We start from the raw sequence: 57671 nt of genomic DNA, 5'->3' as shown, positions 1-57671 counted from the left end.
ACGTGGGACGACACCTGGCAGCTCAGCGGAACACTCACGGCCGGCGGCGCCGTGAAGAAGTTCTACGCAGACATCGACGGGCGCGCTCACAAGGGCACCTTCGAGTTCCGGCCCACCTGGCGCGCGACCGGCTCCGAGGACGGCTCGTCCTACGTCTACAACCTGTCGTTCCCGACCGAGGGGCCGCTGCACTCCGACCAGGCCTACCAGCCGAATGACTCCCGGCTGGCCCAGGTCACCGAGACGTGGCATGCCATGGGCAAGGAGGCCGACTACATCGACGCGCTGTTCCTCCGTCCCTCCGGGAGCAGCGACACCCAGATCCCCGTGAGCCTGTACCAGACGGTCCACGTGCCTGGCACCCGCACCGCCTACTACACGACCGGCGACGACGCCTGGTACCACGGCGCGATGACGAGCTTCCCGTTCGCCGCGTTCATGGACGACCACGATCGCACCTACAAGGCCGGACAGCGGAGCGCCGAGGAATGGTACGGCGGCCCCCTGCGGCCGGGCGCGGCGCGCGATGCCGACGGCAACCTGATGCTGGCCGCCGAGCGGCAGGGCAACCTGTTCGGCATCCAGAACGCCCTCTGGGTCGACGGCTCCGGCGACCACTGGACCTACGGCGGGTCCTTCGGCGACCTCGGCAACATGTCGCTGAAGCGCAACGGTGAGCAGATCGGCAGACTCACCTATCCGTACGGCGTGTTCGAGGTGCCGGACGAGGACTCCGCGTACGAACTCACCCAGAACCTGGCCAAGATCGACACTGCGGACCGCAACTGGCTGCGCTCCACCGCCGCCACCACCACCTGGAGCTTCCGCTCCCACCGGGAGCCGGACGTCTACTCCCGCGGCCTGCCGCTGCTCCACCCGGCGTACGACCTGCCGGTGGACGGCATGAACACCCTGCCCGCGCAGAGCGGCATCAAGGTCGGCCTGTCGGTCGAGGGCCACGCCGGGTACACCCCGGGCGCGATCACGGCGGCCTCGCTGTCCTACTCCTACGACGGCGGCACCACCTGGACCCAGGCGCCGACCGAGCAGCAGGACGGCAAGTGGACGGCCGTCCTCGACCACACCGGCGCCTCCGGCAAGCAGGTCATGACGAAGGCCACCTTCACCGACGCCAACGGCAACGCGGTCACCCAGACCATCACCCGCGCCTACGACGTCCGGTAGCCACACAGTCCGGCCGGGCGGTCCCCCGCAACAGGGGGCCCGCTCGGCCACCCATGTGCTGCCCCACCCGCGTTCATCAGGGCGTGCTGCAGCCGTGCGCGAGGTGACGAGGCCGCAGGTTGCTCGTTGGGCTGTGTACGGGCGGGGTTGTTGATGCGGCCCGGTGGTCCGCTGGTTCGGCCGAGCTGCACGCCCATTGCCGGCCTGTCGGCAAGGTCGATGTACTTGGTCCTGCCCCAGGAGCGGGGCAGCCTCCAAGCACTCGGTGAGCGATGCCGTGAAGAACAATGGCCTGCCCGGACCCGGCCAGGCTGCCGACGGTGCTGCGCACCCCCCCGCGACCGGGATCACGGCAGTGCTGCTCACGAGGCGGATGGGCCTGTTGCGTGGGACAATCGGAGGGATTGTTCCCGGCCGACAGGTGGCGGGAGGAGCGGACATGGAGATCAAGCCGCAGGCGGCGGTCATCCCCGAGATCGACCGGCTCGAGCAGGGGAAATACGGTCCCGTGTTTCCGAAGACGCCGGCGTGTTACGGGTTCACCATCGTCGCGAAGGTCAAGCCGGGCCGAGCCGACGCGATGCGCGCCTACGGCAGCACTCTGGCCGAGGCTTTGGAGGAAGACCCGCATCTCCTCGCGCCACTGAAGTTGCACTACCTGCGCTGGGTGCTCTTCGACGACGACACGCGCTTCATGTATCAGGGGATCTTCGATACCGACTTCGACAAGTACACCGAGGACGCCATCGCGCTTTTCGGCAAGGCGGGGGTGAACACGGCCTTCGAGAACCTCGAAGGATTCCCCGAGGACTGGCGGACCAACCCTGAGGCGTTCGTCAGGTTTGTGCGCGAACACCACTGCCCGAGCTTCATCGAGTACGGGGAGTACCCGTACGTGTCCGCTGATGAGATCAAGAAGGCTCTGCGGATCAAGGATGCCCTGTCGGAGATGCTCGACCAGTTGCAGTGAGAACGGGCTGTCGTGTGCTTGTCCCATTGCGGATCGGAGACGAGATGAGCGAGGTCAGGACCGCGCGCACCTACAACCAGAACCACGTCCCGCGCGAATACACCCCTGGTCGGCGACGGGTGAGCATCTACGTCTCGTGGAGCTATCCGGCCGAGGCGGGCAGGAATCCGGCTGAGCTGGACAACCGGTTCTCCACGATGACGGAGGTCAGGCGGGTGGCGTGGCCTGCCTACGAGGATCCGAAGTGGTCCGACCCGTTGTACTTCCAGCAGGGCATCGCCGGCTCGCTGGAATTGTTCTTCTGGGCCTGGGTGCCGTTTCAGCAGTTCGTCGAGGAGGTCACCGGGCACCCCGTTCCGGTGTATCAGCGCATCGACCAGGCCGGGTTCCGGACCCCGCTCGACGAGCGCGTACTGGCCGACACCGACACTCTCTTCGTGTTCGGGCTGGATCACATGGTCACCGGGCAGGAGGCCCGGCCCGAGGAGGTTGAGGCACTGCGGGCCTTCCTCGGCCGGGAGGACGCCCGTCTGGTCCTGGGGCCTCACCATGACGTCGGGGCGTCGGACGATCTGGCCGTGCGGGACGTGGAGTACCACCATCACGGAGATCCCTTGGTCCCCCGCCAGCAGCGATTCGCCACCTACGTCCGGGACTTGATGCAGGGCCTCGCGGTGCCGGTCGAGAACCGTTACGGACTGCGCCCCGCGGTGCGGGAGAAGAGCAAGATCGCCCCGCTCTCCACGGTGAGGGACCTGGACGCGAAAGGGTGGCTGGAAGGGGTGACGAACTTCAACTTCCATATGCACCTGCCGCATTACGCCGTGACGACCGACGAGCCGGATGTCATCCGCGTGCTGGCCAGGCAGCCGATCGACACCTCCAGGCCGCATCCGTTCACCGAGGCCGGCAACACCGAGTTCAACATGTTCCTGTGGATGCCTCCGAGCGGTGAACGGGCCGGCGATGTGCTGCTGGCGGACTCCACGATCTTCAGTTCGCTGTTCGGCGGCGACGAAAGTCTGCGGAATTTCTGGCGGAACCTCGTTTCGAAGTAGCTTCGCAGGGAGGTGAACCGTGAGCGGGCCTACGCAAGTCGCGCTGGAACTCGACGATATTCAGCGCGGGGTTCTCAGCCCCCGGCCGACTCCCTACGCGGCGACCTACCTTGTGTTCCGCGTCGATGACCGGGCGGACGGGCGGGAGCTGATGCGGCGCGCGAGCGTGGTGGTGACCTCCGCCGCCGACTCGGTCAGCCCCCGGGGGGACACCTGGGTCAGTGTCGCGGTCTCCTGCCACGGTCTGGAGGCCCTGGGTGTGCCGCGCGCATCACTGGACACGTTCGCCTGGGAGTTCCGGCAGGGGATGGCCGCCCGGGCCGGAACGCTGGGCGACGTCGGCGAGAGCAGCCCCGAGAACTGGGAAGCGTCGCTGGGCACGCCGGATGTCCATGTGGTGCTCACGGCGGTCGCGCCTGACCCCCAACAGTTGGAGGCGGCCCTCGATCGGGCCCGCCCCGCGTACGACCACCTTTCCGGTGTGACCGCGATCTGGCGGCAGGACTGTTACGCGCTGCCCACCGAGACCGAGCATTTCGGCTATCGCGACGGCGTCAGCCATCCAGCCGTCGAAGGAAGCGGCATCGCCGGGTCGAACCGGCTGGAGTCGCCGCTGAAGGCCGGGGAGTTCGTGCTCGGCTACCGGGACGAGATCGGCGGTCTCCAGACCCCGCAGCCGGAGGTGCTGGGGCGCAACGGCAGCTACGCGGTCTTCCGCAAGCTCCACCAGGACGTTGCCGCGTTCCGGCGCTACCTTCGGGACAACGCCACTTCTCCCGAAGACGAGGAACTGCTCGCGGCCAAGATCATGGGGCGCTGGCGCAGCGGAGCCCCCCTCGCGCTCAGTCCGCGGTGCGACGACCCCGCTCTCGGTACCGACGGGGACCGCCGCAACACCTTCCTGTACGAGCGAGACGATCCTGCGGGGTTCATCACGCCCGGCGGCTGCCACATCCGCCGGGCCAACCCCCGCGATGCCTCGGTGGCGGGTGAAGTGCGCCTGCACCGCATGATCAGACGCGGCGCCGTCTACGGTTCGCCGCTGCCCGAGGGGGTCCTGGAGGACGACGGGGCCGACCGCGGCCTGATGTTCGCGTTCATCGGAGCCCACCTCGGGCGGCAGTTCGAGTTCGTCCAGTCGGAATGGATGAACGACGGCGTCTTCTTCGGCGCGGGCAACACCAAAGACCCTGTCACCGGATCCCACGACGGAGTCACCGGCTTCACCATTCCCCGGCGACCGCTTCGACGGCGCCTCGCCCCACTGCCGCGTTTCGTCGTCACCCGCGGCGGCGAGTACTGCTTCCTGCCGAGCCGGAGCGCCCTGCGCTGGCTCGGGGAACTCCAGAACTGACAGGGCGGCCACGCACACCGTGGCACCACCCCCGAGGTGCTCCGCCGCCCGAGAGTGCGTCACTCGGCGTGTCGTGGCGGTGGTGAACACCCGCCATCACGACACGCCGGGGAAGACCCGGTCGGCCAGGACCAGCATGGCCGGGCCCGCCGACCAGCCACTCGACGCGGGCTCGCAGCGTCGGCTCCCCGGCCCGGCAGTCGTCCAGCTCCGTATCAGGTACCGCGCGCGTGCCACCCTGCACCGGCGCCGCCATCCGTACCTGCGGGAACGCCGCCTTGTCCGGGCCAAGGGTGTCGCCCGGACGACCGAAGGCCCCCTCGGTCGGCCGGGCGACTTGTCAGCGGCATCCCAGCACGTGCCCTCCACCGCCACCAGCCGCAGCCCACGCCAGAACGCTCCCGGCGTCTGCTCGTTGGCCGGCGCCGGGCGGTGGCGGCGAACAGCGCCATCAGCGGATCCGAATCCGGCCGTCGCCCGGCTCGGAACAGCGAGGACCGGGCAGGCATCCACCACGATCCGAACAGCGCGGCTTACGCAGACCGTCGACCAGAAGCCCCACCACGCTGCGCACGCGGCGTCTTCCTGCGGTTGCCGTCGTCGAACCAGATCGGTTCAGTCCGTGGAAGCCTTCTGCTTGACGACGATCTCCCGCTTGAGGATCTTGCCGGTTGCTCCCTTGGGGAGTACGTCGGTGAATGTGACGATCCGCGGATACTTGTAGGCCGCCACCCGCTGTTTGACATGGTCGCGTATCTCATCGGCCGTGATCCGTGCACCGTCCCGGAGGGTCACGACGGCGGCTATCTCCTCTCCGTAGCTCGCGTGCGGCACGCCGACCACTGCGGCCTCGGCGACGGCCGGGTGTTCGTAGAGCACCTCCTCGATCTCACGTGGGTAGACGTTGTATCCGCCGCGGATGATGAGGTCCTTCTTCCGGTCGACGATGAAGTAATAGCCGTCCTCGTCGACTCGGGCCAGGTCGCCGCTGTGGAACCACCCGTCCCGGATGGCATCCGCGGTCGCATCCGGACGATTCCAGTAGCCCTTCATCACGTTGTCGCCGCGGATCGCGATCTCACCCACCTCGCCCGGGCCCACCGAGGTGCCGTCGTCCGCCACGACCTTGAGCTCGACCCCGCGGATCGGGAGGCCGATCGAGCCGGCCTTGCGTGGCCTGTCCGGGGGGTTGAACGACGCGACGGGCGAAGTCTCCGACAGCCCATAGCCCTCCAGCACCGTGACGCCGAATTCCCGTTCGAAGTCGTGCAGTACCTCGACCGGCAAGGAAGCACCGCCGGATACGGCCAGGCGCAGTGGTGAGAGGTCGTAGCCGTCGGGGATCTCGGTGTGGAGCAGGGCTGTGTACATCGTGGGGACGCCCAGGAAGACGGTGGCCCCGTCGTGATGCATGATCTCCAGCGCCTTGGCCGGCTCGAACCTCGGCAGCAGGGTCAAAGTGGCGCCCGCGGCGACGGCAGTGTTGAGAGCGCAGGTCTGCCCGAAGGCGTGGAACAGCGGCAGGCCCCCGAACAGTACGTCGCCCGGCCTGACGTGGAGCAGCGTCTCGGTCGCGGTGGCCGCGTTGGTCATCAGGTTGCGGTGGGTCAGCTCGGAGCCCTTCGGGGTTCCTGTCGTGCCCGATGTGTAGAGGATCACGGCAGTGTCGTCCTCTGCCCGGTCGACGACGTGGGGCATCGGTTCGGCGGCCCGCACTTGGGTGTCGAACGCCGTCGAGTCGGCGACCAGGCAGTCGGCCCCGACTTCCGCCGCGGCCGTTGCGACCTGGTCCGCGCACCGCGGGAGTGTCACCACGATCCGCGATCCGGAATCCCGGAGTGTGAAGGCTATTTCACGGGCCTTCAACAGCGGATTCATCGGTACCACCACGCCACCGCAGCGGAGGATGCCGTAGTACGCGACCGGGAAACAGGTGACGTTGGGCATGACCAACGCGACGCGGTCGCCCGGCCGGACGCCCTTGGTCTGCAACAGTGTGGCGAACCGGGCGCTCGCGTCGTTCAGTTGGCCATAGGTGAGGGCGATCTCATCCTGGCGAACGGCGACGAGGTCGCCGTGGGCCCGGGCGGATTCGGTCAGGAGCGTGGCGAGGTTGTTCATTCGGTTTCCTCTTTGATCTGGGGTGGCGGCGGTCACCATGGGTGCCGGCAGCCGCCGAGGCCCACGGATTTTTGCGTGGCGATCACGTCGCGGGGGCAACCCCGCCGCGATCGGGGCCGCTGCCGGTGCTGTGCGGATCTCCCCAGAAGCCGGGCGGCAGGCCGCGTCCCTGCCGCACGGCCGGCTGACGACGGCGGTGCGTGCGCCGGAGCGGGCCGCTCGCAGGCACAGCAGCCCGAGGGCATCGGATCCGTCGGTGTGGAACGGCAACCTCGCTCTGGTCTGGTATTCGCGCGTTCCCGGGTCGGCAAGGCTACGGCCGGTGTCCCGGGCGTGGCCCAGCATGTGGCCTGATGCCTTCTGCGACACCGGAACACCCAGATGCCGGCCCACTCCCCAGAAAATGGTGTTTGCCGCCGCCTGGCTGTATCGCTCGACCGGAATGCGTTTGACGAGCACGAATCCGCGTCCGTTCTCCAGTACGCCGGCGATGCGTTCCAGTTCGCCGGCCAGGGTCGGCAGCGGAAAATCGCCGGCGGTCATCTTCAGCAGTGGAAGGCCCCGCGCACGCACCGCGCGCAGGGCCGCCTCGAGTTCGTCGATCTGCGCCGGCGAGAGCCGCAGGACCCATTCCTCGGAGTCCGCCAGGTCCGGACCCGCCCACACGGCCGGCCCGGTGCAGGGCCGACGCAGCACGTTGATCACGCTTTTCACGGTGACTTCCCTCAGGTCGTACGTCTTTCTTCGGACTCGTGTGCAGCTCATTGCTGGCTGGAACAGAAATCGTGCGTACGACCTCTCGCCTTTCCTTGCGGAATATCTCTGACGGCTTCGGTGCGTGTCATTGCCCCGAATTCATTGATCTGCAGGAAATTCCGTGCCGCCTTTTCAGGGCTGGTCAGCACGTGAACTTTTTTGCCATGGTGCTCTCCGCTGAATTTCCGATCGGCCGGGGCGCCGCATCCAGGCGGAGAACCTCACCGCAGTGGTGCAACGCTAGGTCACGACGTGGCCCATGGCTTGACGTGACGTGACATCTCACTTATCACTTGGGGACAAAGCCCCCTGGAGCGCGCCCATGAAGCCTCTTGTCCGCAATGCAGCGCTGAACAACTATGTCGAGGTCAGCCAGTCGCTGGGCATCGATGCGCGGGCCCTGATGAAGCGCGTGGGCCTTGACCCTGTCGGCCTCACGGTCCAGGACAGATGGATCCCCGGCACGGCGGTCACCCAGCTGCTCGAACTCTCGGCGGCGGCCTCACGGCGCGGGGACTTCGGCCTGCTCCTCGCCGAGCGGCGCAGCTTCTCCAATCTCGGCCCCATCAGTCTGGTCCTGCGCGACGAGCCCGATGTCCGCAGTGCCCTCGAACTTCTCGTCCGCCATGAGCACATGTACAACGAGATGCTCCGCAGCCGGCTCTCCGGGGCGAACGGCCTGGCCACCCTCAAGGTGAGCCTCGAGCTGGGTGAGGCGATGGCCGCCCGCCAGGCCACGGAGCTGGCCGTGGGCGCTTTCCACGGGGTCCTCCGCAGCTTTCTCGGTAACCGGTGGCAGCCGTTGTCCGTGTGCTTCACGCACGACGCGCCGGTGGATCCCGGTACCCACCGGCGCCTCTTCGGTCCCGTAGTGGAATTCGACCGGGAGTTCAACGGGATCGTCTTCTACGCCAGCGATCTCAAGGCTCCCAACCCCATGTCGGACCCGCTGCTGCGGACCTATGCCCGGCAGTATTTCGAGTCCATCGCGGTCTCGAAGGACACCACCGTGCTGGACCGGGTGCGTGAGCTGATCGAAGTCCTGCTGCCCACCGGGCGCTGTTCGATCGAGCAGGTCGCAGACAGCCTCGGCATCGACCGGAGGACGATCCACCGGCACCTCGCGGCCTCGGGCGAGACGTTCTCCGCCGTTCTCAACGCCACACGTACCCAGCTCGCGGAGCAGCTCGTGGCGAACCCGCGCCGCTCGTTCACGGAGATCTCCGGGCTTCTGGGATTCTCGGCACCGAGTGCTTTCTCGCGCTGGTTCCGCGAGCGGTTCGGCTGCAGCCCGAGGGAGTGGCGGGTCCGCGGTACCGGGCAGCGGCCTTCCGGCGAGGAGTGACCACTCAGATTTCTGCAGGGGTGTGGAACGGCCGTTCACGCCATATCCCGGCATGACCCTGCCTGGGACCGGGGACGGCGGCCGCGACGGCAAGGCATGTCCCCAAGCGGTAAGTCTTCTGTCACCTTCGGTCAAGCGCGCGCCCTGGCCCACCCTTAACGTTGCCTCACCGCAAGGGACAAGGCCGATCCCACGAGGACGGGCAGAAATCCTGCCCGCAGCCGAATGTTCCCTCCCGGGCCCGCCGATCGTATCCGAGCCCCCGGCGAGCCCGGGAACCCCGTCTGCATTCCCGCGTCCGCTCCTCGCAAGCCCTCCGGGCCTCGCATCGAAGGCAGTGATGCGTGTGGCGAGTGAAGACCCATCCGACAAAGGAGATGGACCATGCACTTCTTCGACGACTCCCTGTATCCGGAGAACCAGGAGAGGCTGGTCATCCAGGCCGCGCCCTACGGGCCGGAGTGGTTGCCCGGTGACGCCGACGACCTACCGCTCACCATGGACGAGCACGTGCGGGCGGCCGTCGACTGCTACAACGCCGGCGCCACGGTGCTGCACATCCACGTGCGCGAGCTGGACGGCCACGGATCCAAGCGCATCTCCATGTTCAACGAACTGATGGCCCGCCTGCGCGAGGCCGTGCCGGACATGGTCCTGCAGATCGGCGGGTCGATCTCCTTCGCCCCCGAGGACGAGGGCGGCGACGCCAAGTGGCTCAGCTACGACACTCGCCATATGCTGGCCGAGATCACTCCGGGGCCTGACCAGGTGACGATCGCGATCAATACCAACCAGATGAACATCGTCGAGCTCTTCGACGACGAGGACATCGAGGGCACCTCGATCGCCAAGCCCGGCTACTACAAGGCCTATCGGGACATGGTGGTCGAGGCCGGGCCGGACTTCTACCTCGAGCACCTCGCGCGGCTCCGTGCCAACGGCATCCAGCCGCACTTCCAACTCGCCAACATGGCGCAGCTGGAGACCGTGGAGCGGCTGATCCGCAAGGGCATCTACAGCGGTCCGCTGGTGCTCAACTACGTTGCCATCGGCGGCGGGTTCGCCGGCCGGCACCCGGCCGATCTGATCGAGTTCATCCGCCGTGTCCCGGACGGCGCCGTGCTCACCATCGAGGCATCCATGCGCGCGGTGGCGCCGATGAACGCGATCGGCATCGCCCTCGGCACCCACGTGCGGGTGGGCAACGAGGACAACCTGTGGCGGCACAAGGGCGAGCGGATGTCCTCCGTGGAGCAGGTCGAGCAGATGGTCAAGATCGCCCATGCGCTCGGGCGCGAGATCGCCACCGGGCAGGAGGCGAAGAAGATCTACAGGATCGGCGAATGGTACTCGGACGCCGACGAGACCCTGGACCGGCTCGGCATGGTGCCCAACCGCCGCCCCGGCCGGCGCGGTTCCATGCTGCGCGACCTCAAGAGCTGATTCGATCCTACTGGCGGCGGCCAGGGTTCCCGCCCCGCCGTCGCCCCACACAGCCCCCACACACGAGCAAACGGAGCACGTCATGGCACACGCCATTCGATTCCATGAAACCGGTGGCCCTGAGGTCATGCGGTGGGAACAGGTCGTCGTCGGCGACCCGGGTCCGGGCGAGGTACGGATCCGGCACGTCGCCGTCGGACTCAACTTCGCCGATACCTACTTCCGCACCGGCTTGTACCCGGCTCCGCTGCCTGCGGGGCTCGGCGTGGAGGCCTCGGGTGTGATCGAGGCCGTGGGCGAGGGGGTGCCGCATGTCGCCGAGGGCGACCGTGTGACCTACACCGGCAGTCCGCTGGGTGCCTACAGCACGGAGCGGGTCATGCCCGCGGATTCACTGATCAAGCTGCCGGACGAGATCGGCTGCGAGACCGCCGCGGCGATGACCATGCGCGGACTCACCGCGGCATACCTGCTGCGCCGGATCCACCCGCTGAAGTCCGGCGATACCGTGCTGCTCCACGCGGCGGCCGGCGGCGTCGGTCTGATCGTCTCCCAGTGGGCGAAGCTGCTCGGCATCACGGTGATCGGCACGGTCTCCAGCGAGGAGAAGGCCGAGGTCGCCCGCGCCCACGGCTGCGAGCACATCGTCTACTACCGGCGCGAGAACGTGGCCGAGCGGGTGCGTGAACTGACCGACGGCAAGGGCGTCCCGGTCGTCTTCGACAGTATCGGCAAGGACACCGTCGCCGGATCCATGGCCTCGCTGCAACGCCGCGGCCTGCTGGTGTGTTTCGGCACGGCCTCAGGAGTTCCACCGCTCGACGCCATGCAACTGGCCATCCACGGCTCGCTGTTCGTGACCCGTCCCGCTCTGGCCGACTACATCGCCGAGCCGGCGGAGCGGGACGCCCTGGCCGGGGAACTGTTCGGGCACGTCGCGGCTGGTCGTATCAAGATCGAGATCAACCAGCGCTACGCCCTTCAGGACGCGGTACAGGCCCATCGTGACCTGGAAGCGGGACGGACCACGGGATCTTCCGTCTTCGTCCTCTGAGCTCGCCGTGCCCCGCACGTGACCCCCAGGAGTGAGCACATGTCCCAGACCGTCCGCCCGAAGGAAGGCACGCCCGCCCTGGTGCGTCCGGGCGTCCTCCGTACCTCGATCAAGGTTGAGCCGCTGACCTGCACCATCGGCGCCGAACTGTCCGGTGTGAACCTCGGCGACGCCGCGCGCGACGGCGATCTGTTCGCCGAGATCAAGGCGCTGCTGCTGCAGTACAAGGTCCTGTTCCTGCGGGACCAGGAGATCACGCGCGCCGAACACATCGCCTTCGCCGGGCGCTTCGGCCCGTTGGAGGACCATCCGGTGGTCGGCAGCGACCCCGAACACCCGGGGCTGGTCCGCATCTACAAGGATCTGGACAGCAAACCCGAGCACTACGAGAACGCGCTGCACTGCGACGCAACCTGGCGCGCGTGCCCGCCCATGGGCGCCGTGCTGCGCTGCGTGGAAACACCAGAGGTCGGTGGTGACACGATCTGGGTCAACATGGCTGAGGCCTATCGCAGGCTGCCGGAGCACATCAAGACGCAGATTGCGGGCCTGCGCGCACGGCACAGCATCGAGGCGACCTTCGGCGCTGTGATGCCGACGGAGCAACGTCACGAGCTGAAGGCCCGCTTCCCGGACCCGGAGCACCCGGTGGTGCGTGCTCACCCGGAGACCGGCGAGCAGATTCTCTTCGTCAATGCCTTCACCACACACTTCGTCAATTACCACACGCCCGAGAACGTGCGCTTCGGCCAGGACTACGCGCCCGGATCGGGCGGTCTCCTGAACTACCTGATCAGCCAGGCGGCCGTGCCCGAGTACCAGGTGCGCTGGCGCTGGCAGAAGAACAGCGTCGCCATCTGGGACAACCGCTCCACCCAGCATTACGCCGTCCAGGACTATTGGCCCGCCGTCCGCAAGATGGAGCGCGCGGGGATTGTCGGCGACCAACCTTTCTGAGCCGCGACCAGAGACGAAAAGGTGATGCCCATGGGACTGCACACTGCCGGCACAACGGTGCCGGGGACGTCTCCCGCCACACCGGCTGTATCCCGTAGCTATGCCTGGCTCGTGTTCGCCCTCGGTTTTGGGCTTCTGCTGTCCGACTACATGTCGCGACAGGTCCTCAACGCGGTTTTTCCCCTGTTGAAGGCCGAATGGCTGCTCTCCGATGCCGAGTTGGGCTCTCTCAGCGGCATCGTTGCCCTGATGGTCGGAGTGCTCACCTTTCCCCTGTCGCTTCTGGCGGACCGCTGGGGCCGGGTCAGGACCTTGGTCATCGCCGCGACGGCGTGGAGCCTGGCGACCCTGGGCTGTGCCATTTCCGCGAGCTACGGCCAGATGTTCCTGGGCCGGTTCATGGTCGGCGTCGGAGAGGCGGCCTACGGGAGCGTCGGCATCGCGGTGGTCCTCAGCGTGTTCCCCATCGGTTTGCGGGCCACGCTCTCCGGAGCCTTCATGGCGGGGGGTTCGTTCGGATCCGTGCTGGGCGTGTCGGTCGGCGGTGTGATCGCCCAGGAGCATGGCTGGCGCTGGGCGTTCGGCGCGATGGGAATCCTCGGACTGGTCCTGGCCGCGGTCTACGGCCTCGTGGTCACCGAGAAGAGGCTGGGCCCGGCGTCCATCCGCAACAGCGCCGTGTCCGGGGAACGCGCCCCCGTCCGGACCCAGCTGCCGAGGCTGTTCTCCTCGGTCTCCGTGGTCTGCGCCTACATCGGCAGCGGGCTGCAGATGTTCATCGCGATGGCCCTGCTCGCGTGGATACCCAGTTTCCTCAACCGGTACTACGACATGCCTCCTGCGAAGGCCGGCCTGGCCGCCGGGGTCTTCGCGCTGATCAGTGGCATTGGCATGATCCTCTGCGGGATCGTCGCGGACCGCCTCAGCCGGAAGGCCGCAGCCCGGAAGTGGATCGTTGCGATCGTCTGCGCGCTCGGGTCGTTCGTGCTGTTGATGACGGGATTCCACTTGCCGGTCGGCCCGCTGCAGCTTGTGTTGATCGCGGCCGGGACCTTGGTGGCCGGCGGCACCGCCGGTCCGGCGGCCGCCATGGTAGCCAATCTGACCCCCGCCGCCATTGCGGCGACGGCTTTCGCCACCCTTACTCTGGCCAACAGCCTGCTCGGGCTGGCTCCCGGGCCCGCGGTGACGGGCATGCTCGCGGACCACCTGGGCCTGCTCGGCGCACTGCAGGTGATCCCGCTCGTCGCGCTCGCGGGCAGCGTGGCCTTCACCATCGGCAAGTTCTCCTACGAAAATGACCTGCGCCGCCTGGGGCTGCTAACCGGCCCGGCGCTCAAGACCCCGGAGTTGCAGTCATGAGTCTCAGCGCACAGCCGACGGTCGTCATCGTCCCCGGACTGCGCGATCATGTGCCGGACCACTGGCAGACCGCCCTCGCCAACAAGATCGCCGACGCCCGAACCGTTCCCCCGCTGGAGAAAGACAGGCTGAGCCGCGACGCCCAGGTTGCCGCACTCAACAAGGCGCTGTCGGACATCTCCGGGCCCGTCGTACTGGTTGCCCACAGTGCCGGGGTGATGACCACCGTGCACTGGGCGCAACGACACCGGCGTCCCGTCGAGGGCGCACTGCTGGCGGCGCCGCCGGACTTCGACACACCGCTGCCGGAGGGCTACCCCACCCTGGAAGTCCTGCGCGAAAACGGCTGGACGCCGACGCCCCGGACACCCCTGGCCTTCCCCAGCATCGTCGCGGCGAGCACGAACGACCCCCTGGCCACTGCCGATCGCGTCGCTGATCTCGCCAGGGCATGGGGGAGCCGCCTCGTTGACCTCGGCCCGGTCGGACACCTCAACCCTGCCTCCGGCTACGGCGCATGGCCCCGGGCGGAGGAGTTCGTCCGCGAGCTCGGCCGAGCCTCGTCCGACATGTCCGCCTGACCGGCGACGGCCTCGCCTCACTCTCCCTCCTCCCCGTGCCGGGCAGGAGGGAGTCGGGTGCGTCGGGGCGCAGGGGGAGCTGGTGGTGACGGCACCGCTTCGCTCGATGCCGTTGCACTTCGTCAACGACCCGGAGAACCAGCGCTATCTGGCGAGCTACTTCGATGTCTATCCCGGAATCTGGCGGCACGGCGATTAGGTCACGGTCGAACCGGACCTGTCGGTCGTGGTGGCGGGACGTTCGGATTCAACACTCAACCGCATGGGCGTGCGGATGGGGTCCGCCGACATCTACGCCGTTGTCGAGCAGCTTCCCCAGATCGCAGACAGTCCGGTCATCGGCGCCGAACTGCCGGACAGTCGATACGTCATGCCGCTTTTCGTCGTCCTCGCCGAAGGGGAGTCCGTCGACGACGCACTTCGGATTGCCATCACGACGTCGATCAAACACACGCTCTCACCTGGCACGTTCCGGATGTCATCGTTCCGATAGCTGCCGTGCCGCGCACCTTGACCGGGAAGAAGCTGGAGGTCCCTGTCAAGCGCCATCGACGCCGTGACCGGGCTGCCGCGCACCGCACGGGTCGTCAATGTCATCGGCCCCGGCGGTCTCGGCAAGACCCGGCTCGCGTATGCCGTCAGCCGCCGAACAGTGGGTGGTGCACTTCGTGCCGCTCGCCGGTGTCACCGCTGACGACAATGTGGCAGGGGAGGTTGCATCGGCGATCGGGGTCGGGGAGAGTCGGCAATTCGCCGGGGGCGGGGATCTTGTCGAGGCCGTCGTCGGAGCACTGGGCCCCGGCGCCGTTCTGCTGGTAGCCGACAACCGCGAGCAGGTCGTCCACGGCGCCGCCGACCTGGTACAGGCTCTGGTGTCGCGGTCCAAGGAGCTGCGGGCGCTGGCCATCAGCAGGGCGCGCCTCGGGCTGACTTCGGAATCCCTGTATGCGCTGGCGGAGCGGACCCTCGCCACCTCCGTCGAACTTTTCGGGGACACTCTCCCGCGCCGAAACGGGCCTTCGACTACGCCTCCTCCAGGTCAGCCGGCGGGCGAGCGCGCGCACGGTCGGCGCCTGCAGCAGCGTCGCCATCGGTACGTCGCGATGCCGAACGCCGCCTGGATCTGCAGCTTGAGTCGCAGCACGTCGAGCGAGGTGCCGCCCAGATCGAAGAAACTGACGGTCGCGGGCACCTGCTCGATGTTCAGTACGCGGGCGTAGGCCTCGGCGAGCGTGGTCTCGACGTCGCCTTCCGGAGCCACGTGGTCGCTGAGGAACCGGGCGCTCACCTCGTCCGCGCGGTGGGCCGCGGCGTCCAGGTCACCGGCCTCGACGGCGGCGCGCAGGCACGCCCGCAGGATCTTGTTGAGGTTGCTGCGGGGGATGTCCGACTCGGCGACGGGCAGGATCAGATGCGGCCTGAATCCCCAGTGCATGACCGTGGAGCTGCGGATCGCGACGAGCGTTCGGTACAGGGACGTCTCGTCCGTCGCGTCGTCGGCGGGGACGAAGGCGACGGCGAGCTGTTCGGAGTCGGCGCCTTCGGGCCGGACCGGGAAGGCGGCGACGTGCCCGCGCCGCACGCCGTCCAGTTCGTCGAGGGCCGCTTCCAGGTCGTGGCTGTAGTAGTTGACGCCGTTGACGATGACGGAATCCTTGGTGCGGCCGACGAGTGTCAACCGGCCGTCGGTGTCCAGGCGTCCGAGGTCCCCGGTGCGAAACCAGCCGTCCTTGGTGAACGCCTCGGCGGTGGCCGTCTCGTTCCCGTAGTACCCGCTGGTGACCATCGTGCCGCGCAGCTGCACCTCTCCCGGCTTGGTGCAGCCGGGCTGCCGCGTGGAGGACAGCACGGTGCCGTCTCCCCCCGCGACACGGATCTCCAGACCGCGCGCGGGGCGTCCGAGTGGCGGGAACTCCGAGGCCAGGTCGCGGGCGGCGAAGTCGCGGTTGAACACGCTGCCCGCGCAGGTCTCGGTCATTCCGAAGGCGGGCACGACCACGTCGCCGCGCAGCCCGTACGGGGCGAGCGCCGCCAGGAAGCTCCGCACGGTGGCGGTCACGGTGGCCTCGCCGCCGGAGATGATGTGCCGGACGTGCGACAGGTCCAACTCGCCATCCGTAAGCGGTTGTTGTGCAATCGCCTGATTCAGCTGCCCGAACAGGAAGTTGGGGGTGAAGGTCACCCGCACGCGATGCGCGGCGATCAGCCGGAGGAACTCCAGGGGGTCGGCGAGGACCGTGGCCGGGTCCGTCATGACCTGGGCCGCTCCGTTGAACATGGGCAGCAGATGGGCCTCGATGGCGGCGATGTGGTCGGCCGAGATCCAGTTCAACGAGGTGTCGCCGGGTCCGAGGTCGAGCGCCCCCGCCTTCCCGGCTTGCGCGGCAAGGAGATTGGCGTGGGTGAGCCGGACGGCCTTGCTCGCCCCGGTGGACCCGGAGGTGAGCATCAGCAGGGCGAGGCTGTCCGGGGCGGGCGTGTGCAGCGGCTGTGGCCCGGCCGCTGCATGGCTCAGCTCCTCGACGGTCACCGATCGCAGGCCCACATCGGGTAGTTCGCGAGGGGCCTCCTTGGAGCTGATCACCGGCGGGTCGCCGAGCAGCGTCCGCAGATGCTCCAACTGGCCGCGCCACCGCGCCGGATCGGCCGTCGAGGCGACCGGGCACGGCACGACGCTGCTCAGCACGCAGCCCCAGAAAGCGGGGAAGAAATGCTCGGTCTCGGTGGCCGATATCAGCACGCGGTCGCCCGGGACGGTGCCGTCGTCGCGCAGTCCTTGCGCAATGCGCGCGGCGGACTCCCGTAATTCCGCGTAGGAAAGGAATGAGCCGCCGACGAAGGTGACACCGCGGGATGTGTCGAGCGCCGCACGATCGAGAGGTCGGGAAGCGTCGCGACATGACGTGTTTCCGGCATGGAAAGATGACCTCCGGTCGAAGGGAATGGAAAAGCGGACAGAGGTGGGCCACACTTTCCCTGGCGAGCGGACGGTTGATGAACGTGCTGCGGACAGCTGGCGAGGGCGCTTCTACGGGCCGAAGGCGCCCTTTATGTTCCGCCGGTCGCGTTGAATCGGACGATGTCGTGAATCGTCTTCTCCAGTTTGGATTCGTCCGGGTCGGACACGATCGCCTGGCCGATACGGCCGTAGGGACCGACCGGCGCGTCGGGTGACGAGTCGTAGTGGATCTGGTCGAACCGGAAGGCGCGCTCGAAATCCTCCTGGGTCAGGTGGCCGCTGTCGGGGCGCCGCAGGAGGACGAATCCATAGAAACGGTCGGGCGCTCCGTCGCGCCCCATCTGGGTCGGCGGTTCACCGAGCGCCAGGCTGATCTCGGCGTCGAACAGGTCGACACCGTAAGTCAATTCATTGACCTGTGGGGAAAGCCCACCGGGAAGCCGGATGGCGCACTCGCCGAATGTGAGGTCCGTTTCTTCCTCGAAAATCTCCAAGTGGAAGACGCAATCGGGGGCGCCGAGGCTCCCGAGGACCTGGTGGACGATCGTCTCGGCCTGCTGGAACAACCCGGTGTGGAGCCTTCTGTCCAGCACCCAAGCGGCGAGGGTCCCGTCGTGAGCGGCGTCGACCGGTGCTTCGTGGTAGCGGCCCATGGACGACCACTGGAGCTCACCGTCTCTCCAAATGCCGTCGATGTAGACCTCCGGCGCGTCGATGAACGACTCGGCGACGATCTCCACGTCCGACGTCCCCGAGAAGAGCGCGAGGGCGCGTTCGTACTCCTCCGCGGAACGGATGATGTTCGTGCGCAGAGCGCCGGCCCCGGTCGCCGGCTTGACCACGAAAATCTTGCCCAGGTCGTCGATGAGTTCCTGGTAAGAAGTGCCCTTCGGTACATGTCGACAACGCGCCCGCCGGACCTCGGGGAGAAGTCTGCTTTTCTGGAGGTACTTGTCGCGGAAAGAGAGAACGGTGCGCGAATCCGTATTTCCAGGAAGCCTCAGCTGCTGCCGCAGATAGGCCGCGGTGAACACTCCCATTTCATGGACGGACAAGACGCCGGCGATATTGTCTAGCCGTCGGGCGAGCACTGCACGGAGCACTTCCTGAGCGTTCTCGAAATCGGCGACCCAGCAGGATTCCCGGTCGTCCGGCGCACCCATGGGTGCCTGGACCACATAGAAAGGATCCAGGCCGCGACGTCGCAGCGCCCGGTCGAGATCGCCTCGATATCCGATGACGATCACTCTCGGCATTCTCGCCCTCCCGCATTTGATTCAGACGATCGATGGATCGGATGAACGTTTTTACTTTGGCCGAGGACGGCACGTCGGCATCCTTTCACAGTGATCCCAGGATGTGGACACGCGAAGACGTGATCATTTACGAAGATGATGTGACATGAATCACAGGAAATATCTTCCAATGGCGCAGGCGCAAAATCGTCGGTGATGCCCTCGCTGTGAATTCCGCCATTACCGGCAAACGTGGCAAATGGCGGCCCGATAGCCGGTCGCGGATCAGCCCATACGTTCGCAGACGGCGGGCATGGCGCCGTTGAACGCGGGAGACTTGCCGTCAGGCCGCGTCGCGCAGAATCCCGACGGCGTTCTCCAGAGCGTGTTCCCGCAGCTCGCAGACGCCACGGTCCGCATCAGAATGTGTCTCCGGTGGGGCGAGGTCGGTGCGGGTCACGGCGATCAGGCCGTGACGCACATTCAGGGCCGTCAGCGCTGCCACGTGCTCCTCGGTCTGTCGCGACCAGCCCTCGTCAGCCGCGATGACGAGCAGGACGGCGGGCACGGGGCCGACTCCCGCAAGCATGTTGGTGATGAACCGGTGGTGACCGGGGACGTCGGCGAAGGCCGCCGTCACTCCGGACGGCAGCTGTGTCCACCCGGTGCCGGGGCCGACCGCGGCGGCGTAGTCGGCGAGGTGGGTACGGTTGGTGGTGCCGACCTCCCTCAGTCGGGCGCCCGTGCTGGTCAGCTGGTCCGGAAGACGGAATCCGTCGCCGATCTCGATGAGTTCGCCCCGGCTGACGGTGATCTCGCGGGCCTGCGCGAGGGCGGTCGCGATGAGTACCAGCGCTGCCGCGCCGTTCGTGGTGACATGGGCGTCCTCGGCGGCGGGCACCGCGTCCAGGAGGGCGTCGATGGTCCAACGGCCACGCCGCGCCCGTGCTCCGTCGGCGAGGTCGTACTCATCCGGTGCGAGCCGCACAGGTGCTCCCGGGCCTCGGCATCCACCGCTGGGTCCTGCGCGTCGCCGCGTACGCAAGTCTCATGACGGACGCCCACGCCCCCTTCCGCCTCGGCCCGGGCGGCAGGGAACCCGCCTGACCCGGTCACGGCTTCAACCGGGCGGCCGGACCCGGGCGTCGGGAGTTCGGCGCGCTTCCCCTACCGTTGTCTCGCCAGAGATTGCAGGCCGAGGGGGCTGCCGCGGCAGGAAGGCCAATCATGGAGATCGAGTTGGCGAAGGCGGTTGCCGCCGTGCGCGACGAGCTGCTGGCGGCGGCCGGTACAAGGAGCCGACAAGGAGGTGCAGTTCAAGGTCGGTGAGGTGGAACTCGAGTTCGCCGTGGAGCTGCGGAAGGACGTGAAGGCCAAGGCCGGTTTCAAGGCGTGGGTGGTGACGGCGGGCACCGAGCTCGGCGCGGCCAAGGGCGACACGCACCGGGTCAAGATCTCGCTGACGCCGCAGAAGTCCGACGGCGGCGACCTGTACGTCCACGGCAGCGCGGACCGGGAGGAAGGTCCCGGGGACCTGAGCGGCTACATTCCCGACTGGGCAACAGCGCCAGGGGGGGATTCGAGGATGGAGCAGTCGCGGGTCGTCGGAGTGAACGGCCCCGGAGGAAAGCCCGGTTCCGGCTACGCGGTCGCCGCGCATCTGGTGCTCACCAGCGCACACGTCTGTCCCGAGCCCGGCAACCAGGTGACGGTCTTCCAGCACGGACGCCCACCGTGCACGGCACGCGTCGTCTGGCGAGGTACACCCGAGGGCCGCGACGACGCAGCCCTCGTGCTGGTGGACGATCCCTCCTGGATTCCCCCGTGCTCTTCGTCCGGTACGCGTTGGGGGCGCCTGGCCAGCAGCACCCGGGCACCCCCGCGAGACGTGGGGCCTGCCGAATATGGTGCAGCAGAAGGGCCGGCCGAACGACTACCTCCACCCGGTCGGCACCCTCAATTTCGGCGACCGTTCCATCGGCAACCGCTATGTGATGAATGTCGACGGCCATCCGCCCGCTCCCCGTGCGGACGGGGCTTCCCCCTGGGGGGGGGCCTCTCGGGTGGCGCTCTGTTCAGTGCCGATCTGCTGATGGGCGTCATTGCCGCGGATCCCCAGGGGCGTGCGCACGGCGTCCTCGAAGCAGTGCCCGCCTATCTGCTGCTCGGCATCCCGGACTTCCGGGCGGCGCTGGAGGAATACGCACCTGGGATCGCCTTGTCGCTGGAGGCGGCGGAGTGGCAGCAACTCGGTCATCCGCCGCTGCTGGCCGACGCCCCGCTGGCCTCTCTGGCGCGCCTCCTGCACGCGCAGCGCCAGATCGTGCCCTTCCGCGGACGTGAGCAGCTCGTTGGTCGACTGCTGGCCTGGGCAGAACAGCCCGGCTTCGGCACCTGTCTCGTCCATGGCCCGGGCGGGCAGGGGAAGACCCGACTTGCCCAGTACGTGGCGGACCGGCTTGGTGCAGGGCAGTACACCGTGCTGTGGGTGCGGCCCGAGGTGCCACCGGCCGACCTCGGAGAACTGGCTGGTGCCGCACGGCCGGTGCTGGTCGTGGTCGACTACGCGGAGACCTGCGGTCCACAGGCCCTGTCCCTCATCGAGACCGCGTTACGACGCGGCGGCAGCGGCAGCACAGCGTTCAAGATTCTTCTCCTGGCACGCACGGCCGGCGACTGGTGGACCGCCCTCCAGAGCGGCACCCACGACAGCCGCGTGGAGGACGTCCTGGATGCCACGCCCGTCGCTGAGCTGGAGGCCCTGGAGCCCGAGGCCGGCAGCTCCCGGCTGTTGGCGTACCGGGAGGCAGTCGACAGCTTCGCCCGCAACCTTCCCCGGGTTTCGGGCTGGGACCACCACGACTGGCATGGCGTCGCCGCTCGACTGGCCACACCCAACCTGGATGAACCCGGATTCGGAGGCGCTCTCACGCTCCATATGACGGCTCTGGCCGATCTGCTAGACGCCGCGGGCGACGCCGATCCGGCCGCCTCGGGCAGCCCCGTGTCCCCGGGTGGCAAGACGATCGAGGACCGTCTCCTGGTCCACGAACGCCGCTACTGGGAGACCACCGCGGCCGCGCACGGGCTGGGGCCGCTGTCGGCCACACTGAGCGAGGCGCTGGTCGCGGCCCTCCTCATGGGTGCGGAGAACCAGAGCGAGGCAGACACCGTGCTGGGACGGCTGCCCGGCCTCGCCCCGCGCGACGGCACGACGTACGACCGCCGGGCCGCGGTCCGGGAGTGGCTCTGTGCGCTCTATCCTTCGCACTCCCCCCTGACGCGCTGGCCGCTGCCACGGAAGCCGTCAACCTCTGTCGTGACCTGGAGCGCATCCTTCCGGGTGTGCATCGCGCCGATCTGGCCATGTGCACGAGCAGCCTTGCCAATGTGCTCGATGAAATCGGCCGAACAGAAGACGCTCTGACCCTGGCCGAGGAGACACTCGCCCTCCATCGTGAGCTTGAGTGGGTCCGACCCCGGATACATGGGGCCAAGGTTGCGGGCAGCCTCAACAACGTCGCTGTCCTCCTCGGCAAGTTGGGACGCTACGACCTGGGACTGCTCGCCGCCGAAGAGGCCGTGGACCTCTACCGTGAGCTTGAGCGCCTGCATCCCGGTACCCACACAGCCGACTTCGCCATGAGCCTGAACAACCTCTCCAATTCCCTGAGGATGCTGGGCCGATCGGACGAGGCACTGGCAACGAGCATCGTGGCTGTCAAAATCCATCGCGTCCTCCTGCGGGAACATTTCCACGCTCACGGGGCCGACCTCGCCACCTATCTCTGCACTCTTTCCCAGGCCCATGAAGAGCTGGGGCACACGGATGAGGCCGTGGGCGCCCTGGAGGAGGCCATCAGGATTCATCGCCGTCTTGCCCGCACCGAACCGGGCAGCTACGAGGATTCCCTTGCGGGCTACCTGAACGACCTGGCCGTGCTGCTCGCCTCAGCGGGTCGGCCGAAAGAAGCACTGAGGGCCGTGGGGGAATCGGTCGATGCCTATCGGTCTCTCCGTCAGAAGAAGCCGGAGTTCCGCACACGCGAATTCGCCACCGCTCTGCGCAACCAGGCCGACCATCTGATGAAGCGTGGTCGCAGCACACCGGCCCTCAAGGCCAGGCGCGAAGCAGTGGCCCTCCACCGCGAACTGGCAGCGGCGAGCCCCGACGTCCACCTGGCAGACCTCGCGACCGTCCTGCATGAACTCGGCGCCCAGCTCGCCGGCGCAGGCCGTGCTGACCAGGCGATCGCCGTGCTCGCCGAAGCATGCGCCGCGTACCGTGCACTCATCGAGGCGAACCCGGATGTCCCCGCCTATACCGAGGCGCTCGCCGGCTGCCTCAACAACCTCGGCGCCTGGCTGGCGGACCTTGGCCGGCTGACGGAGGCCATCGACGCGTCCAAGAAGTCCGTGGAGTTGTACCGAGGGCTCGAACGCAAGGCGGCCGACATCCATCTGCCGTATTTCGCCGCTGCTCTCAACAACCATGCGTCGAGGCTGGTGATCGCCGGCCGCATCAAGGAGGCCGCCGAACACCAGCGGGAAGCAATTGCCGTCTACCGCAGGCTCGCAGTCGATGCCCCCGACGGATATCTGCCCTTGCTTGCCACCACTCTGAACGACTATGCCGCGACGCTCGCAGACCTGAGGCGCGGGGATCGGGCGGTTGCGACGGCTGCGGAGGCCGTCGCCGCGTTCCGGTCCCTTGCGGCAGCGGAGCCCGCCACCCACGGGCCGAGCTTCGCCCAGTCCCTGGCCAATTACGCGTTCCTGCTCGCGGAACTCGGCAGGACCCCTGACGCCATCATCGTCGGGCAGGAGACGGTCCGCCAGTACCGGCAGCTGGTGGACGCGCAGCGCGACCTGCTGCCCAAGCTGGGGGCCGCCCTCAAGAACCTCGCCGTCGACCTGGGCACCGAGCGAGTGTCTCCGCGAGTGTCGCGTATGAGGAGGCGACGGCAGGGCGAGAGTCAAAGCCTTGTCAGCGGACGACGTCGAAGACGTTCTTCTGCAGGCCGTTGGAGTACGCCTCGTACTCGACCAGCTTCAGCTTCTGGGTGTCCTTGTCCGTGGTGCTGAACAGGCGCTTGCCGGCGCCGAGCAACAGCGGGAAGACGAGCAGGTGGTAGCGATCGATCAGGCCCGCGTCGGACAGGGCGTGGTTGAGGGAGGCGCTGCCGTGGATGATGATCGGGCCTCCCTCGGTTTCCTTCAGCGCGGCCACCTCGTCGAGCGAGCGCAGGATGGTGGTCTCGCCCCAGTTCGAGACAAGGTCGTCGTCGGTGAGGGTGGTGGAGACGACGTACTTCGGCATCGACTTGTAGTCGGCGAATTCCTCCATGTCCGGCCACACCGGGCTGAACGCCTCGTAGCTGACCCGGCCCATGAGGATCGCGGTGGATTCCTTCTGCTCCCGTCCCTTGATTTCGAACGCCTCGGGGAGGAACTCGACGTCCTTGAAGGTCCATCCAGAGTTTCGGTAGCCCGGTTCGCCGCCGGGGCCCTCCACTACGCCGTCAAGCGAGATGAAGGCGGTGCTGATCAGGGTACGCATGAGATTTCCTTGGTGTCTCGTGTTCGGTTTTCGGTTGCTTGCTGCCGCTTCGGTCGTGTTCGAGACGGCAGAGATCTAGTGATGATGGATCCCGGAGCGCCGCATCAGGCAGCTTTTCCGGTTGCACCGGGATCTGGCACACGTCGTGCGGACGGGCGTTCTGAGCGGCTCGCGGAGGTCAGCTGAGGAGTCCGGTCAGCCACCGCTGCCAGGCGGCCTCGGCGCCGTCCGTGTCCGGGCCGAACAGGTGGTGGAACATCAGCGCCATGCCGGAGCCGTGGTGGAAGGTGTAGATCCCGTCGGCGGTGCGGAGCTCCATGCGCTCGTCGTCGGACCAGACCACTTCGCCATCCAGTGGCGGCAGACCAGCCGGCGCGGCGTGTACTTGCGAGCCCACGGGGATCGGGCTCGGCAGCGACAGCCCTCGGCCGAGTGCCGCCCGCACCTCCAGCGCCGATCTCCCGCCGGTCGGCGCCAGGGCGAAGACGGGAACGCCGGTGCGTCCGGGGAAGTGCGTCAGGTATTCCCGGAGCGTGTGGAGGTGGAAGGGCCAGCCGCGGCGCAGGGCGTCGTACTCGTCCTGCCAGTCGTCGCCGAGCAGGCCGCTGTGGACGACGCGGAGCACGGTGCTGCCGCCGTCCCGCCCCTCGATCAGGTACTCGAAGGCCATGAACCGGCCGTCCTCGGCGGTGGCCGTGCGGGTCGCGAAGCGTTTGCCGGGCTCGTAGGCCGTGACCACCGCCTCCTCCCGGTGGCCCCCGGTTTCCATGGCCGCGGCCCCGCCCTCGCGTGGCTCCACCTCGTTGCGGCCCATGAACCAGGAGTCGATCCCTGGTCCCGTGGCGATCGCTTCCCAGACCTGTTCCGGGCCCGTCGGCAGGGTTGTTTCCAGCTCGATCTCGAACGGGTGCGTCATGGTGCGTTGTCCTGTCCTGCTTCGGGTTCGGTCTCGTGCGTCCCCCCGGACTGCTGCTGCGGGCCGGCCGCGTTCGCGTCAGGGCCGGGCTGCGGTGAGGGGATCTGGTGGAGCCCGACGATCACTCGATGGCTCCGGCCTTCTGGGGCGGCCTCATCGTGGTAGCGGCCGACGAGGGTCGCCACCGCCTGGGCCAGTTCATCGGCGAAGGCCGTCCGGTCGGCCGCGGAGGCGAACCGCACCTCGGCGTCGATGCCGAAGGTGGCGACCCGTCGCCGAACTCGGGCCGCGCCGGTCAGCAGCGCCCCGACCTCCTGCACCAGCCGGGCTCCCAGCGCCAGCAGCCAGTGGGCGGAGAGCCGGTCGGGAGACCGGGTGGGGTCCGGGCTGACGGCGGCCAAGGCGCTGGGGGAGATCACATAGGAAGCGGCGGTGGCGCGGTACACCCGCTCGGTGACGTTGCCCTTGCGCCGCTCCTCGGCGAGCTCGACCAGCCCGTGACGCTCCAGCTCCTTCAGGTGGTAGTTGACCTTCTGCCGGGGCAGCCCCAGGCGGACGGCCAGCATGGCGGCCGAGCCGGGCTCGGCCAGGGCGGCGAGGATCCGGGACCGTATCGGGTCCAGAGACGCCTCGGCCGCGGCGGGTTCTTCGATCACAGCGACGTCCAGCACCGTTCCAGAATCCTTCCGACAAAGAATTTTGTCAAGACAAGATTTATTGTCGGCGTCCGGTGTGCCGCCTGTGGGTCACTGGGGTGAGAGGCATTCGGGAGCACCAGTCGCTGATGGGAAGCAGGGGCGTCACCCACAGAAGGTCTGCCCTGTGTTCGTCTCACTCCAAGTAGGGGCGGGTGCCCCGTCTCTTGTGTCCTGGACATCGCGGTCTCGCAGACCGACCGCCCCTGGCCCGCCCGGCACGTCATCGCCGAAGCGGACACCACGGGGCCCGCCTTCACCGCTGAGGCGATCCTCGACGCGATCGACCGGGGCAAGAGCGACGATGCCGTGATCGCGCACTTGCGCTCCCGCCAGCCGGCTTCGGCGGCGCGTTCCAGCTCGCTGCGCTAGATCGTGGTCAGGGAGAATTCGGCCGCGACGAACACCGCACATGCAAGGGTCAGGGCGAGGGCGAGGAGCAGCAGGACCACTTCGGTCACCTTGCCGACCCCGACCCCAGGATCGACAACTGTGGGCGGGCAGTGGCACGGCTGGTACTGAGAGGTTCACCCATGGTGGGTCTGCTGCTCCACCTTGACTCGGCGGATCGGGTGGATGTCATCGCGACGGCCGGCCCGGATGTTCTCGGGCGGCCCGTGCAGGCGGAGGCGGCGCATCTCGCCGGGAGGAGCGCGGCACGATGAGCGGCGGGTCGGGCATCGTCCCGATGTGATCAGTCCGCTCCAGGTAGCTCAGGGCCAGTGAAGTCGGGACTCGAAAAGTCGGGAGCACTGAAACCCGGCCGCCTGCGCGGCTCCGGAACCCCCTTCGCGCCGCCTGCCGCACGTGATGTGTCCGTCATATCCGGATGGTCGGCGTCCTCAGGGCTCACGACCTGCAGCGAGTTGGACAGGAAGGGCAGAATCCCGCGTTCGAGCAGTGCCTCCTGCCACGCGTCACGCGCGTGGTCCACCTCGGGATCCGTACCACCGGCCGTCGAGCGGTTGCGCGCCGCTGCCACCAGCATCCAGACGAGACCGGCCAGCACAGTCACTACCGCGACCCCTGTCGCAGCCAGACCGGCGAGGAGCATGACGTCGGCGAGATGTGAGTGCCTGTCAACAGCCCGAAACGCGAAGCCGATCAAGCCGAAGACCGCGGCAGCCGTGGCGGACAGCCCCGGTACCAGAACGGCCACCGCATGCAGCGTGCTGCTTGTGTTGGCTGCCGCGCCGTCGGACTCGCGCCGTGCACGACGAAGCGCCGCGCCCGATGGGGCCGAGGCTGCGAGCATCTGACGGTATGCGCGGTATTCGGCAGCGGCCGAGGCGGCGATGGCGGTGCGCGCGCCGAGTGCCCGGGTGCGCAGTTGTTCATTGTTGAGAGGCCTGGGAGTGCGGCGCCTCTCGTTCTGGATCGCGGGGGAGTTCAGTGCGTGATCCAGGATGCGCTCGAACGAGGGCAGGTCTTCTGCCTGTAGGTGATTCGGACGGTCCACGAGTCTTCCTTGGTTGGCGAAATGCGCTCAGTGTGTCCTCACAATGGTTCCCCGATTGCGCAATCCCTAAAGCGTGTCAATGAAGCCGCCAGGATCGAGCGGGCACCTCCTCCTGGGGTCCAAGTAGTTCTCGCCGAAAAAACAACGCTATGCCGTGCAGCGGCTCCTGATCTGGCCTGATTCGAGTCCGAGGAGTAGCCGGATGAGCTGTCGGCCGCGGTGCTCGGTGCGGTGCTCGAAGCAGATCAAGGCCGATCCGACCATGGTGAACCTGTGCGATGAGGGACCAGCTCGCGTCACGAGCGCGGGAGAGTAGAGCAACCCCGCCCTGGCGCCGCCAGTTCGGGGGTTTTCGTCTGCCCGCGCCTCCCGGCCGGGTATCGGTGGTGCCCGACTGTGCTGATCGAATGGGGCGGGAGGGGCCGATGGCCACGCGGGTGTTTTCTGATGAGGAGCTGGAGGGCTTACGGTCCTTCCCCGCGATCGGCAAGGACGAGCTGATCCGCTACTTCACGCTCACCTCGGCCGATCAGGCGTTCCTCAGCAAGTTCCGCCGGGCCCAGAACGTACTCGGTGCCGCCGTTCAGCTCTCGACTCTGCCCTGGCTGGGGTTCGTTCCCGACGACGTCCCCTCCGCGCCGCCTGCGGCGGTGGGGCGTCTGGCGAGGCAGCTCGGGGTCTCCGTCGCCGGCTTGGCGGGCTACGGAGAGCGTGGGCAGACCCGCACGGATCACTTGCGGGAGATTGCCGAGTACCTGTCGCGGAAGCCCGCGAAAGCGATCGAGTTCAAAGCGCTGGACGAGTTCCTGCTGGCCCGCGCGATGGAACACGACTCCCCAAGCCTGCTGTTCCGGCTGGGGTGTGAGTACCTTCGCTCGGTGAAGGTGATCCGGCCGGGTGTCGTCTCGCTGCTGGAGAAGGTCGCCAGCGCGCGCAAGGCCGCGGAGAAGGAGACCCACGGCCGGGTGGCCCACCTGCTCACCGGCGAGCAGGTGCGGGGGCTGGACGGGTTGCTGGTGGTCGAGCCGGCGCTGGGCTCGACGCGGTTGCACTGGATGGTGACGGGTCCGGTGCAGGGGTCGCCGGCGAGCGTGAAGGGTGAGGTCGAGAAGCTGCTGTTCCTGCGGGGGCTGGGCGCCGACGCACTGGATCTGTCCGCGTTGCCCGCCGAACGCCGCCGTTACCTGGCTCAGATCGGCCGCCGTCTGACGGCGCAGGCTCTTGTGCGGCGCGAGCCCAACCGGCGTCACCCGATCCTGCTCACGCTGCTGGCGCAGCCCGCGGTCGATGTCCTGGACTCTGTGGTGCAGCTCTTCGACCAGACCCTGTCTGGCTCGGAGTCGCGGGCGAAGATCAAGCTGCGCGAGGTGCTCGCCGAGCGGGCCAAGCGGTCGGAGGACCGGCTCGCCCTGCTGGACGAGATCCTGCCCGTCCTCGCGGACACGGGTATCCCGGACGAGGAGGTCGGGACGCTGCTGCGCGGGGAGATCGGCATGAGCCGACTGCGGGCCGCGCACGCCGGGGCCACCGTGCGGCTGCCGCGCGACCACGGGCACCTGGCGCTACTCGACGGCTCCTACACCTACATCCGACAGTTCGCCCCGAAGGTCCTGGAAACGGTGCGGTTCAGAGGCGGCACCGAGGCGAAGCCGCTGATCGAGGCCCTGGAGATCTTGCGGGAGCTGAACGCCACCGGCGCCCGCAATGTCCCCGAAGGCGCCCCCGCGCTGTTCGTGCCGACCCGGTGGCAGGGCTACCTGGATGAGGCCGCGGCGAAGGGTGATGCGACCGCCTACCGGCACTACTGGGAGCTGTGCACGCTGCTCGCGCTGCGCGACGGCCTGCGGTCGGGGGACGTGTACGTGCCGGGTTCCCGTCGCTACGACAACCCCGCCGCCTACCTGTTCAAGCCCGCCCAGTGGGAGACGCACCGGGCGGAGTTCTGCCGCCTGGTCGGCAAGAGCCCCGACTTCTCCGAGGCCCTGCCGCTGGTGATGGAAGAACTTGACGAGTCCCTCGCCGACCTGGAGGGGGTCCTCAAGCATGGCAACGGACCCGTGCGCCTCAACGATGCCGGTGAGCTGGTGATCTCGCCGCTGACGGCGGAGGACATCCCGTCCGAGGCCGAGGAGCTGCACGGCGAGCTGGAGAAGATGCTGCCGAACGTGCCGATCGCCTCGCTGCTGGTGGAGATGGACCGGCACACCGGGTACCTGGACTGCTTCACCCACGCCAGCGGCAAGCAGGCCCGTTCCCCGCAGCTCAAAAGGAACCTGATCGCCTGCCTGATCGGGCTCTCCACCAACCTCGGACTGCACGGGATGGCCGCGTCCTGCGGCATCCCGTACGACGTGCTGGCGTGGACCGCGGAGTGGTACATCCGGGAGGAGACACTGCGCGAGGCCAACGTCTGCCTGGTCAACTACCACCACAGACTGCCGATGACGACCATGTTCGGCTCCGGCACACTGTCCTCCTCCGACGGGCAGCGGTTCCCCACCCGGGGCAAGTCGATCACCGCCCGGCACCTGAACAAGTACTTCGTCTCGGAGGGCATCTCCACCTACACCCACGTCTCCGACCAGCACTCCACCTTCGGCACCAAGGTCATCGTGGCCACCCACCGCGAGGCCCACTACGTGCTGGACGAAATCCTCGGCAACGCCACCGACCTGCCGATCAGCGAGCACGCGACCGATACGCACGGCGTGACCCTGGTCAACATCGGGCTCTTCGACCTGGTCGGCAAGCAGCTCTCGCCCCGCATCCGCGACCTGGGCAAAATCACCCTGTACCGGATGGGCGCGAAGGCCGACTATGAGGAACGCTTCCCGACCGCCGGGCCGCTGCTGACCAAGAAGGCCAACCTGAACCTGGTCGCCGACCACTGGGACGACCTGCTCCGTCTGGCGGGCTCGCTGAAGTACGGGCACGCCACCGCGTCCCTGATCGTCGGCAAGCTGTCCGCGTCCTCCCGGCAGAACGCGCTGGCCGCCGCGCTCAAGGAGTACGGGGCAATCCGCAGAACGATCTATGCGGCAAAGTACCTGTCGGAGGAGGGCTACCGCCGCAAGATCGCCCGCCAGCTGAACAAGGGCGAGTCCCTGCACGCCCTGCGCCGCCAGCTCCACTACGCCCGTGAGGGCAAGGTCGCCCGGCGCCAGCCCGAGCAGCAGAACGAGCAGGCGTGGTGCCTGACCGTCGTGACCAACAGCGTGGTCTGCTGGCACACCGAGTACATGGGCCTGGCCGTCGATGAACTACGTACCGCCGGCCGCGAGGTGGACGCCGAGGTCCTGGCGCACATCTCCCCGGCCCGTAGCTCGGTGGTCAACTACTACGGCTCCATCACCGTCGACTACGAGCGCGAACTCGCCCAGCTCGACGACCGGGGCCACCGGCCGCTGCGGACCGTGGACACGGACGACCCCGGAGCCGGGCTGTAGAACAGCAGCCGGCCCCTGCTTGCAGCTACAGCACCAGTCAGCCCGCCGGCCCGTCAGCGATGGCCGGCATGCTCTCAATTGGGATCAGCGCGAGGAAGCTCCGCCAGGACCGGCTGCTCGACGAGGCCCGGGAGACCGAAGACCCGATCCGCCTCATGCGGGTCTCCGGAGTCTCCAACGTGACCGCGACGCGATTCCTCCACGCCGCCCACCCTGACAACAAGGTCGATCCGATCCGAGCCTGAGTCTGAACCCCGAAACAGGCACTGATCAGCGCTAACCAGTGCCGCAGCGCATGGGACCTACCGGAAACGATCGTTATCTAGGGTTGTCAAGCTCATTCGCTGGTCAGTGGCCTGCTCATGGTGCAGGCAAGTAAGGCAACCAGTCTGCGGCCCCCGGCCTTCTCCTGAGAGGGCGTTACTGATGCGGGATGTGGATGCCGGCCGCGCGCAGGTTCGCTTCGACCAGGGCGTTCAACCGGGCGATGGAGGGTCCCTGGTCTTCCCGGTGGTGGTTGACCAGTCCGTACCGGGCGGCGGCGTCGGACTGGTTCTGAAACCCGGTCGGCATCGTCTGCAGCGCACGGTTGGTCAGCAGATTGGCGGCCACCGCGGACGCGAGCCCGTCGATCCGCGGGTCGTCGGGATCCCAGGATCTGGCGTCCCAGCTGCGCTTGGTCAGCTCGATGAACTCGGGGTCGGCGAGCGAGTGTTCGAGCTGGGTCAGGAAGCTGTCGAAAATCTCCGGAATCAGTGCCCGGGCCAGCACCAGACCCTCGCGTTGAACGGCCACGTAGTCGGGGCTGAAGCCGAGATCGGTGAGTCGGTCCAAGATCGCGCAGGCCCGGTCGGGCAGAAGGGCCCGGTCGCTGTGGTCAAGCCGGTGCAGCGTGTCGCGGCGTGCGGTCAGGTCCTCGATCCGTTTGGTGAGGCGGCGATGGACGTCGTCCAGGGCGGCGGCGAACTGCTCGGGATCGGCGTCGAGCAGGTCGCCGATCTCGGCCAGCGGTACGCCGGCCCCGGCCAGGGTCCTGACCTGGATCAGCCGGAGCAGGTCGGCCGACCCGTAGCGCCGGTAGCCGGAACCGTCACGTTCCGGCTCGGCGACCAGGCCGAGCCGGTGATAGTGCCGCACCGTCTTGATCGTGACGCCGACGAACGCCGCCGCCTGACCGATCGTGAGCCCGTTCGCCATCGGCTCAGCACACCTCCAGATCGTGGGCGGCCGCGGTCTCGGGGTACGGGTTGCGGGCGATCACAGGGGCGAGGGTAGCGCGCAATGATCGGTGCCGGTCAGCCCATGGTCGCGATGGAGGTTGACCTTGACCTTGGGTCAGGGTGCAGGCTCATCGCGAGGCCGCCTCGAAGGGGCCGGTAGTCACCGGGGCCAACTGTCGCGAGATTGAGGAATGACCATGAGCGAGTCCCTCCACACCACAGAGAACTCCGCTGCCGGACAGGATCGCCCGGAGCTGCAGAAGGCCATCCAGGAGATCGTCGATTCCGGTCTCGCCGGGGTGTCGCTGCGCGTGAACGATGAGCGGGGCGAGTGGGTCGGCAGTGCCGGGGTGGCCGAACTAGGCGAGGCTGCCAAGCCGCCGGTCAACGGGTACGTCCGGATCGGCAGCAACACCAAGACCTTCACCGCGACCCTGGTGCTGCAACTGGTGGCCGAAGGCAAGATCGAACTGGACACCCCGGCGGCCGACTACCTGCCCGAGTTCGCCCTTGACCGGCGGATAACGGTGCGGATGCTGTTGCAGCACACCAGCGGGGTGTTCAACTTCACCGGCGAGCTCTTCGAGGACGGGACGGTCGTAGCGGGGATCCCCTCCACCATCTCGGGCCAGGAGTGGGTGGACAACCGGTTCAAGACCTACCCGCCGGAGGAGCTGGTACGGCTGGCGTTGTCCAAGCCGGCGCGGTTCGAGCCGGGGACGGGCTGGAGCTACTCCAACACCAACTACGTGCTGGCCAGGCTGCTGATCGAGAAGGTCACCGGCCGCTCGTGCGCCGAGGAGACGCAAGAGCGGATCCTGGGTCCGCTCGGCCTGTCGGACACCGTGGTGCCGTACACCTCGCCGGAGATCCCCGAGCCGCACGCCCACGCCTACTACCGGTACGAGGAAGGCGGCCAGCAGAAGACGGTCGACATCACCCGCCAGAACCCCTCCTGGATCTCCGCCGGCGGAGACATGATCTCCACCACCCAGGACCTCCACACGTTCATCTCCGCGCTGGCGGGCGGCAAACTCCTGCCGGCCGGGCTGCTGGCCGAGATGCGCACGCCGCATCCCAAGAGCGGCTTCGGCCTGGGGCTGCGTGTGCAGGACGCGGGCAACGGCGGCACCCTCCTCTTCCACAACGGCGGCGCCGCGGGCCACGCGGCGCTGATGTACAGCACGCCCGACGGCAGCAAGACCCTCACCGCCTCGCTCAACTATGTGGACGACGCCGCAATGTCCCTGGCCGGGGCGTTCCTGAAGGCGATGGAGAGGCTCGTCGATGAGGTGTTCGGCGGCGAGCAGGCCGGATCGACTGACGAGGTGGCCGAGCCGACGCAGCCGACGGACTGAGCACCTCGCACCCGTATCTCTTGAAGGTGGGATCGGGATGGGAGGCAGTCTGCGGGGTGGATCGTCTGTCAGCGGTTGACTTCGAGGTTCGTCAGGACGAGCAGGGCGCGCAGGAGGTTCGTCGCGCGGGCGGGGTCGGTGCGGAGCTCGGTGAGGGTCCGCCAGTTCTTCAGGTGGGCGAAGCCGTGTTCGACCGGGGCGCGTCCGGCGGCGAGTACCCGGTTGGCGCCCTCCTGGCTGGTGGTGAGCTTGCGGGCGCGGGTGGCCTTGAAGCCGGTGACGACCACGGGGTCGCCCGGGTCGTCGTCCAGGCCGAGGAAGCCGAGGTCCGCGAGGGCACCGAGGCCGGCCCTGCGCGCGGGACGACACGACGCCACGCCGAGATGAGCACTCAATCAATTCACGGACGCGCGCAGGTGGCTTCGGACATCAGCGCAGCCGACTCCGAAAACTGACAGGACTCATCGTGGACGTGAGCGTCGACCGGCACCAACTCGGAGGGCATCACCGCATGCCACATCGGTTCCCGGACCCGCAGGTCGATGCTCACGGACCCAGGCGCCCAGAGGGCCACGACCTCCGTCCGATCCAGCTGACTGCGCAGTTCGGAAGCACCCGCGAAGTCGGCCGAAAGGATGTGCTCCAACACGGCTCGTTCGGAGACGCTCAACGGACGAGGCTCGATGGACAGGCGGGACATACGCCTCGTCCCAGGTCTCTGTTCCTGCGGAGTGACGCCTGACTATGGTCATGGAGGGGTCGGGGACACTTCCGCCGCGCCGGGCCTTGCTGCGCCGTTGCCGGTCGCGGGGCCGGGCGCGTGGGGCTCATGCCTGCGACCACGCGGCGAGGACCGCGTCGTGCTTGTCCTTGTCCAAGCCGACGGGAATCTTCCCTTGGAGGTACTTGGGTCGCGGATACCCGCCCTCGCTGAGCACTCGCCAGGTGTCCGCGACAGTCTCGGCGACCGGACGGCAGCGCAGACCTGTGGCCAGGGCCTTGGCCGAGGAAGCAGTCCAGGTGCCGACCACCTCGGGAATTTCAGGGGCCCACAGTGGTACTTCGGTCCACGGGGCCACGCCGTGATCCTGGAGGAACTGCTCGTCCGCCCACACGAGTTCGGTCTCGGCACCAGTGGCGTCGACACAGGCACCCAGCAGCTCACCCATGCTGGTGTTCTCGCGGACACCGGTGGTCAGATATCGGCCGGTGCCGCCCTCGGCGAGCCGGTCGAGCATGAAGTTGGCGATGTCACGGGCGTCGATCAGCTGCATCGCGCGGTCCGGGAACCCCGGAGCCAGCACACGACCGTCACGTGCGATGGTCTCCAGCCACCACGGGAGGCGCCCGACGTTCTCTCCGGGACCGACGATGATGCCGGGATTGACGATCAGGGCGCGTTCGGGGAAGCCCTCTTCGACCGCCCGCTCGCATCCGGCCTTGAGCGCGTTGTAGGGCACGTCGTCCGGCGAGGCGTCCGGAGCGCAGGCGTGGCGAGGGAAGGACTCATCCACCCCCTTGGCGGGCCAGTCCGAGTACGCCGTGGGTTCCCGGTGAAAGCCCCTCAGCCACGCTGAACTCACGGCCGACGTGCCGGTAAGAACGCTGTCACCAGCCGCAAACGGCGAGGGTCACGTTCGGCGACGTGCGGCGGGGTCACGTTCGGCGACGTGCCGGGCGACCGAGTCGACGCCGGGTCGGGCGTATCGCTCCAGGGAGCGGACGGAGGCGTGACGGGAGCGGGCCAGCAGCATCGGGGTTGAGGTGCCGTCCTCGGCGTCGTGTGTCAGGGCACTGTGACGTAGCCGATGGAGTGTCCAGCCGTCCAGGTCCTTGATGTCTTCGGGTGAGGCGAGGGGGTTGGCCAGCAGCCGCGTGTTCTCCTCGAAGATCTCCTCGGCCCGGCGGTAGGAGAGCCGGGCCCGGCCGGTCTCGGGGCACACGTCCAGTGTCGGCGTCCCGGCGGGGGCCTTGCGGTCGGTGAGGAACAGCGGGCCGCGGGTACGACGGGAGATGAGGCGGGGCAGGAGCTGGGCGGTGCCGGACTGCCAGTGGATCCACTCGGTCGCACCGCCCTTGGCGGTGATCCTTCCGCGCTTGTCCTGCGGGTACAGGTCTTCCACGTTGAGGCACAGCACTTCGTCGGCCCGTGCGGCGGACTCGTAGAGTATCTTCCACTGCGTCTTCTCCCGGAGCCCGACGTCCAGGCGCCACAGGGCGGCGATCTGATTCTCCGCCAGGGCCTTGGTGCGGTCCGGCGGCGCCGGCCGCCGCTCGATGCCGATCGTCGGATCGCCCTCGATCCAGCCCTGGCGCTGCCACCAGCCGATCGCCTTGCGCGCGATGGACAGCTCCCGGTTGACGGTGTCAGCGTCCATCGCGTCCGCCCGCGCCGCCGCCAGCTCGGCCAGCACCTCCGGCAACGCCGGGTCGTCAATCGCGGCAACGGGGAAGACGGGCGGCTTCGCGCCCCGGCGGGCGGGCCCGGTCGGCGCCGGTTCGCCGGCGAGCATCCACCCCCACGTCGTCAGCGAGATCCGGTAGATCCGCGCGGAGGACTTCGCGATCCCGGCGCTGGTGAGGTACCGCTCGACCGCCGCGGTGTACGACGAGGGCAGGGCGGACAGGGGCACCACCCGGGCGCGCGGCAGCCGGAGCGCGCCCCTGCTCCCGAGTTCGGTCACCGGTTCGATCGTCACGCCCGCCCTGCCCTTCCGGCGCTGCCGCAGTAAATGCGTACACCTGGCCCCGGCGGCCGGAATGCCCCGTCGCAGGTCGCGGTGATCACGTTAGGGGCTCCGCCGCAGTAAATCCGGCACTTACTGCGGCATGACACGGACGACCGGCCGGTGGCCGGAAGTCTGATAAGCCACGCGGAATCGAAAGCGGAACAGCTGCTACCGCCATCCGCTGTACCGCCGGCCCTCGCGCCGGGGCCGACCCCGAGCATCACGCGGTGCTACATGTCCGTTTCGCCGTAGGTGTACGAGAACAGGGGCGAATGCGCGAGAAAGCCAGCAGATCGGACCACCGTGATCGGGTCATTGGTTAAGGAAGCACTTGACTATAGATGTGTACCGACTCATAGTTAAGGACATGCCTAACTATGGCGGATCGCTGGATCGGGTGTTCCAGGCGCTGGCGGATGGAACGCGCCGGGCGATGGTGGAGCGCCTGATCCGCGGGCCGGTGTCGGTCAGCGAACTGGCCAGGCCACTGGAGATGTCGCTACCGGCCGTCATGCAGCACATCCAGGTGCTGGAAGCCTGCGGGCTGGTCAGATCCGAGAAGATCGGCCGCGTCCGCACCTGCCGCATCGAGCCGGACGTGCTGCGGACGGCCGAGGACTGGCTTGCCGAGCAGCGCACGTCCTGGGAACGGCGCCTGGACCGGCTCGGCGACTACCTGCTCGATGATCCCGGCACACCGGAGCAAGGGAGCTTGTGATGATCGACCGTTCTGTCACGCACGCCACGTTCACCCTCGAACGCCTTTACCCGGCCACGGTGGCCCGGGTGTTCGCCGCATGGGCCGACCCGAAGGCGAAGGCCCGCTGGTTCTCCACGCCCGACGCTGACCATGAGCTGGACTTCCGGGTCGGGGGCCGGGAGGCCAACCGCAGCCGTCCGGACAGCGGCCCATCGTTGACGTTCGAGTCGTTGTACCGCGACATCGTCCCGGACGAGCGCATCGTCTACACCTCTGTCCTGCACGTGGGGGAGGACCTCGCGGCGGCGTCGCTGACGACCGTGGCGTTCTGCCCGGCCGATGGGGGCACCCGGCTGGTCCTCACCGAGCAGGGCACCTTCCTCGATGGCCGGGAGGAGCCCTCCTGGCGGGAGCTCGGCACCGGCGACTGGCTCGACGCGCTGGGCGTCGAGCTGGATGCGGGATGGCACGAGTGAGCCCGCGGCCGTCCCCCTCGAAGTGGCGGGTGCTGGTGTTGCTGGGCACGGCGTTCTTCATGACCATCCTGGACGGCACCAGCCTGCTGACCGCCCTGCCGGCCATCGAGCGGGAGTTCCGGGCGCACGGCACCGCCGTCCACTGGGCGGTCACGGCCTACGCGCTGGCCTTTGCAGGCCTGCTGCTGTTGTGCGGCCGCGCCGCGGACCTGCTCGGCCGCCGCAGCGTCTTCCTGGCCGGAATGTCGCTGCGCGTGCTGGCCTCGCTGGGATGCGGGTTCGCCCCGTCGGCAGAGGCGCTGGTCGCAGCCCGCGCTTTGCAGGGTGTGTCGGCCGCCATCATCGCCCCCGCAGCCTTGTCCATGGTGATGAACGCCTTCGCCGAAGGCGCCGAGCGGAACAGGGCACTGGGAATCTGGGGCGGGATCGGAGGATTCGGTGCCACCGCCGGGCTGCTGCTGGGCGGGCTCATCACCGATACGCTCGGCTGGCAGTGGGTCTTCTGGATCAACGTCCCGGTCGGGGCGGTGGTGCTGGTCCTCGCGCCGGTGATGCTGATCGAGAGCCGGAACCAGGCGCGTGTCCGCTCCCTCGACCTGGCCGGGGCGCTGACGGTCACTTCGGCGCTCGTGCTGTTCGTCTACGCCATCACCAGCGTCCCTGACGTCGGGTGGTCCAGCCACCACGTCCTCGGGCCGCTGGCGGGTGCGATGGCGCTGACCGGCTTGTTTGTCGTGATCGAACGGCGGTCCAAGGCGCCGCTGGTGCCGTTCGGGGTCCTGCGGTCGCGTTCCCTGGTCGGCGGCGACCTCCTGCTCCTCGTCACGGGCATGGCGGTCGACGGCATGCTCATCGTCCTCACCGCCCACGCGCAGGCGGTGCTCGGCTGGTCGCCCGTGCGGTTCGGCCTCACGGCCGGAGTGATGACCGTGGCGGCTGTGGTCGGCGCTCTGGCCTGCCAGCGGGTTGTGACCAGGGTCGGCGTGCGTCCGGTCGCGACCGTCGGCACTGCCCTGCTCGGCGGAGCCTGCCTGCTGCTCACCCGGGTGGTGTCCGAGCACAGCTCACCGGAACTCCTGACTTTTGCCCTGCTGGTCTTCGGGGCGGGCATGGGCACCGCCACCGTCTGTGCGCAGATCGCCGCGTTCACCGGTGTCGCCGAACGGCACTCCGGTCTGGCCGCCGGACTCGCCGATACCTGCTTCGCCGTCGGCACCGCCCTCGGCGTAGCCATCGCCGGCAGCGTTGTCGCCGCGCACGCACCCACGCCTGGGACCGCCGCGCCGCAGACGCTGGTTCCCGGTCATCAGGCCGCGTTCGGCGTGGTCGGCCTCGTCGCGGCACTGGGCGCGGTCATCGCTTTGGCCATGCTCGGCAAGCGATCGGCACCGGTCACCAAGGAGACCGCGGCGCCTCCCGTTGACCAGATCGTGGCCGACCGCATGCCCGCCTGACCCATTGAGGAGCTTCCATGTCCGACCGTGACCCGGTTGCCGAGCTCGGCCCCTTCAGCGACCCCGGCGCCGACGCGACCCCCTGGCCGACCGCACTGCGTGAGCTCCAGCAGGCGCGACTGTTCTGGCTGTCCACCGTCCGCCCCGACGGCCGGCCCCACGTGACACCGTTGCTGGCCGTCTGGACCGGCGGCGCCCTGTACTTCGCCACCGGCGACCAAGAGCGCAAGACGCGTAACCTCCACGGCAACCACCACTGCGTCATGACAACCGGCACGAACGTCCTGGACGGTCTCGACATCACCATCGAGGGACGTGCCGAGTTGGTGCGCGACCCGACTGAACGCAGCACCACCGCCGACGCCTACGAGGGCAAGTACGGCGACCTGCTGACGAGCCCGGACGGTACCTGGCACGGCCTCGGTGACACCATCCGCTCCGGCAAGGTCCTGCTGTACCGCATCGGCCCGGAGGCCGGATTCGCCTTCGGAAAGGGCGAGGCGTACAGCCAGACCCGCTACCGCTTCCAGCACTGACCGTTGGATTTCACGGCCGCGTGTCAGGCGGCCGAGCACCGGCCACCATCGCAGAATGAGGATGTCGGGCTCGCTCTCGCGCATCCAGCACGACGTGCGCAGACCGCTCCGGCGGACCTGGCGGTTGGTCCAGAAGGCGGGTTCGACGCCGGACCGGTGGGACTCTCGGTCATCGTCCGGCAGGCGCCACCACGCGGGCAAGGTCAGCACGGTGACCCAGGCACGGGCCCGGGGCAGCCACGGTGTCGGGGTCGCGCCATGGGAGACGCGGGCGCGGCCCGCGCGCAGTGCCGTACAGGCGCAGGTTCATGCGTTCTCCACGGTGGATCGCGTGGTCTGGTCGGCCGGGGCCCGGGGGCCGGTACGGCGGCCGCGGCGAGGTCGAGGCGGGCGCCCATATCGAGGTTCACCTCACCGTATGGCCGGACATGGGACCAGAAGAGCGGGGTCGGGCCCCGCCGGTCAGCGGGCGTGAGCAGGTCCGCCCACTCCGGTTCGCCGAGGATGTCCTGGAGCATCAGAGTGTTCACGTAGACCAGGGCCGATTGCAGGATGCGCAGGCACAGGACGAACATTTCCTGCTCGTCGCGCCGGTTCGAGGCGATCTCGCCGCCCTTGCCGTAGGCGATCACACTGTTCGCGCCATTGGAGGACTCCATGACGTTCAGGCCCTCCTCAATCTCTCTCTGGAGGTCCCGAAGCCGCGGGTAGCGGGCGACGAAAATGGTCTTCTGGGCGCGGCCGACCTCCAGCATCGCCGCGTAGGTGGGGTGGGAGGCGTTGCGGGTGAAGCGCCGCAGGATCGCCTCGGTGGACGCGGTCCGGGTCCGGATCGCGGTCGCGTACTTGATCACCTGGTCGTACTGCTGGGCGATGAGTTCCCAGCGGATCGGGCGGGTCAGCGCCGGAGTCAGCTGCGGGTAGGCGTCCGGTTCGCCGGCCACCGGCCGAAACAGCTTCACCTTGTTGATCCGCTTGATCCTCGGCAGCAGGTCGAAGTTCAGCAGCCTCGTGACGCCGAACCCGATTTCCGACTGGCCGTGCGAGTCTGTGTAGTTGGCCTCGACGTCCATGGTGGTGCCCTGCCGCATCGCGCCCTCGATCATCGCGGCGACCTCGGAGGCGGTGCAGTTGATCAGCTGGGAGTGGATGGCCAAGGACTTCTTCTCCACGTGCCAGTAGATGAGCACCCCGCGGCCGCCGTACCGCGAGTGCCACTCGGTGAACAGGTTCTGGTCCCAGGCCCGCACGTGGGTGGAGTCGCAGGCGACCGTGGTCGAGCCCTGGCCCCACAACTCAGTACTACGGGCGGCGAAGGTGGCGTTCGCGATCTGGACGGCGATGGCACGGGCCGACTCCGCCGACAGATACCGGCGCCGCACGTACCGCAACTCGTCCTCGGTGTGCCCGTGGCCGCCGGACGCCACGGCCTTGATCCCGGTGTTCGTGCCGTACGCGTAGATGACCAGCAGCAGGCGTTCGGCCAGCACCTCCAGCGAGAGGCTGCCGCCGCCGGACACGGCAGTGACCGCGTCCAGGCAGCCGGTCCGCAGCACCGCTTCCTTCAGCATGTCGACGAGCGGCACTATGCCCCAACGCCTCTGCACCTCGGCCTTGATCCTGCGCAGGTTGCGCGGCGCCGGCTGGGCCTCGGCCGCCGTCAGCCGAATCGCCCCGGACTTCCGCTCGGCGATGTCCAGCCAGGACAACTTCGGCATCTGGTCGTTGAGCAGGGCCAGCTCGGCCGTCATCTGCTCGCGCAGCTCGTCGACGAACACCGCGGCGTCCAGCGGCTTGCGCAGCTCCCGATAGTTCTCCGCCCGCCGGGCCTCGAAGTCCTGCGGCAGGTCCAGCGACTCCTCGGCCGCCTTCAGAGCGGCCCCCACGATGCGGTCGCACCGGCCCGACGTGCGCGGCTCAATACTCTCCGTGCGGCAGCGGGCCAGCAATTCCACCCGGACCTGCTCGGGCCTGCGTTCCTTGTCCGCGACGTGCTCGGCCAGATACGCCGTCAGCTTCTCCGCGTCCGCGACGCTGCACTCCCGGAAGCCGAGGCGCTCCCGGATCTGCGCACGGTGGTACTCGACCGTGCGGCCCGTCCAGTCGTAGAAACCCAGCTCCGAAGCGGGCACCTGCACCTGCCGGGCGACGAACTCCACCGCCTCACCCGCCAGCTCGGCCCGGCCCCGGGGAAACCGGCCGTACTGCGTATAGAACTTCACCAGCACGGCGAAGCCCAGTCGCGTCGCACCACGCTTGCCGGACACGAGCACCTGCTCGCCGGCACCCCGAGTACCGCTCGCTGGGGGCGAGGGTGACCCTCGTGGTGCACGAGATGAAGCGGCTCGGCCGCGGCGCCCTGGAACTCCTCAAGGTCGCCGAGGAACTGCGCGACGCCGAGATCGAGCTGGAGTTCCTCACCGGCCCTCTGGCCGGGAAGCACAACCCGTCCGGCCACGGGGCCGCCCTGTTCGCCTTCTTCGCCGCCATGGCGGAGTCCGAGCGCGACTACATCCGCGACAAGACCCTCGAAGGCCAGGAGACCGCCCGTACGAAGGGCAAGGCGATCGGCGTGTCAAGGTCTCCGACGAGGACATGCTCGCCACCGCCCTGCGCCTGCGCGACGACGAACGCCTCTCGCCTCGTCATCCGCACCGGCAAGAAGCGCGGCCAGCACCCAGCCCCGGCCACCGTCATGCGCATGCTGCGCGAACACGACGAGCAGACAGCCACAGCCACTCCGGAGCCCACGGCCTGACCTGGGGCTCAGTCCTTAGCGTTGTTTTCTCGGCGAGAACTACTGGGACCCCCTCCTTCGCGAGACTTGCTATATTACGCAACTGAGCAACTATGGTGTTGCAATCCGTCGCAGGAGGAGGAACTGCCATGCCTGTCGCCCGTCGGGTACTGCCACGGCTCGGCCCGGTCCTGGCTGTCCTGGCTCTGATGGTCTGCGCGATGTTCGCGTCCGTCCCCGCGCACGCCGCGGGGGTGGGCCTCGACAGCGTGGCCGAGGCCTTGAAGAAGAGTCCCGTGTACGTTGATCCGCGCGCCCGGGACCAGCTCTCCGAGGCCGACGCCGAAGACCTTGCGAAGAAGATCGAGGACGCGGGCAAGCCCGTTTTCGTCGCTGTACTGCCCGAGGCCGCCGAGTTCCCTCCCGGGACCCTGATGCGGGACCTGCGCACCCAGGTCGGCATCACTGGGGTGTACGCCGTCCATCTCGGCGACGGTTTCAACGCGAACGCGGACTCCTCGGTGATGTCCCGCAACGCGGTCGGCAACCTCACCGGCGCCGTCAGGCGCTCCCACTCCGGGGATACCGAAGGACTCCTGACCGCCTTCGTCGACCAGGCCACCGAGCAGGCCAGGGGGAAGGCCCCGGCCGCCTGGAGCGGCTCCGAGGGTGATGAGGGAGGCGGCGGTGCGGCAGTGCTGTTCACCGTCGGCGCGGTCGCGGCGGCCGGTGCCGGTGGATACACCCTGTACCGTCGCTCAAAGAAGAAGCGCGAGCGCGCCGAACTGGACGCCCTGCGCGTCGTCGTCGACGAGGACATCACCGCCTTCGGCGAGGAACTGGACCGGCTCGACTTCCATCCGTCGGAGCCCGGGGCCGACGACGCGATGCGGCAGGACTACACCCACGCGCTGGACACGTACGAGAAGGCCAAAGAACTGATGGCCGTGGCCGCCAAACCGCAGGACGTCCAGCCGGTGACCGCAGCCCTCGAAGAGGGCCGGTTCGCGCTCGCCGGCCTGACCGCTCGCCGCGCCGGCATCCCGGTGCCCGAGCGCCGCGCTCCCTGCTTCTTCGACCCTCGCCACGGCCCGTCGGCCATCGATGCGATGTGGGCCCCGCCCGGCGGCGCGGCGCGCAGTGTACCGGCGTGTGAGGCTGACGCCGACTTCCTGGCGGCCGGGCAGGAGCCGATGGTCCGTCAGGTGCGGACGGCCCACGGTTCCCAGCCGTACTGGAATGCCGGACCCGCATACGCACCCTGGGCGGGCGGCTACTTCGGCGGCACGGGCAGCATGCTCGGCGGCCTGCTCGTGGGCACGATGCTGGGCTCGGTCCTCAGCACACCCTCCGCCTTCGCGGGCGCAGCCCCCGTCGACAGCGCTCCAGGTGGCGGGGAGTTCACCGGCGCCGACTTCAACCCGGGCGATTTCGGCGGTGGTTTCGAAGGCAGCGGCTTCGAGGGTGGAGGCGACTTCGGCGATGGAGATTGGTGATCCCGGTGGTCAGCAGGCCGCAGGGGAGGGCCCGCGCAGGTTCGTCCTGGACGCGTTCATGGGCGTGAAGCACAGCTCTGCCCGAATCCTCCGCGCCCAGCGGCGTCTGTGCGAGCTCTGGTGGCCGACGGGTCCACATGCGCTACATCGTTCGCATGCCCGCCCGCACGGTCGAGGCCATGGTCGAGACCCCGGTGTGAAACCGGTGATTCCCTCCTACGCAGCGGTGCAGTTCACCAACAGCGATGGGCTCGGCGTAGACCCCTTTCACGGGTACCGGTCGGTGCATACGTCGCCGCTGTTGCCCGAGGCGAGGGGGATGGCAAGCCGAGTCGAGGATGGTCGCGGGAAGGGGGCCGCCCGGCCTGGGAAACCGGGCGGCGCCGGGCTTGAGCTGCCACGGGCCGGAAGGCGTCTCGGGTCAGACGTTGACGGCGTTGTCGGATTCGATGCCGGCCAGGCCGGAGGCGTAGCCCTGGCCGACCGCGCGGATCTTCCACTCGCCTCCGTGCCGGTAGAGCTCGCCGAAGACCATTGCCGTCTCGGTGGAGGCGTCCTCGGACAGGTCGTAGCGGGCGAGTTCGACGTTGTTGGCGCGGTTGATCACGCGGATGAAGGCGTTGCTGACCCGGCCAAAGCTCTGACCGAGGCTATCGGCCTCGTGGATGGAGACCGGGAAGACGATCTCCGCGATCCCGGTGGGGGCGGTGTCGAGGTTGACATTGATGGATTCGTCGTCGCCCTCGCCCTCACCGGTGGGGTTGTGGCCGGTGTGCTCGTCCGGGCCCTCGGGGCTCTTGAGGTTGTTGCAGAAGCTGAAGTGTCGGTCGGAGACAACCTTTCCGGCCTCGATGCACAGCAGGGCGCAGGCGTCCAGGTCATAGTCCGTGCCGGTGGTGGTGTGCACATCCCAACCGAGACCGACCGTCACGGTGGTCAGGCCGGGCGATTCCTTGCTCGGCGATACGTTGCCACCCTTGGACAGGCGGACGCCCGCGATATTTCTTTACTGCTCTGGTCGGGTCTGTGTCGTCGCCGGGTTTCGACGCCGGACAGACTTCCATGGTTCTTTTATTGCGCAATTCCTAAACTAGCGGAACTGACCAGGCGGTCGATCGGCGGGCATAGCGTCCGAGCGGCGACAGCTCAAGGAGTGGCACGGTGTTCTCTGATGTGGGCCCGCTGGAACTGATCACACTCGCTTTTCTTGCTGTCCTTCTATTCGGCCCGGACAAGCTGCCGGAGCTCATTCAGAATGTGACGGGACTCATCCGTAAGTTCCGGCAGTTCACCGAGAGCGCGAAGCAGGAGATCCGGTCCGAACTCGGTCCGGAGTTCGGGGACTTCGAGTTCGAGGATCTCCACCCCAAGACGCTCGTACGCAAGCACGTCCTGAACGGCGACGGCCTCGGATTTGACGAGATCCGCAGTGCTCTCGACCCTGGGCAGGAGTTGGCGGAGGTCGCTGACGCCATCCGCGACACAGCTGATGGCGAAGCGCCGGAGAGCTCTGCGACGGGGCCCGTCCTGCAGGCCAAAGCACCGGGCCCCGTGTCCTTCAAGAAGGACGGGGAGACGACGGCGCCCGCGCACACGCCGTTCGACGCCGATGTGACCTAACCTCGGGCTTTCACGTGGCTGGGTGTCCGATGCGTGATCGGAAACGCGAAGAGTGCTCCTGACCTGCAACGATGGGACTTGTCTAGGGTCCAGGTCGGCGCATGAAAGAAGCACTCCTCAGGTGAAGAAGCGTATCGGGTCCTATCCGCGTGTCCGCATCGAGGGCGGCGGGAGCGGGGTGGTCTCGCAGGCTGGCGGAGTACTGCTGGTCGAGACTGCCCGTAAGACCGGCCTGGATACCGAGATATCGGCGGCGCTGAGGCCGTGGCGGCGGCCTCGGGCGGTGCACGATCCGGGCAAGATCCTGCTGGATGTGGCTCTCGCGGTCGCGCTGGGCGGGGACTGCCTGGCCGATGCGGGACTGCTGCGGGCCGAGCCGGCCGTGTTCGGGCCGGTGGCCTCCGACCCAACGGTCTCCCGGCTGATCGACACCCTCGCCGCGGCCGGGGACAAGGCCCTGACCGCGATCCGCTCGGCGCGCGCCGAAGTGCGCGAGTACGTCTGGACGTTGGCCAAAGATGCGGCGCCGGATAGGGGCGGCCAGGTGATTGTGGACCTGGACGGAGTGCTGGTCCTGGCCCACTCCGACAAGCAGGACGCGGCCGCGACCTGGAAGAAGTCGTTTGGACATCACCCCCTGATGGGCTTCGTCGACCACGGAAGCGGTGGCACCGGGGAGCCGGTGGCAGCACTGTTGCGGCCGGGGAACGCGGGATCCAACACCGCCGCCGACCACATCACCGCCACTCAACTCGCTTTGGCCCAGCTCCCCAAGCGTCACCGGCGCGGCCGGTCCACACTGATCCGTACCGACTCCGCGGGCGGCACCCATGAGTTCCTCGCCTGGCTCACGAAACGGGGCCGGTGGCTGTCGTACTCGGTCGGGATGACCATCACTGAGCAGATTCATCAGGCCGTGTTGAAGGTCCCGGCCTCCGCCTGGACCCCAGCGGTCGAGCCGGGCGGCGAGATCCGCGACGGCGCCTGGACCGCCGAACTCGACGGCGACACACTCAAGGGCTGGCCGAAGGGAATGCGGCTGATCGTCCGCAAGGAACGGCCCCACCCCGGCGCCCAGTTGCGCTTCACCGACGCCGACGGCCTGCGGCTCACCTGCTTCGCCACCAACACGACGGGCGGGAAGATCACGGACCTGGAACTGAGGCACCGCCGACGGGCGAGGGCAGAGGACCGCATTCGGAACGCACGGGCCACCGGCCTGCGGAACCTGCCCCTGCACGAGACCGCACAGAACCGGATCTGGCTGGAGATCGTCCAGCTCGCCCTCGACCTGCTCGCCTGGATGCCGATGCTCGCTCTGACCGGCAAACCCCGCCTCTGGGAGCCCCGCCGCCTGCGGTTGCGGCTGTTCTCCGCCGCTGCCCAACTCATCACCACCGCCCGCCAACGGCACCTGCGATTCGCCCACCACTGGCCATGGACCGACGTGATCACAGACGCGATCAGACGGCTCGACACCCTCCCGAACCCACGCTGACCAGTAACAACCCGTCCCGACGAGCAGAAGAGCCACCGACCGGAACCGTGGAATCCGGCGCCCACCCGATGCGACGATCGGGCCACCCGTATGCCCGCACACGCTCCACAACGACGCATTGGCCGCCAGCCGAAGCTGACGACCAATCACGAAAGATCGAGGCTGGGGCCAATACCGGTAACTTAGGGGCATTCCGGTCGTTGTTGTTGGTATGCCAAGAGCGGGACAGCTGAAGTCATCTGGTGAGCGTCTGTCGGACCGGGTCGCGGTCGGGGTGTTGACACAGGCTTTTCCTCCGGAGCTTGTGGACGAGGTGTTGGCGGATACGGGCCGGATACAGCAGCGGAACCGGCTGTTGCCAGCCCGGCTGGTGGTCTACTTCGTGCTGGCGATGTGCCTGTTCTCGGGGCAGAGCTATGAGGAGGTCGCCCGGCTGCTGACCACGGGTTTGCGGGGTGCGCGGTGTTGGCGTGCATCGTGGGCGGTGCCGAGCACGGCTGCGATCTGGAAAGCCAGGTCCCGGTTGGGTGTGGCGCCGCTGCAGCAGCTGTTCGCGCGGGTGTGCCGTCCGGTCGCCACACCGGACACTCAGGGTGCTTTCTACCGCGACTGGCGGCTGACCGCGATCGACGGCACCACATTCGACCTGCCTGACACGAAGACGAACGTGGAGGTGTTCGGCCGTCCGCCGCGCTCCGGTCGGGGTGAACAGAACGTCGGCTGCCCGCAGTTGCGCATGGTCGGTCTGGTGGAGTGCGGCACCCATGCCGTCTTCGACGCTGCGATCGGTGCTCTGCGCACCGGAGAGCAGACTCTGGCCCGTGCGGTCCTGCCGTCCCTGCGGCCGGGGATGATGCTGCTGGCCGACCGTGGCTTCTACGGCGTGGACCTGTGGCGTACAGCCGCCGCCACTGGGGCGGACCTGCTGTGGCGAGTCCGCAAAGACCTGGTGCTGCCCGTGGTCGAGCAACTGCCGGACGGCTCCTACCTCACGGAGATCTTCGACCGGAGCGACATCCACCACACCCGTCGCGGGGTGCCGGTACGCGCGGTGGAGTACACCATCGCCGGCCACGAGGGTGTCTATCGCCTCCTCACCACGATCCTCGACCCGGGCAAGGCCCCAGCCGCGGAACTGGCCGCCCTCTACGCCCAGCGATGGGAGTTCGAGTCCACCCTCGACGAAATCAAGACCCACCTCGGAGGGCCACGCCTGGTGCTGCGTTCACAGCACCCTGATGGAGCCGAGCAGGAACTCTTCGGCTTCCTGCTCGTCCACCACGCCATCCGACACCTGATGCACCAGGCCGCACGACAAGGCGATCACGATCCCGACCGGATCTCCTTCACCCGCTCACTGCGCGTCGTGCGCCGCCAGGTCACCGACCAGGCGGCGTTTTCCCCCCGGCAGACTTACCCGCGCAATCAAAGCCACCCACGCTGAACTCCTCGAACGCCTCCTGCCACCACGACGCCGCCGATCCAACCCCCGCGTCATGAAACGCAAAATCGCCAGCTGGCCCCTCAAACGCGCAGCCCACCACGTTGCAGACCACCCACGCGCCCCAGTCATCACCATCGTTAATGCCACCAAACCCAAACGGGTCAAGCGGACAACAACGCCCTAAGTTACCGGTATTGAGGCTAGGGCTCCTGAGTGTGTCGTAGCGCGAAATCTTGACCGACTCACTGATGACGGTCTGCTGGTAATCGTCACGGACGGCGCGACCCCCGCCCTGCGCTCATACCGGCTGGCTTCCTAGCCGAAGCCAGCGTGGGAGCAACCGGACTCTGGCGATGTGGCACGCAACATAGACCACGATCGCCGGTTAGCCAAACCGGCGATCGTCGCGACCATTGAGGAGTTCGCAGGGGCTGCGCTTGGCGGTGGAGCTGTGCGGACGCGGTGAACTTCCATGCCAACGCTCAACTGAGTTAGCTCTGTTGTGCCGCCCAGTGTCTGGCGACTCGTTCAAATCTTCAGGGGAAACATGGCTCGCCCTCCCGCACTCAAACTCGCCGAGGTCCTGGCGGAAATCCGAATGAGCCCGTCAGCGTTCTACCGCTTGCGCGCTCGCGGTCATGCGCCCCGAATGATCAAACTTCCGAATGGTGAACTCCGCTGCCGCCGCGTCGATCTAGACGCGTGGTGGGAAGCGTGTGAGAGGGATACGCCTGAATGGCAATGAGCTACAGAGTTCGATTTTGGGACACCCGGGAGCGGCCCGACCGTCGCAAGGGGTTCGAAATTCGATGGACCGTCAATGGGCGGGAGAAATCCGAGTCCTTTCTCACGAAGGGCCTTGCGGAGAGCCGACGTTCCAAGCTCGTGACTGCCGCGCGCGACGGCGAGCCGTTCGATACAAGGACGGGCCTGCCGGCCTCCGAGCTCCGGGCCCTGAAACAGCGCACCACCTGGTATGTCCTGGCGAGGGAGTACATCGAGCAGCGTTGGGACCGTACGCCGGGAAATACACGTCGGACGCTTGCCGACGCTCTCGCGACCATCACTCCAGCCTTTGTTGAGCCAGAGCACATGTCCCGGGCACCTCGTGAACTGCGGAGGGCACTGTATTCATGGGCTTTCAACAAAAAAGCCTGGAAGGGGGATCCGCCCGAGGAGTGGCAGGCAGCACTGGATTGGCTGCAGCGCCATTCGTTGCCCGTGAGCGAGTTGGCGGAGCCCGATGTGCTGCGCCGGGGACTCGACGCTCTGTGCCGCAAGGTCGATGGGGCAGCCGCTGCAGCGAAGACCGTGAAGCGCAAGAGAGCTGCCGTCAACGAGGTGTTCGGGGTCGCAGTGGAACGTGGGTACTTCACCCAGAACCCGCTGACCGGCCTGCGGTGGTCTGCGCCGGAAGTTGCCGACGAAGTCGATCCGGACTGCGTGCCCAATCCGGCGCAGGTGGGCCGCCTGCTTGCTGCGGTCAGGGCTCTGCCCGGTCGAGGCCCGCACCTGTACGCCTTTTTCGGCTGCATGTACTACGCCGCGATGCGTCCTGCTGAGGTTATTCACTTGCAGAAGCCCCAGTGCCGACTGCCAACGACTGGATGGGGGCTCCTCAACCTGAAGGGCGGGGTCGTCACGGCGGGGAAGGAGTGGACGAACGACGGTGCCGTTCACGAGGTCCACTCACTGAAGCGACGCGCGGCCAAGGCGACGAGGCCCGTGCCTATCCCGCCTGTGCTGGTGCGCATGCTGCGCGAGCACATAGAGAGTTTCGGTGTCGCACCCGATGGACGTCTGTTCCGCAATGGTGCGGGAAACTACGTCGATACTTCCGCGTACAACATCACATGGGGGCGTGCGCGCGAGGCCGCACTGACTCTCGACGAACACGCCCTTGAGCTGGCGAAACGCCCCTACGACCTGCGCCACGCAGGGATCTCATTCTGGCTTGCCTCCGGTGTCGACCCGGCAGAGTGTGCGCGCCGCGCCGGACAGAGCATCCAGGTCCTCTTCCGCTACTACGCCAAGTTTCTGGCCGAGGCGCGGAACCATGCCAACAGCCTGATCGAGGGGTCGATGCGAAGGTGGGAGGGGCAGGACCGCAGTGCAGAGGACACATGAGCCGGGCCTTGGCCCGGAAATGCCCCGGAACAGCTGGTCAGAGGTGGGATAGCAGTGGGAGATATCGGGAGTTTCTCCGCACTTCACCCCGTGGCTTAGATGCGCTCCAGGGAGGGCGCCTGACAGGTGAAACACCTGTTCAGGCGCCCTTTTTTGACGTCTAGAAGAAGCCCAACTTCTTCGGCGAGTACGACACCAGAAGATTCTTCGTCTGCTGGTAGTGCTCCAGCATCATCTTGTGGTTCTCACGGCCGATCCCCGACTGCTTGTAGCCGCCGAAGGCGGCATGGGCCGGGTACGCGTGGTAGCAGTTCGTCCAGACCCTGCCTGCCTGGATGGCACGGCCCGCCCGGTACGCGGTGTTGATGTCGCGGGTCCATACGCCCGCCCCGAGGCCGTACAGCGTGTCGTTCGCCGTTCCGATCGCGTCGTCGAAGTCCGAGAAGGACGTGACCGCCACGACCGGGCCGAAGATCTCCTCCTGGAAGACCCGCATCCGGTTGTCGCCCTCGAAGATGGTCGGCTGGACGTAGTAGCCACCCGCCAGCTCCCCGTCGTACTCGATCCTCTGACCGCCCGTGAGGACCTTCGCGCCCTCCTGCTGGCCGATGTCCAGGTACGAAAGGATTTTCTGCAACTGGTCGTTGGAGGCCTGGGCGCCGATCATCGTGTCCGTGTCCAGCGGGTGTCCGGGCACGATCTTTTCGGTGCGGGCGATGCCCGCCTCCAGGAATTCGCTGTAGTGCCCGCGCTGGATCAGCGCGCGCGAGGGACAGGTGCAGACCTCGCCCTGGTTGAGGGCGAACATGGTGAAGCCCTCGAGGGCCTTGTCGCGGAAGTCGTCGTCCGCGTTCCACACGTCGTCGAAGAAGATGTTCGGCGACTTGCCGCCCAGTTCGAGCGTCACCGGCTTGATGTTCTCGGAGGCGTACTGCATGATCAGTCGCCCCGTGGTGGTCTCACCGGTGAAGGCGATCTTCGCGACACGGGGGCTGGAGGCGAGAGGCTTGCCGGCCTCCGCGCCGAAGCCGTTGACGATGTTGACGACGCCGGGCGGAAGGAGGTCGGCCACCAGCTTCAGCCATACGTGGATGGAGGCCGGGGTCTGTTCGGCCGGTTTGAGGACCACCGCGTTGCCCGCCGCGAGCGCCGGGGCCAGCTTCCAGGTCGCCATCAGGATGGGGAAGTTCCACGGAATGATCTGCGCGACGACGCCCAGCGGCTCGTGGAAGTGGTACGCGATAGTGTCGTCGTCGATCTCGCTGAGCGATCCCTCCTGAGCGCGCAGCGCACCGGCGAAGTAGCGGAAGTGGTCGATGGCCAGGGGGATGTCGGCGGCCAGGGTCTCGCGTACCGGCTTGCCGTTGTCCCAGCTCTCGGCGACCGCCAGTTCCTCCAGGTGCGCCTCCATCCGGTCGGCGATCCTGTTGAGGACCGAGGCGCGGTCGCCTGCCGCGGTCGCTCCCCACGCGGGAGCCGCGGCGTGTGCCGCGTCCAGGGCCCGTTCGACGTCCTCGGCACTGCCACGGGCGATCTCGGTGAAGTGGCGGCCGTTGACGGGGCTGGGGTTCTCGAAGTACTGGCCACGGGCGGGCGGGACGTATTCGCCGCCGATCCAGTGGTCGTAGCGGGACTCGTACGAGACGATGGCGCCCTCGGTGCCCGGCGCAGCGTAACGGGTCATCTCTGTGGCCTCCCGGATCCGGTGCCGCCCGCCGTTGGACGGCCCTCGGCATGAGGGTAGGCGGCGCGACGTTGCAACCCCGTTGCGCGGGCCGCGGGGGAGGCTACCGCTGCTCGGCGTCCAGCGCCCGGGTCCTGGCCAGGAGCGCGGGTCGCTGGCCGGCGGGTACGGCCGAGGCGAGCGCCTGCCAGACCGGGAGATCGTCCTCGCCCCACGGGCTGTACGCCCAGTCGGCCAGCAGCCCCGGGTCACCGCGTGCGATGAGCGCTGCCCGCAATTGCTCGTCGAGCCGGCGCCGCAGACGGCTGACGGATGGTGCCTGCGAGCCCGGCAGCAGCGGACCCGCGTAGGCGCTGAGTGCCGCTGCCACCGCCCCGGATGCCAGCCTGCGCGCCACCGTGTCGAAATCGGCGTCGACCGGCACGGAGAGACGGTAGGGGCGGGAAAGAAGGAACTCGGGACCGAGCAGTCGCCGCAGCCTGGACAGTTCGGCCCGCAGGGTTACCGGCGTCACCGACTCGTCCTCGTACAGCTCGACAAGGAGTTCGTCGCCGCCGAGGCCCTCGGGGTGGCGGGCCAGCGTCACCAGGATCTCGCTGTGCCGCCTGCTGAGCGGGATCTTGCGGCCTCCCGCGACGAGCAGGGCCTCGTCCCTGCCGAGCGCACTGAGCTGTACGGTCTCCCCGGCCGGCGAGGGCGCGAGGAGTGCCAGCTGCGACTCGGCGGCGCGTGCCACCGCCTGCACGAACGCCAGGCTGTGCGGATGCGCGAGCCGGTCCCCACCGGTGATGTCCACGGCGCCCAGGACCCGTCCCGTGTGCGGGTCGTGGAGCGGCGCCGCCGCGCACGTCCACTGCTGGACCGGCCGCAGGAAGTGCTCGGCGGCGAAGACCTGCACCGGCCGGTCGACGGCGATGGCAGTACCCGGCGCGTTCGTCCCGGCCACGGACTCGGCCCAGCGGGCGCCCTCCACGAAGTTCATCCGGCCCGCGGCCCGTCGGGTCAACGCGTGTCCTTCGACCCACAGCAGTCTGCCGTGCGCGTCGCACACCGCGAGAAGATGTTCGCCGTCCGTCGCATACGCGCTCATCAGCTCACGGATCAGCGGCATGGCGGGGGCCAGGGGATGCCCGTCCCGGTACGGCCCGAGGTCGTCCGCGCTCAGCTCGACCAGGGCCGCGCCGTCCGGGCTGACCCGGGCCCGGGCCGAGCGCCGCCACGACTCGCCGACCACCGGACGCACCGGCCGCTCCAGCCGTCCAGCCGTGGTGAACACCTCGTGTGCGTGCCGCAGTTGGCCAAGCCGTTCGCCGGGGTCCGTATCGGCTGCCAGGGCCACCCAGGGATCCGTCAACTCACCCTCCCGTTCAGGGGCGTTGTGCACACCCCATCGTGGCCGCAGTCGACGTCTGCGACAAGCACGGTGCGGAGAGCAATCGGACGCGGCGGCGAAGGTGCGTCAGCCGGTTCCGTAGAGATTGACGAGACGGATGTAGCGCACCCAGTCCCAGTTCGGGCCGGGATCGGTATGGTCGGTGCCCGGGACCTGAGCATGGCCGAGGATGTGCGCACGGTCCTTGGGGATGCTGTAACGGTCGCAGACCGAGGCGGTCAGCAACGCCGACTTCTCGTACATGGCGTTGGTGAAGTACGAGGGCTGGTCCACCCAGCCCTCGTGCTCGATGCCGATGCTGCGCGTGTTGTAGTCCCAGTTGCCCGCATGCCAGGCGATGTTCTGTTCCCGGACGCACTGGGCGACATAGCCGTCCGCCGAGCGCACCACATAGTGCGCGGAGACCTGTTTCGCCGGATTCTGGAAGATCCCGATCGTGTTCGGAAACGTCTCCTGGGTGACATGGATGATCACGTACTGGATGGGATAGGCCGAAGGGCGGTTCGACGCCGTGCAGTTGGACGTGGACGCGGGTGTCCAGTGGGCGAGCGGATAGTCGGTGTCGCCTGCCGCCGTGGATGCCGCGGCGCGGGCGGAGGCCGGGATCAGCGCGGCGGCCGCCGTTACGGCGGCGCCCTGAAGGATCCTTCTGCGGTGCATGAACACTCCTGTGGGGAAGGGGGTCAGGGGCTGGACAGCAGTGTCGCAGTCTCCCGCAGATGACGGTGGAGTCCGCGATGGGGATCGCCTGTGGGCAGCCACCTTTTGCGGATCTTTGCCACACAGGTGTAGTTGGTGTCGCACACATTGGCCAACGGCGCCTCACCGGCCTGGCTGACCAGCTGATAGGCATCGAGTTCGGACAGGCCGTAGTCGCGCGCCAGCCACTGCACCAGGTCCAACTGCGAGATGCGGAAGGCATCTTCGAGCGGACGGGCGGAGCCGGTCGACATCAGATGGGTGTCGGACTCGATCCGTGGCCACGGTGTCGTGACGCCCTTCAGCAGCTCGACCAGCACCACCGTGTTCATCGCGCATTCCACGGCGACCCCGCAGGTCTCGCCCTCGCCCTGGCGGGCATGACCGTCCCCGAGGCTCAGCAGTGCACCCTCGACGTTGACGCCCAGATAACAGGTGACGCCCGCCCTCATCTCCGGTGTGTCCATGTTCCCGCCGTGCGCGTCGGGCACCAGCGCGGACCGTACCTCCAGATTGGCCGGCGCCACGCCGACCGTGCCGTGCATCGGATCCATCGGCAGCTCCACCTGGATGTCACTGTCCCTGGCGCTGAACAGACAGGTGCGGCGCGCCCGGTCGAGCTGCCACATCCACACCACCTCGGGCAGCGGAGCCTGCAGTGACGCCGTGGTGTGCGTGGAGGTGAGGGCCCCGAAGAGAGGCACGGTCGTCGAGGCGGCCCAGTCCCTGGCCGGTTCGACGGAGACGAAATGCACCGCGACCGTGTCGCCGGGCTCCGCACCCACCACGTGGAAGGGACCGGTCTGCGGGTTGAGGAAGGGGAATTCGCAGACCGCGGAGACCAGGTCCTTCTCGGAGCGTACCCGGCCGGCGAAGCAGTCCTCCGTATACACATCGAGGAACGTCCCCGGCTCGATACGGGCGACCGGCGCCGCTCCGCCGAAGGTCCAGGCGTACTCGCCCTCCTTGGGGCGGACGGTCAGGATTCGGGGGTCGTTCATCGCTGTACTGCTCCTGTCTCGGGTTCCCCGGCCGGCTCCGGGGCGTCGTCAAGATGGATCCGCCCGGTCTGTGCCACCCGCTCCGGATGTCTGCGCAGCAGCACCGCCAGCACAACGATCCCGAGCAGCATCCAGACACCGACGACCGGACCGGCGTACGAGACGGGGGCACTCAGTTCGGAGACGAATTCGAAGGCCGGAATCCCGGCGGCCGTCAGCAGGGCAGGGACGAATGCCGCGATGCCGAGTCCCGGGAAGAGCAGATGGAGTACGGGGTTGAACGCGTCGCGCCGTCGGCGCAGGAAGTACCCGGCGCAGGCCAGATTCACGATGATGTACACACCGATGATCACCGTCACGATCACGGTGGCCAGCAGCACGAACGCGGTCACCGGGTCGTAGGCGAAACCCAGTCCGAGCGCCGCGCCGACCGCGATCACGAACTGCACGGCCACTCCGGTGACGGGGGAGCGGCGCCGCGGATGAAGCCGCGCGAAGGCCCGCGGGAACACCCCGATGCGGCCGAGGGCGAACGCCGTCCGGGTCGACACATTGGCGCACGCATTGGCGTTGGCCACGGTCGAGTTGACCACGGCGAGGAAGAGCAGCACCCAGAACAGCCCGAACGAGGCGCGGGCCACGCCTTCCCACGACGCCGCGCCCGAAGCACCGAATCCGGCGAACCTGTCGGGCCCGAAGTACACAGACATCGCATAGGTGGTGAGGACGTACACCAGGCCGATGGAGAGTGCCGCGCCGAGCACCGCACGCCGCATCGTGCGCCGCGGGTTCTTCGTCTCCTCGGCGAGTGGCGCCGCGGCCTCGAAGCCGGCGAACGCCAGCACGGTGTAGACCGAACCGGCGAAAATACCGCTGATGCCGCCGAAGCCGTCCGCAGTGTGCGAAGTGCCGAACACCGACAGGGTGTTGTCCGAACCCGCATGCTCGATGAGCAGCACGGCGAAGGCGACGAAGACGAGCACCTCGAAGATGCCGAGCACGGTTCCGAACCGGGCGGAGGCCCGGACTCCGAAATACCCGGCGAGCGCGATGATCAACGCGCCCAGCAGCGACCACGGCCACCACAGGTCCGCGGGGTAGGACGACCACTCCTGGTGCAGGGTGCCCGCCGTGGTGAAGCCGAGCTGAAGAAGCAACAGCGCGGGCACCAGCGCTTCGACGAAGACGTATCCCCAGCCGACGAGAAAGCCGATGGCCGGATGCAGCCCCTGCGCCGAGTAGGTGGCTACCGAACCGGCAGCCGGCAGATGGCGCGCCAGCTCCGCGACGCACGACGCGGTGAACAGACAGGCGACCAGTGCCACCACCACGGACAGCGGCAGACTGCCGCCCGCGAACGCGGCTCCGGCCGGAATGGACGCGGCGATGGCGGCGGCCGGCGCCATCGCCGTGATGCTTTGGAAAAGGACTTCGCGCAGCCCGATGGCATCGCGTAACAGTCCGCTGCTCGAATCCCCCGACACCACGTGGCTCCCTTTGTCCGATGACCGGAAGGTGTTCGCCGATGTACGGCCGAGCGTCTCGCGCGCCCCACGGTACGGGCGTCCCGTGAGTGGCGGAAGACGGCAGGAGCCCGAAATCGGGTGTGCGCGCGGGGTAAGCCGCCGGATCACGGACGGCCCCGGCACAGGGCCCGGGTTGCCGAGGGAGACCGGGCGCGGGGATGGCGAGCGGGGAATGCGGGCTCAACGAGCGGGAGAGCCCGGAAAGTGTCGTAAGCGCCGACGGCCGCCGTGACCATCGGGCTCGACAGACTGCGGGGAGGTTCCAGGAAGGGCGTCTACCGCCTCACCCTGGACAACGGCTCCACAGTCATCGACTGCATCTGGGCCCCCGCCGAGAATTACTGGCCGTCGGCCTCACCCGCCGCGGCGGCGCGCCCGCATCCGTGAAGGCCGGCCACCGGTGTCGAAGTGTTCCGGGCCGTGCATCGGCGTCTGGGTGCCATGGGGGTCCGCTCACCATGGATTCATCTCGCCGAGGGCAATTCGGAGCGTTGCCCGGCCGAGATCGCTGTCTTCGAGGACGTGAACGGGGGCTCGCTGGAGACTCTCATGCGGCAGGCACCCAGTAAGGCGGCCAAGACCCTGCCCCGCCCGGCCGACACCCTGCAACGGCTGACTGCCCGGAAGGAGCCACGGGCCGTGCACGCTGAACTCGGCCCCGACCATGTGCTTGTGGACGGCAACGGCGATCCGGTCCGGATCGTGATGACGGGCGGGGGCCGGACGTCCTGCCCGGCCCCCGCCCGTTCGCCGCCGACCGGCCCCGATGATGATCTCAGTCGTCCGACACGCTTGAGCCTGCCAGCGCCGCCGACGGATCGTCATCCGCCGGACCTGCCGGAACCCAGCGCCCGCCCTCCTTGCGGTACGGCCACCAGCGCCCGTCCCGCCCGTACCGCAGCTGTACCCCGCCTTCGACACCTGTCCAGCGATTGCCCGCCGACCGCAGCCGGGGCAGCTCGCCCTCCTCCCACGCCTCGGCGAGCCGGGCCCGGGCCCTGGCCAGAGACTCCGGATCCGGCGTCCACTCCTCATCCAGCACGGTGAGCGCAGCCGCCCCGCCGTACTGCCAGGCACGCACCGCCGCATCGAGTTCGGCTCGCGGCCGCCCCGATCCGGCTGCCAGCCGTGTCGCGATCCAGGGTTCGGGCCGGGTGTCCGCGACCAGCCGCACGGCATCCTGCTGCGGGGTCAAACCGGCCGGCAACGGATGCTGTTCATGGCCGGGGGAGAGTGCGTCCGCCAGCATCCGGTGGGCGCGTGCCGCACTGTCCGTCGCCAGCAACTCCAGTACCGCCGGATCGATGCCGGAGTCCGGTTGGGTCTCCGTGTCCAGCGACGGCGCGGGGCCGGGCTCCGCGGGCAGCGGCGGGGGAGCGGGCAGCGGGGGCAGGATGTCCCGCGCGGCGAACGCCTCGTCCGCCCGTACGCCGCGGTCCTTCGCCTTCGTGCCGGCGGCACCGGACCCGTCGGGGAGGGCGGCAGAGCCGAACGGCCCGTTCCCCTCGGCGCGGGCC

47 protein-coding genes and 5 pseudogenes (2 of these 52 cut by a window edge) are annotated in these 57671 nt (G+C 68.2%); 30 read left to right on the top strand and 22 right to left on the bottom strand.

The features are described 5' to 3' along the window. From OG609_RS01845 to OG609_RS01830, 4 genes are all read left to right on the top strand, one after another. A protein-coding gene (locus tag OG609_RS01845) for a S8 family peptidase (RefSeq protein WP_327271120.1) crosses the window boundary here: on the top strand, window positions 1-1185 show its final stretch. The gene continues 2199 nt to the left of window position 1, outside the view; the window shows 1185 of its 3384 coding nt (coding positions 2200-3384); its start codon lies off the left edge, out of view; it ends in the stop codon at window positions 1183-1185. Window positions 1186-1624: 439 nt separating this feature from the next. Further along, a complete protein-coding gene (locus OG609_RS01840) occupies window positions 1625-2155 on the top strand; it encodes a hypothetical protein (protein ID WP_327271119.1) in 531 nt (176 codons plus the stop codon). A gap of 44 nt (window positions 2156-2199) precedes the next feature. Further along, complete coding sequence (locus OG609_RS01835; protein ID WP_327271118.1) at window positions 2200-3213, top strand: hypothetical protein; 1014 nt, start codon at window positions 2200-2202, stop codon at window positions 3211-3213. Window positions 3214-3232: 19 nt separating this feature from the next. After that, on the top strand, window positions 3233-4567 hold the full coding sequence (locus tag OG609_RS01830; protein WP_327271117.1) for a Dyp-type peroxidase: 1335 nt from the start codon (window positions 3233-3235) through the stop codon (window positions 4565-4567). Window positions 4568-5182: 615 nt separating this feature from the next. On the opposite strand, the gene OG609_RS01825 is transcribed toward OG609_RS01830, so the two are convergent. After that, window positions 5183-6688 carry a long-chain-fatty-acid--CoA ligase gene (locus tag OG609_RS01825; RefSeq protein WP_442818055.1) on the bottom strand — a complete coding sequence of 502 codons (1506 nt, stop codon included), beginning with the start codon at window positions 6686-6688 and terminating at the stop codon, window positions 5183-5185. 195 nt (window positions 6689-6883) lie between these two features. Continuing rightward, window positions 6884-7231 (bottom strand): annotated as a pseudogene (locus OG609_RS45975) (TauD/TfdA family dioxygenase); the annotation flags it as partial. A gap of 535 nt (window positions 7232-7766) precedes the next feature. Here OG609_RS45975 and OG609_RS01820 point away from each other — a divergent pair. From OG609_RS01820 to OG609_RS45970, 8 genes and pseudogenes are all read left to right on the top strand, one after another. Continuing rightward, a complete protein-coding gene (locus tag OG609_RS01820) occupies window positions 7767-8789 on the top strand; it encodes an AraC family transcriptional regulator (protein ID WP_327271115.1) in 1023 nt (340 codons plus the stop codon). A gap of 384 nt (window positions 8790-9173) precedes the next feature. After that, entirely contained in the window at window positions 9174-10232 is a 1059-nt protein-coding gene (locus tag OG609_RS01815; protein ID WP_327271114.1) for a 3-keto-5-aminohexanoate cleavage protein, read from the top strand. A gap of 82 nt (window positions 10233-10314) precedes the next feature. Next, the gene (locus OG609_RS01810; protein WP_327271113.1) at window positions 10315-11286 is read left to right on the top strand and encodes a quinone oxidoreductase family protein; all 972 of its coding nucleotides are present in this window, start codon (window positions 10315-10317) and stop codon (window positions 11284-11286) included. Between the two features lie 81 nt (window positions 11287-11367). Continuing rightward, a complete protein-coding gene (locus OG609_RS01805; protein WP_327271112.1) occupies window positions 11368-12243 on the top strand; it encodes a TauD/TfdA dioxygenase family protein in 876 nt (291 codons plus the stop codon). A 30-nt stretch (window positions 12244-12273) separates the two neighbouring features. Next, window positions 12274-13605, top strand: coding sequence for an MFS transporter (locus OG609_RS01800; protein ID WP_327271111.1), 1332 nt, complete (start codon window positions 12274-12276; stop codon window positions 13603-13605). Continuing rightward, window positions 13602-14186 carry an RBBP9/YdeN family alpha/beta hydrolase gene (locus tag OG609_RS01795; RefSeq protein WP_327271110.1) on the top strand — a complete coding sequence of 195 codons (585 nt, stop codon included), beginning with the start codon at window positions 13602-13604 and terminating at the stop codon, window positions 14184-14186. Before OG609_RS01800 ends, OG609_RS01795 begins: the two co-directional genes overlap by 4 nt. Window positions 14187-14259: 73 nt before the next feature. Further along, window positions 14260-14732: pseudogene (locus OG609_RS01790) on the top strand (acetoacetate--CoA ligase); the annotation flags it as partial. 1 nt (window position 14733) lies between these two features. Next, window positions 14734-15175 (top strand): annotated as a pseudogene (locus OG609_RS45970) (AfsR/SARP family transcriptional regulator); the annotation flags it as partial. Window positions 15176-15225: 50 nt separating this feature from the next. Here the strand turns inward: OG609_RS45970 and OG609_RS01780 are convergent. The 4 genes and pseudogenes from OG609_RS01780 to OG609_RS01765 all read right to left on the bottom strand — a co-directional run. Then, a complete protein-coding gene (locus tag OG609_RS01780; protein WP_327271109.1) occupies window positions 15226-17157 on the bottom strand; it encodes a non-ribosomal peptide synthetase in 1932 nt (643 codons plus the stop codon). A gap of 77 nt (window positions 17158-17234) precedes the next feature. After that, window positions 17235-18401, bottom strand: coding sequence for an ATP-grasp domain-containing protein (locus tag OG609_RS01775; RefSeq protein ID WP_327271108.1), 1167 nt, complete (start codon window positions 18399-18401; stop codon window positions 17235-17237). Window positions 18402-18810: 409 nt separating this feature from the next. Continuing rightward, window positions 18811-19050, bottom strand: a pseudogene (locus OG609_RS01770) (GTP-binding protein); the annotation flags it as partial. Then, a pseudogene (locus OG609_RS01765) lies at window positions 19042-19350 on the bottom strand (L-seryl-tRNA(Sec) selenium transferase); the annotation flags it as partial. The pseudogenes OG609_RS01770 and OG609_RS01765, both read right to left, overlap by 9 nt. A gap of 5 nt (window positions 19351-19355) precedes the next feature. On the opposite strand from OG609_RS01765, the gene OG609_RS01760 reads away from it, so the two are divergent. The 3 genes from OG609_RS01760 (at window position 19356) to OG609_RS01750 (ending at window position 23465) form a co-directional block, all read left to right on the top strand. Continuing rightward, window positions 19356-19487, top strand: coding sequence for a hypothetical protein (locus tag OG609_RS01760; protein WP_327271107.1), 132 nt, complete (start codon window positions 19356-19358; stop codon window positions 19485-19487). Window positions 19488-19689: 202 nt separating this feature from the next. Beyond that, window positions 19690-21807: a trypco2 family protein gene (locus OG609_RS01755; RefSeq protein WP_327271106.1), complete on the top strand. Its 2118-nt coding sequence runs from the start codon at window positions 19690-19692 to the stop codon at window positions 21805-21807. After that, window positions 21771-23465 carry a tetratricopeptide repeat protein gene (locus OG609_RS01750; RefSeq protein WP_327271105.1) on the top strand — a complete coding sequence of 565 codons (1695 nt, stop codon included), beginning with the start codon at window positions 21771-21773 and terminating at the stop codon, window positions 23463-23465. Before OG609_RS01755 ends, OG609_RS01750 begins: the two co-directional genes overlap by 37 nt. Here the strand turns inward: OG609_RS01750 and OG609_RS01745 are convergent. The 4 genes from OG609_RS01745 to OG609_RS01730 all read right to left on the bottom strand — a co-directional run bounded on the left by OG609_RS01745 (window position 23368) and on the right by OG609_RS01730 (window position 27010). Beyond that, on the bottom strand, window positions 23368-23940 hold the full coding sequence (locus OG609_RS01745) for a dihydrofolate reductase family protein (protein WP_327271104.1): 573 nt from the start codon (window positions 23938-23940) through the stop codon (window positions 23368-23370). The genes OG609_RS01750 and OG609_RS01745 overlap by 98 nt on opposite strands. Window positions 23941-24118: 178 nt before the next feature. Beyond that, a complete protein-coding gene (locus tag OG609_RS01740; protein ID WP_327271103.1) occupies window positions 24119-24856 on the bottom strand; it encodes an SRPBCC family protein in 738 nt (245 codons plus the stop codon). Then, entirely contained in the window at window positions 24853-25527 is a 675-nt protein-coding gene (locus OG609_RS01735) for an ArsR/SmtB family transcription factor (RefSeq protein ID WP_327271102.1), read from the bottom strand. The genes OG609_RS01740 and OG609_RS01735 overlap by 4 nt, the downstream gene beginning before the upstream one ends. Window positions 25528-26245: 718 nt before the next feature. Next, a complete protein-coding gene (locus OG609_RS01730; RefSeq protein ID WP_327271101.1) occupies window positions 26246-27010 on the bottom strand; it encodes a hypothetical protein in 765 nt (254 codons plus the stop codon). A 425-nt stretch (window positions 27011-27435) separates the two neighbouring features. On the opposite strand from OG609_RS01730, the gene OG609_RS01725 reads away from it, so the two are divergent. Then, complete coding sequence (locus tag OG609_RS01725; RefSeq protein WP_327271100.1) at window positions 27436-30456, top strand: Tn3 family transposase; 3021 nt, start codon at window positions 27436-27438, stop codon at window positions 30454-30456. A gap of 68 nt (window positions 30457-30524) precedes the next feature. After that, entirely contained in the window at window positions 30525-30701 is a 177-nt protein-coding gene (locus OG609_RS01720; RefSeq protein ID WP_327271099.1) for a hypothetical protein, read from the top strand. Window positions 30702-30876: 175 nt separating this feature from the next. Here OG609_RS01720 and OG609_RS01715 read toward each other — a convergent pair whose 3' ends face one another. Further along, a complete protein-coding gene (locus OG609_RS01715) occupies window positions 30877-31653 on the bottom strand; it encodes a MerR family transcriptional regulator (protein ID WP_327271098.1) in 777 nt (258 codons plus the stop codon). Between the two features lie 220 nt (window positions 31654-31873). Here OG609_RS01715 and OG609_RS01710 point away from each other — a divergent pair, with 220 nt between their 5' ends. Further along, a complete protein-coding gene (locus OG609_RS01710) occupies window positions 31874-33034 on the top strand; it encodes a serine hydrolase domain-containing protein (RefSeq protein WP_327271097.1) in 1161 nt (386 codons plus the stop codon). Between the two features lie 68 nt (window positions 33035-33102). Here OG609_RS01710 and OG609_RS01705 read toward each other — a convergent pair whose 3' ends face one another. The 3 genes from OG609_RS01705 to OG609_RS01695 all read right to left on the bottom strand — a co-directional run bounded on the left by OG609_RS01705 (window position 33103) and on the right by OG609_RS01695 (window position 35718). Next, on the bottom strand, window positions 33103-33411 hold the full coding sequence (locus OG609_RS01705) for a transposase family protein (protein ID WP_327271096.1): 309 nt from the start codon (window positions 33409-33411) through the stop codon (window positions 33103-33105). A 450-nt stretch (window positions 33412-33861) separates the two neighbouring features. Further along, window positions 33862-34548, bottom strand: a complete 687-nt coding sequence (locus OG609_RS01700; RefSeq protein ID WP_327271095.1) for a hypothetical protein — start codon at window positions 34546-34548, stop codon at window positions 33862-33864. Window positions 34549-34665: 117 nt separating this feature from the next. Then, window positions 34666-35718: a tyrosine-type recombinase/integrase gene (locus tag OG609_RS01695; protein ID WP_327271094.1), complete on the bottom strand. Its 1053-nt coding sequence runs from the start codon at window positions 35716-35718 to the stop codon at window positions 34666-34668. Between the two features lie 388 nt (window positions 35719-36106). Here OG609_RS01695 and OG609_RS01690 point away from each other — a divergent pair, with 388 nt between their 5' ends. Genes OG609_RS01690 through OG609_RS01675 form a run of 4 tightly spaced genes read left to right on the top strand, consistent with a single transcriptional unit; the run spans window position 36107 to window position 38929 of the window. Continuing rightward, window positions 36107-36481 carry an ArsR/SmtB family transcription factor gene (locus OG609_RS01690; protein ID WP_327271093.1) on the top strand — a complete coding sequence of 125 codons (375 nt, stop codon included), beginning with the start codon at window positions 36107-36109 and terminating at the stop codon, window positions 36479-36481. After that, window positions 36481-36939 (top strand): SRPBCC family protein, encoded by a 459-nt coding sequence (locus OG609_RS01685; protein ID WP_327271092.1) that lies wholly within the window; start codon window positions 36481-36483, stop codon window positions 36937-36939. The genes OG609_RS01690 and OG609_RS01685 overlap by 1 nt, the downstream gene beginning before the upstream one ends. Continuing rightward, the gene (locus OG609_RS01680; protein ID WP_327271091.1) at window positions 36927-38393 is read left to right on the top strand and encodes an MFS transporter; all 1467 of its coding nucleotides are present in this window, start codon (window positions 36927-36929) and stop codon (window positions 38391-38393) included. The genes OG609_RS01685 and OG609_RS01680 overlap by 13 nt, the downstream gene beginning before the upstream one ends. A 17-nt stretch (window positions 38394-38410) precedes the next feature. Further along, entirely contained in the window at window positions 38411-38929 is a 519-nt protein-coding gene (locus OG609_RS01675; protein WP_327271090.1) for a pyridoxamine 5'-phosphate oxidase family protein, read from the top strand. A 203-nt stretch (window positions 38930-39132) separates the two neighbouring features. Here OG609_RS01675 and OG609_RS01670 read toward each other — a convergent pair whose 3' ends face one another. Next, window positions 39133-41196, bottom strand: a complete 2064-nt coding sequence (locus OG609_RS01670; protein ID WP_327271089.1) for a Tn3 family transposase — start codon at window positions 41194-41196, stop codon at window positions 39133-39135. Between the two features lie 56 nt (window positions 41197-41252). Between OG609_RS01670 and OG609_RS01665 the strand changes: the two genes are divergently transcribed. Further along, window positions 41253-41687 carry a recombinase family protein gene (locus tag OG609_RS01665; protein ID WP_327271088.1) on the top strand — a complete coding sequence of 145 codons (435 nt, stop codon included), beginning with the start codon at window positions 41253-41255 and terminating at the stop codon, window positions 41685-41687. 128 nt (window positions 41688-41815) lie between these two features. Further along, complete coding sequence (locus OG609_RS01660; protein WP_327271087.1) at window positions 41816-43162, top strand: hypothetical protein; 1347 nt, start codon at window positions 41816-41818, stop codon at window positions 43160-43162. A 421-nt stretch (window positions 43163-43583) separates the two neighbouring features. On the opposite strand, the gene OG609_RS01655 is transcribed toward OG609_RS01660, so the two are convergent. Next, the gene (locus OG609_RS01655; protein WP_327277908.1) at window positions 43584-44162 is read right to left on the bottom strand and encodes a TerD family protein; all 579 of its coding nucleotides are present in this window, start codon (window positions 44160-44162) and stop codon (window positions 43584-43586) included. Window positions 44163-44323: 161 nt separating this feature from the next. On the opposite strand from OG609_RS01655, the gene OG609_RS01650 reads away from it, so the two are divergent. From OG609_RS01650 to OG609_RS01630, 5 genes are all read left to right on the top strand, one after another. After that, the gene (locus tag OG609_RS01650; protein WP_327271086.1) at window positions 44324-44782 is read left to right on the top strand and encodes a sec-independent translocase; all 459 of its coding nucleotides are present in this window, start codon (window positions 44324-44326) and stop codon (window positions 44780-44782) included. A 121-nt stretch (window positions 44783-44903) separates the two neighbouring features. After that, window positions 44904-46280, top strand: a complete 1377-nt coding sequence (locus OG609_RS01645; protein WP_327270970.1) for an IS1380 family transposase — start codon at window positions 44904-44906, stop codon at window positions 46278-46280. Between the two features lie 211 nt (window positions 46281-46491). Further along, entirely contained in the window at window positions 46492-47724 is a 1233-nt protein-coding gene (locus tag OG609_RS01640; RefSeq protein WP_327271085.1) for an IS4 family transposase, read from the top strand. Between the two features lie 547 nt (window positions 47725-48271). Next, the gene (locus OG609_RS01635) at window positions 48272-48469 is read left to right on the top strand and encodes a helix-turn-helix transcriptional regulator (protein ID WP_327271084.1); all 198 of its coding nucleotides are present in this window, start codon (window positions 48272-48274) and stop codon (window positions 48467-48469) included. Then, window positions 48460-49851, top strand: coding sequence for a tyrosine-type recombinase/integrase (locus OG609_RS01630; RefSeq protein ID WP_327271083.1), 1392 nt, complete (start codon window positions 48460-48462; stop codon window positions 49849-49851). The genes OG609_RS01635 and OG609_RS01630 overlap by 10 nt, the downstream gene beginning before the upstream one ends. Window positions 49852-50011: 160 nt before the next feature. On the opposite strand, the gene exaC is transcribed toward OG609_RS01630, so the two are convergent. From exaC to OG609_RS01605, 5 genes are all read right to left on the bottom strand, one after another. Next, entirely contained in the window at window positions 50012-51535 is a 1524-nt protein-coding gene (gene exaC, locus OG609_RS01625; protein ID WP_327271082.1) for an acetaldehyde dehydrogenase ExaC, read from the bottom strand. 103 nt (window positions 51536-51638) lie between these two features. Next, the gene (locus tag OG609_RS01620) at window positions 51639-52889 is read right to left on the bottom strand and encodes a GAF domain-containing protein (RefSeq protein WP_327271081.1); all 1251 of its coding nucleotides are present in this window, start codon (window positions 52887-52889) and stop codon (window positions 51639-51641) included. A 105-nt stretch (window positions 52890-52994) separates the two neighbouring features. Continuing rightward, a complete protein-coding gene (locus tag OG609_RS01615; protein ID WP_327271080.1) occupies window positions 52995-53588 on the bottom strand; it encodes an N-acetylmuramoyl-L-alanine amidase in 594 nt (197 codons plus the stop codon). Between the two features lie 23 nt (window positions 53589-53611). Beyond that, window positions 53612-54628 (bottom strand): acetamidase/formamidase family protein, encoded by a 1017-nt coding sequence (locus tag OG609_RS01610; RefSeq protein ID WP_327271079.1) that lies wholly within the window; start codon window positions 54626-54628, stop codon window positions 53612-53614. Then, window positions 54625-56112: an APC family permease gene (locus tag OG609_RS01605; protein WP_327271078.1), complete on the bottom strand. Its 1488-nt coding sequence runs from the start codon at window positions 56110-56112 to the stop codon at window positions 54625-54627. Before OG609_RS01605 ends, OG609_RS01610 begins: the two co-directional genes overlap by 4 nt. Window positions 56113-56382: 270 nt before the next feature. On the opposite strand from OG609_RS01605, the gene OG609_RS01600 reads away from it, so the two are divergent. Next, entirely contained in the window at window positions 56383-56541 is a 159-nt protein-coding gene (locus OG609_RS01600) for a hypothetical protein (protein WP_327271077.1), read from the top strand. 388 nt (window positions 56542-56929) lie between these two features. Here OG609_RS01600 and OG609_RS01595 read toward each other — a convergent pair whose 3' ends face one another. Next, window positions 56930-57671: the 3' portion of an SWF or SNF family helicase gene (locus OG609_RS01595; protein ID WP_327271076.1), read on the bottom strand. 629 nt of this gene lie beyond the right edge of the window; the window shows 742 of its 1371 coding nt (coding positions 630-1371); the start codon falls outside the window, past its right edge; it ends in the stop codon at window positions 56930-56932.

The organism is Streptomyces sp. NBC_01224 (assembly GCF_036002945.1).
Taxonomy (GTDB): domain Bacteria; phylum Actinomycetota; class Actinomycetes; order Streptomycetales; family Streptomycetaceae; genus Streptomyces.
This window is presented reverse-complemented; position numbering and strand designations above follow the sequence as displayed.

Bases quoted from the DNA above. Each gene is read 5' to 3' on its own strand.
- OG609_RS01840 (WP_327271119.1), top strand. From the start codon at position 1,625: ATGGAGATCAAGCCGCAGGCGGCGGTCATCCCCGAGATCGACCGGCTC.
- OG609_RS01835 (WP_327271118.1), top strand. From the start codon at position 2,200: ATGAGCGAGGTCAGGACCGCGCGCACCTACAACCAGAACCACGTCCCG.
- OG609_RS01825 (WP_442818055.1), bottom strand. From the start codon at position 6,688: ATGAACAACCTCGCCACGCTCCTGACCGAATCCGCCCGGGCCCACGGC.
- OG609_RS01820 (WP_327271115.1), top strand. From the start codon at position 7,767: ATGAAGCCTCTTGTCCGCAATGCAGCGCTGAACAACTATGTCGAGGTC.
- OG609_RS01815 (WP_327271114.1), top strand. From the start codon at position 9,174: ATGCACTTCTTCGACGACTCCCTGTATCCGGAGAACCAGGAGAGGCTG.
- OG609_RS01810 (WP_327271113.1), top strand. From the start codon at position 10,315: ATGGCACACGCCATTCGATTCCATGAAACCGGTGGCCCTGAGGTCATG.
- OG609_RS01800 (WP_327271111.1), top strand. From the start codon at position 12,274: ATGGGACTGCACACTGCCGGCACAACGGTGCCGGGGACGTCTCCCGCC.
- OG609_RS01795 (WP_327271110.1), top strand. From the start codon at position 13,602: ATGAGTCTCAGCGCACAGCCGACGGTCGTCATCGTCCCCGGACTGCGC.
- OG609_RS01775 (WP_327271108.1), bottom strand. From the start codon at position 18,401: ATGCCGAGAGTGATCGTCATCGGATATCGAGGCGATCTCGACCGGGCG.
- OG609_RS01745 (WP_327271104.1), bottom strand. From the start codon at position 23,940: ATGCGTACCCTGATCAGCACCGCCTTCATCTCGCTTGACGGCGTAGTG.
- OG609_RS01740 (WP_327271103.1), bottom strand. From the start codon at position 24,856: ATGACGCACCCGTTCGAGATCGAGCTGGAAACAACCCTGCCGACGGGC.
- OG609_RS01725 (WP_327271100.1), top strand. From the start codon at position 27,436: ATGGCCACGCGGGTGTTTTCTGATGAGGAGCTGGAGGGCTTACGGTCC.
- OG609_RS01720 (WP_327271099.1), top strand. From the start codon at position 30,525: ATGCTCTCAATTGGGATCAGCGCGAGGAAGCTCCGCCAGGACCGGCTG.
- OG609_RS01715 (WP_327271098.1), bottom strand. From the start codon at position 31,653: ATGGCGAACGGGCTCACGATCGGTCAGGCGGCGGCGTTCGTCGGCGTC.
- OG609_RS01710 (WP_327271097.1), top strand. From the start codon at position 31,874: ATGAGCGAGTCCCTCCACACCACAGAGAACTCCGCTGCCGGACAGGAT.
- OG609_RS01685 (WP_327271092.1), top strand. From the start codon at position 36,481: ATGATCGACCGTTCTGTCACGCACGCCACGTTCACCCTCGAACGCCTT.
- OG609_RS01680 (WP_327271091.1), top strand. From the start codon at position 36,927: ATGGCACGAGTGAGCCCGCGGCCGTCCCCCTCGAAGTGGCGGGTGCTG.
- OG609_RS01675 (WP_327271090.1), top strand. From the start codon at position 38,411: ATGTCCGACCGTGACCCGGTTGCCGAGCTCGGCCCCTTCAGCGACCCC.
- OG609_RS01660 (WP_327271087.1), top strand. From the start codon at position 41,816: ATGCCTGTCGCCCGTCGGGTACTGCCACGGCTCGGCCCGGTCCTGGCT.
- OG609_RS01640 (WP_327271085.1), top strand. From the start codon at position 46,492: ATGCCAAGAGCGGGACAGCTGAAGTCATCTGGTGAGCGTCTGTCGGAC.
- OG609_RS01635 (WP_327271084.1), top strand. From the start codon at position 48,272: ATGGCTCGCCCTCCCGCACTCAAACTCGCCGAGGTCCTGGCGGAAATC.
- OG609_RS01630 (WP_327271083.1), top strand. From the start codon at position 48,460: ATGGCAATGAGCTACAGAGTTCGATTTTGGGACACCCGGGAGCGGCCC.
- exaC (WP_327271082.1), bottom strand. From the start codon at position 51,535: ATGACCCGTTACGCTGCGCCGGGCACCGAGGGCGCCATCGTCTCGTAC.
- OG609_RS01615 (WP_327271080.1), bottom strand. From the start codon at position 53,588: ATGCACCGCAGAAGGATCCTTCAGGGCGCCGCCGTAACGGCGGCCGCC.
- OG609_RS01610 (WP_327271079.1), bottom strand. From the start codon at position 54,628: ATGAACGACCCCCGAATCCTGACCGTCCGCCCCAAGGAGGGCGAGTAC.